The organism is Rhodocytophaga aerolata, from assembly GCF_030503435.1.
Lineage (GTDB): Bacteria > Bacteroidota > Bacteroidia > Cytophagales > 172606-1 > Rhodocytophaga > Rhodocytophaga aerolata.
Genome location: NZ_JAUKPO010000004.1, coordinates 346,029 through 403,699, shown reverse-complemented (window position 1 = coordinate 403,699; position 57,671 = coordinate 346,029). Strand labels below are relative to the sequence as shown.

Genomic DNA, 57,671 nt, shown 5'->3' with positions numbered 1-57,671 from the left:
AGGTACTGACCTTCGTGCAGCAAATTGCCATACCAGTTGGCCAGTTGTTCTTTCCAGTACAACTGCCATTTAGTCAACACATGTTTTTCCAGTGTATGGTGTGCCTTAATAATTATCAGCGGTGCAGCTGCTTCAAAACCTACCCTGCCTTTAATACCAATAATGGTGTCGCCCACATGAATATCGCGGCCGATAGCAAAAGGTGCAGCCATTTCGGTGAGTTTTTTGATAGCCTCTACCGGATTGCTGAATTGTTGTTCATTAATGCCTACTAATTCTCCTTTTTCAAAATGCAACTTTACTGATTGAGGCTCTTGTTTGGTAAGCTGAGTAGGAAAGGCGGATTCAGGTAAATACCCATGAGATGTTAGCGTTTCTTTCCCGCCAACCGAGGTACCCCATAATCCTTTATTAATCGAGTAAGCTGCTTTATGCCATTCCTGCTGTACGCCCTTTGCTTTTAGGTACTCAATTTCCTGTTCTCTGGATAGTTTATTGTCGCGAATAGGAGTTATAATTTGTACATCCGGAATAAGAATACGGAAAATCATATCAAAACGGACCTGGTCGTTGCCAGCGCCAGTGCTGCCATGAGCTACATACTCCGCTCCTATATTTTTAGCATATTCGGCCACGGCCATTGCCTGGAAAGCCCTTTCGGCACTTACAGAAAGTGGATATGTATTGTTTTTAAGAATATTGCCAAACACCAGATATTTGATACATTGCTGATAATATACATCTGTTTGGTTAACCGTGAGATGTTTGGCAACTCCCAATGAAATAGCTTTCGCTTCAATTTGTTGTAGTTCTTCCGCTGAAAAGCCTCCGGTATCTACTAATATCGAATAAACTTCCAGGCCTTTATCTTCTGATAAATATTTTACACAGTAGGAGGTATCTAATCCTCCGCTAAAGGCAAGTACTACTTTTTGTTTTCCCATTCTTACTAAATTATACAGATTTTAGTGTGATATATAAACTCGATTTATTGATAAACTTTTTCCCGTACTTCTTTGGCAGGTTGTGGCTTTTCTTTAGCCATTTGTGATTTCTGGCTTCTGAGCAATACCCGTTTTTTCAACCGTAACCATCTTTCGTACAGGTTAGACTTTTTTACAAAGTTTTGTAACTGCTGTTCTTTTTTGGCTCCTTTTTTCTCATCCGCCGGATCGTATAGCATACCAGTGCAAAGGCAATGCTTGTGGTTGGTACGGTTTAGAATATCGTAATTGACACAACTGGAGCAGCCTTTCCAGAAAGCTTCATCATCTGTCAGTTCAGAGAACGTAACTGGCTTATATCCTAAGCTTGAGTTAATTTTCATAACAGCCAGACTGGTAGTTAAGCCAAATAATTTGGCCTGCGGGTATTTTTTACGGGAAATCTCAAAGGCTTTTTCCTTAATGCTTTTGGCAATGCCACTTTTACGGTGATCGGGATGTACGATTAAGCCGGAATTAGCCACAAATTTGCCATGTCCCCAGGTTTCAATATAACAGAATCCCACGAACTCGCCAGAGCGGGTAGTAGCTACAATAGCTTTTCCTTCCAGCATTTTCTGTATTAAATAATCAGGAGAGCGTTTGGCAATACCAGTTCCTCTGGCTTTTGCACTTTCTTCCATATGACGACATATTTCCTCGGCCAACTCTAAATGGTTGTAATTGGCTGACTGGACAATGTAATCGCTCATTTTCTGTATATCGGGTTGTTTAAATGTAAATACTAATTGAAGAATGTAAATGTATCTGAAATCGTAGCACACACTTCTGCCTAAGACGTTAGCATGCAGGATATTCAAGAAAATTTTGGTGAAGAAGTTTGCCACGTAGGCAAAACGATATGTGTTAGTTCCGCAGAAGCGGCAACCTAAACCTGAAAGGGGTAGTATGGAAAAAAGTTTCTGTCAACTTTTGTAATACTTTATAATAGTGAGCGCAAATATTAAAATATAATTTTACTAAACAAATACCTTACCATTATTTTTATTTTTGCTTTTGTAAGATACCGGAATTATCCATCATTTATTTGCTACACTTCATTAACAATAACCTGACTAAATAATTCAATTAATGATTATTTTTTTTAATTATCTACCTGTACGGATTTTTTCAAGCAAAGTTGAGGGAGAGGTGCTTGCACTGCTACTGGATAGTAGATGATGAAGGTAAACTCAATAAGGAATTCCTAATTTCCGGTAAATGAAGCTGAGCAGCCAGGCAGGTCCAATCAACAGAAATTGAATGTCTTTAAAAAAGGATGGCTTTCTGCCTTCTATTTTGTGGCCAATAAACTGGCCAATCCAGGCCGCAACAAATATAATCAGTGAAACCGCCCACAAAGGTAAGGGTGCATATTGCAAAATTAAATAGTTGCCTGCCACAATCAGTGTTGCAATCAGTAACATACCGGCAAACATGCTGAACGATAAACGTAAGTAAAAAAGTAAAGCAAAAGCAAGAAAAATAGTGCCCCAATTGATAAATTTAGCAAAGTATGAAGGAAACAGATTGCTTAAAAAGGCAGATGGGATAGACCACAATAAACCAATGATACTGAACATAATAAGCGGTACACACACCCAATGTACTAGCTTATTCGTGTGATTCTGATGACTTTCCCCATATTCCGATAGCCACTGTTCAGTTGTTTTCATATTTATAAACCTTGTGTTGATACAATTTAATATAAGATAAACACAATGTCAATAGGTATACAACCTGCAACAGGATGCTTGTGGTGAATATAGTCATGGAAAATAGGAAACAATAGGTTAGTCTTCCGGATAAGGAATAAACACAATATTGGTAAACTCCACATCTATGACAAACAAACAACAGTACTCGTCCGGGTCTTTATAGGCTTGTTTGAAAACTTCCTGGTCTTCCACAATTTTCCGCTGAATAAATTCATCCAGATACGACACATAAAAGTTCCAGTTCAACTGTACTTCAAACCGGCTGATTAAAATCTGGCCAACCGGGATATGTACTTTGGAAATAGGGAAGATAGGATAGTCAGAAAAGCCTCTTTTGCGGATCTGGTAAGATGCTTCTTTCAATGTATCGGATACTACAGCAAAGTCTTTAGTAATGGTACCAAGGTATTTGCCATTCAGTTCTGGGTCGTTATGCATAAGTCAACTATTGGAGCATGGGCAAATTTAGGCAATAATTAACACTATCAATACAAACATTACATTAGCCTCAACTAAGCAAATTGAAAGGAACCGGATTTTGCAATACATTTAACTATCGTAAGCTGGTACTCCATGCCGGCAGATGTATCCTGATAAGTTATGACTCAAACAGCCAGAATTGCAGACATTGGTAAACCCCGGATTATTATTGTTGGAGGGGGCTTTGCAGGTATTGAACTGGCCAAATCGCTCCGGCAGGCCGATGCGCAAGTGATCTTGATAGATAAGCAAAATCATCATGCTTTTCAGCCCCTTTTATACCAGGTAGCTACGGCAGGCCTGGAAGCAGATTCTATTGTATATCCCTTCCGCAAGATATTTGAAGATCAGAAAAATTTTTACTTCCGTATGGCTGAAGTAGAAAGTGTAGATACAACCAGGCAAATTGTACATACTACCATTGGCGAAATTACCTACGATTACCTCGTAATAGCTACCGGCGCAACAACTAATTATTATGGGAATGAGCAAATTCAGGAGCATGCAGTACCGATTAAAACAATTGAAGATTCAATTGCCTTGCGCAATAAGATCTTAAGCAATTTTGAAAGGGCCTTGCTTACCGATGATGATGAGCAAATGAACAGCCTGATTGATTATGTGATTGTAGGAGGAGGGCCTACTGGAGTAGAGATAGCCGGTGCGCTGGCAGAATTAAAATTGCATGTATTTCCGCAAGATTACCGGGAACTGGATTTTCTGAAAATGGATATCCATTTGATTCAGAGTGGGCCCCGATTGTTGAATGGTATGTCTGAAGAAGCTTCTTTGAAAGCACTTGATTTTTTACAGGAGTTAGGCGTACACGTATGGCTTAATTGCCGCGTAAAATCCTATGATGGGTATACCGTAGAATTTGAAAATGGCGAAAAACTTATTACCCGTACACTTATATGGGCAGCAGGCGTTTGTGGCATGCCTATTCCTGGTTTGCGGGAAGAAAGTGTACTGAAAGGTAATCGTTTGCAAGTAGATATCTATAACCGGGTGCTTGGCTATAAAAATATATTTGCGATAGGAGATGTCGCAGCCATGATCACCAGAGCTACTCCGCAAGGTCATCCGATGATGGCCCCTCCGGCTATGCAGCAAGGAAAAGCACTGGGAAAAAATATTTGTTGCTTGCTGGAAGGCAAACCTCTAAAAGCATTCCGGTATTACGATAAAGGAAGCATGGCAACCATTGGCCGCAACAAAGCCGTAGTAGATTTAAATGGGTACAAAACACAGGGAATTATTGCCTGGTTTGTGTGGATGTTTGTACACCTGATCTCCATAGTCGGGTACCGCAACCGGCTGGTCGTACTCATGAATTGGATGTGGAGCTATTTCAGTTATGATAAGGGTATACGCCTAATCATTGGAAATAAAAAGGAAAAGCAAGTAGCCAGAGAAAAAGAGGCCATGCCTACTTGATTGTAGAATGGAGAAAAGAAATAGCCTGTTTAATGTTGCCAACCTACTCCTGTGATGTGTATGCATTCTTAGAGTTAAGCAAACAAACCTTATATTTTACCTATGTACAACTTCACCATACCTGACCATCAAATTAGCAAAAGATCTTCGCTGATCGACAAATTAAGTACGCCTTTCGTTTTTACTATTTATTTTTTGATGACGGCAGCTGCTTTTTTTTGTGTAATCCGATATGGCAGAAATATTCCATTAGCAGAAGACTGGCTCCTAGTAGCACCATTGACAGGCAATGAACCAGATTTATTGAGCTGGATATGGCAACAGAATAATGAGCACCGGATTGCTTTGCCTAAATTAGTTATGCTTGGGTTGCTAAAACTCACCAATGGAAATTTTAAAGCTGGCATGTATGTAAATGTGCTATTGCTTAGCAGTCTGTCATTAGGCGTATTACTGTTCCTAAGAAATCTCCGTGGGGGCCATACAAAATATGTAGATGCCTTTTTTCCTATACTTTTGCTTCACATTGGTAACTGGGAAAATATGGTCTGGAGCTTCCAATTAGCTTTGTTACTGCCTACACTGCTAGAGTTTGTTTTTTTTCTGGTGCTTATAAAAAATCCATTATTGAATAGGCAAGGCGCAGCGTCAGCGGCTGGTTTAATTCTCATAGTACTGCCCTTGTCTGGTGGAAATGGCTTGCTATTCGTACCTCCTTTGGCTCTATGGTTACTCTATTGCGGATTAGTTAACTGGCGAAATCTGTCCATATCTCAATCCAGAAATCGGGTTTCTGGTATTTTACTCACTTGTTCTCTTGTTTCAGTACTGCTTTGTGGTGTGTATTTTATAGGTTACATACCTACTACTTGGAATCCGCCGAGCCCGGGTATGGTTGAGTCCATTATGACTACAGGTAAATTTGTTTTACTAAGCGTAGGACCAGCTGTAAAATATTCGTGGAAAATAGCTGGATTAGCTATTATAGGTATATGTAGTTTGGTTGGATGGTGTCTGTACCTTGTAATTAAGGCATCATGGCAACGAAAACAAACAGAAGAACAACACAGAGCTTGGATCTTATTATTCTTATTCTTGATTATGGTTGCGTTTTCGATTGCCATTGGCTGGGGCCGTGCAGGTTTGGTACCACAGTTTGGAATGCCAGACCGTTATGTTATTTTAGCATCTCCCTTATTGTTTATCTGTTTCTTTGCCAGTGAGTTTTTTGAAAAAAGAGGTTTTATTCAAGTCCTCCTATTTCTCATGATGTTTCTGCTGATTCCATATAATACAAGAGCTGGCTTTAAATGGCATGAGTGGTACAAGAAAGGAATTGTAGGATTGGAATCAGATATGGCTAAGAATATGACAAATCTGGAATTAGCTAAAGAAAATAAAGCTTTCCTGATCCATTGGTGGGGAGATGAAAAACTTGCCGAACATATAAAAATGCTAGAAGAAGTAAATAGCAGTCCATTCTATAAGCCAAAAGCCACTAGTCAATCTAATAAGTAAAAACGATTGCGCGAAGTGACTATTGATGTTATTTGCCCAAATTGTGCTAATAAAGCATTATTTAATTCAGCATATGAAGGCAATTATGTTAAATCTCCATCTAAAAATGGGAAGGTTACTTGTAAAAGTTGTGGCTTCAATGCTCCATTTATTTTTTCTAATAAATATTATTTTTATCAAATTCCAGTTGGAAACAAAATCTTATATGCCCGTACATTAGAAGACTTAATTGTACTAAGAAATTATTTTCAAAAGAATTTCATAAATGCTGAAGCAAGAGACCCGGAATTAGATTTCCCCAAAATCTTTTATATAAGGCGAAAGGAGATTGTTAAAAAAATAAATGTCGTTTTAGAAGGTAAGACTTTACATAATTAATTTACTTAACATGGAGTTGGATTTTCTATGTAAAAATGACAGTTACCATTCTTTAACAAATATGTAAGTGCATTTACAAGCGAAGAGCATTTTTGTGTGGTGCGTTATTTAACAGGTTCTGGTTTTAAAAAAGAATTGAAAAATACAAACATTTCCAGGGTATAAGGACCAACAGAACTAAAATGATTTCCGCCTTCAATAGCTTTTAATTGAACCTGAGTAGTGCCATTCGCCTGCATTGCTTCATAAGCTGATTGTGAATTATAGAAGGGAACAAAATCATCCTGAGTACCATGTACTAATAAAACAGGCGCAATAGGCTTCCAGTCGTATATATCATTATCCTTAAATGCATTCAACATAGCCGTATCCTGGTTAGACAGGATAGCCTGCCTGAATTGTTGTGTAAATAATTCTTTAGGATATTTGCTTACTTCCGCTGCTACGCCTTTGGAAGCCACCGCATTCGCATAGGGCTGATTGAGGAAAGAGGGGATAGGCCGGTTAAGGGAATACACCGTATTGTAAGTTTGCAAAACCCATAAGTAGCTGTTAATAAAATCTAAGGGTTTATCAGAGGCTAGTATATCTTTAGCAAAAGCTGTTTTATTATAAGCTCCTGCCGCAGGTGCACTAGCTGTTACCGTAAATTCTGCTGCATGCTTTTCTTCAATTAGTTTGTGTAGAGCCATCGTCGCATAGCCGCCTTCTGAATACCCAGCCAGAAATAGTTGATTGGTAAACTGAACACCATTTTTTGCAAAAAACTCTTTGGATGCCCGCAGCATATCAAGGGAGGCAGATGCCAGAGAAGCGGCATGCTCATAGGGATGAGCCACCTCTTCTGAGGTGCCGTAGCCAATATAGTCGGGGGCAGCCACTATAAAACCAGAGGAAGCAAGCACTGTTCCAAACGTGGAAGATTCGCTGCCTGAGCCGTAGTTCGAGGGCGCATGCTTATTATCAGTAATGGTGCCATGCTGATGGCTGATCAACGGTAAGGGTTTGTTAGCAATGGGTATAATTAACGCGCCTGAGGCTTGAATAGCTTTATTATCTATATTTTGCGTCGTGTAGGTAATTTTATACACCTTCACATCATATTTAGTAAACAGCCCAATTTCAGGACGGTTGCCTATCCGTTTTTTTATCTGATCGATGGTATACGTACCAAGCAACTCAGCTTTTATTAATACTGGAGTCCGGGTAGCCGGCTGGCTTATTTCCTTTTCAGGAGCAATTGTGCTTTCCTCATTTTTACATCCTGCACTGATCAGACAACTAAAAAGGAATAGATGGATGAGAAGGTATGAGAAAAAATAGCGGGTTTGAAAATGGCTGGTTATATGCTTCATTCAATGTTATTATTCTAAGAAATAGCTGTAGAAGTATAAGCATAAAACTGGCTGGAAGGTTCCTTTCATGTTTGAACGAAAATAAAAGAGATAGCTTATGTGAATTACTATGGCAATACTGAACTAAATAAAAAAGCCTTGAACAATAAGAGTCCAAGGCTTTTCAGTATAACGCAATTCTTCCTTATTTTTTCAGGAACAGGCTGGCAATAGCAGTAACTTCTTCTTTAGTGAGGGGCTCATCAAAAGCACCAGTAAAACCACCTTCATCTACCGTTGTAATGGTTTTTAGATTCACTCCAGCTTGTGTCTGCATGTTCTCACCACTGTATACTGGCTGAGTAGCATATGGCATTCCTCTACCCCGGTGATTAAAGTAGATCCATCCGAATTCGTCACGCATCATCCGGATTTTGGCCGCATGACGGGCTTCTATTGAATGTATTTGCAGGGCAGCCGTTAATAAAGTATCATTATCTATCAGATTAGCCGCCTGGCCTTTATAGGCCCGTACGCCAGTATCTTCAAACGCTTGAGATAATACTTTAAACTGATCATAGTCGCTGAAAGGCATAAAGGCGCCGCCGGCGGTAAAATCAAATTCCGGCTTATCAATGGGAGTCCCCCCAATGCTTTTTATGGCAGCCTGCAAAAATTCTACGTGCTGTTTTTCATGCTTACTAATCTGCATAAACACTTTTTCGTCGTTGGTGCCTTTAGGAACAATGGTATCCAGGCCCATCATATAAAATTCATTTTCTAAATATTCAAGTAGAAGGGCAAAATTCAGTACGTCGGCATTGTCTTCGTGTGCGGCCATGGCTTTTCTAGGCGTTACTGTAGCAGCTAACGGGATAGCACCCAGTGCCATTTTCTTCCCCCAGTCACCTAGTTGACGGAACATAGCCCGTCTGCCAGAGGCCATTTGTTCATCCAGAGTAATCTTCTGTGGATCAATTGTATTGAGTAAATCAAATATATTCATGTTTGTTTGTAGGTTTGGTGGGTTTATAATTCACTGGCGTCTATTTTATTCAAAATAAAGGGGTTAGCTGCTTCCAGTACCTTAGCAGGTTCGTAGGCAAGGTCTAATCCGTTCATATCTATAATATCATCGCCGGCAAAGGAGGTGGGGTCTGTGTCTACCAGCGAACGGATGATAGATGCATGACGAGCTTCCACAGATACTATTTTACCTGCAATGGTCAGCAAATCAGCACTTGCTAATCTTTTACCGGCACCATTATAAGCGGCTATACCCAGGTCTTCAAATGTTTTGGCTGTTTGCAGAATGCTTTGCTTATCTTCAAAATTTACAGCTTTAAAGTCGAATTTGAGCTGGCCAATAGCTTTTTCTCCCAGGGCAGCTTTCAGAAAATCCCGGTGAACTACCTCGTGGTCGCGGATTTCCCGCAGCGAACGTTGTTCATAGTAGTTGAACATAGACGCAAAAGATGAAGAAGCTACTACTTGAATGTAGAATTCGGCTTCTAGTTGCTCCAGCGTATAGGCATAGTTTAACACCCCAGTGTCGCCCTTGCCCAGCCTGACAGTTTTAAGTACATAATCATCAGGGTCTACATCTACTGGATACGGAAGTTGATCTAATACTTCTTTACAGCCACTGAGCACTATGGCGGTTGAGGCAGTAGCAAAGCCTGCAAATTTCAAAAACGACCTGCGTCTGAGATTTTCCTGGTTCCGGGCAGAAACAGTACTTTCCTTGCGATTAGTTAATGGTACACGCATACATGAAATGGTTTAGGTTTGATAGTAGGAAAAGGCTACAATTTCTTGTAGGTGCCATACTTACGACGATGGAGGAAAGCCAGATTTAATTAGAAAACGAAAAATAAAAAGTTCATCTAAAAATTATACAGAGTTTAAGCTTTCCTTCAATATATAATAGACGCTCTTTAAAAATTTATAAAAAAAATTAGTTTGTAATTAATACTACATTCGAACCAACTAAGCTGAATCGCGTAGGAATAGCAAACCAACCAAACTACATTATGCCAGCAACTAAGAAAAAATCAGAGAAAGAAGATCCTTGTTGGAGTGGATACACACAGGAAGGAATGAAAACAAAAGATGGAAAGAAAGTACCAAACTGTGTACCGGAGAAAAAGTCAGCTTCTAAAAAAGGTTAACTATAAGTAATCCAGATGTACCTTCAAAAAAGAAGCTCTTGCTTTTACAAGAGCTTCTTTTTTGAAGCATTAATAAAAATATAGGATAAGCAATAGACTTTCAATGGTATCTATATTATCATTTTCCTGGAGTAGCAGCCCGGTTTTGCTGTGTTAAAGCAGGGACAACTTTTTGTCCAAAAGCATCAATAAATTGTTCTTGGTGACGGTTAACATTATGCAGATACAGATTTGAAAAACCGAGTTCTATATCTTTGGCTAACCATTCTATATGCTGATCGGTACTGGACGAAATACGCACGAAACTATCTAAATCCTCTGGCCGCACGTGTTTAGCTGCATAATCGAATTGTATGGGCATTTGTAGCTCAGTCAGCAAAGAACTTTCAAAGATATTAGCCCGCCATTGTTCATGAGCTCCCATACGAGCTGTTTTATCATCTTTGTCATAAGAGAGTTGAACTTTCAGGTACATCGGTTTGCCTTCGCCACCTCCTTGCCGGAAAGCATCTACTACTTTTTGTAATTTTTCGGGTGGCGCAGAAACGGTGATTAAGGCGTCGGCCCAGCCGCCTATCCACTTGGCTGTTTTTTCGGTAATAGCTGCACCCACAATTAACGGTGGATTTTGAGGGCGGCTATAAAGCTTGGCATTTTCGACTACTACTCTTCCAATATGATTGACTGTTTCGCCTGCCCACAAAGCCCGCATAACATCTACACACTCTTTCAACCTGGCGTTCCGTTCTTCTTTCATAGGAAAGTGTGTACCGGTAATATGCTCATTTACGGCCTGACCGCTACCTACAGCTATCCAGAATCTGTCTGGAAACATTTCTTGTAACGTTGCAGCAGCCTGGGCAATAATTGCCGGATGATACCGCTGCCCCGGCGCATTTACTACACCATAGGTGAAAGGAGTGGCCTGCATAGCTGCCCCCAGCCATGACCAGGCGAAACCGCTTTCGCCTTGTTCTTCTGTCCAGGGATGAAAGTGGTCGGAGCACATGGCAGCCGTGAAACCAGCTTTTGCTGCCTGCTGTACGTAGGTAAGAAGCGTACTGGGTTTAAATTGTTCGTGAGATGCATGGTAGCCAATTTGTATCATAAATGGAGTGAGTTAGGTTTATAGTTAGTGCTATCAAGGTATCGGATAGAGCTCAATAATATGCCGGTATAAGGCTGTAGGCGTTTAAAAGATGTTGTTTAAAGGTCTACAGCCTTGTAAGCAGCAATATGTTGTCTGTTGAATAGCAAGAAGGAGATTCACAAGCACAATCAAATGCTGTTCTTGCCTTTTGTGCCTCCCGATTGATCTTCATTCTTATTTCTGCCCTGACTGGAATCGCCGGTCTGTTTCGAATCTTTTTGATGTTCATCCTGCCCTTTTCCTTTAGGTTTATCGGCTGGCGGATTACTTTGTTTATTGGGTGATTGATTGTGTCCTTTTGTCATAGCTATAGGTGTTAGAGGTGCGTTTAGTTTCGATACGGAGGTACGAATAAATGGTTGTATCTGAAAGGATGTTTAAGGCTTTGTACAAGAGCTGAACTAACTACTCAGTTCAACCAATGTGATAATTTTGATTGTGTATTTTTAAGGCGTTACTAATAATAAAAAAAATCAAAAAAATCGAAACCTTTAAATATTGCTAGAGTATAAGCTATTAGTAACATTTAAAAATAAGAATTTCCAACAAATATTATTTAATTTATAGGTTATTGTTATGTTGTAGTAGCAGTAGTAACCATCATATCCAAAATTAACAACCGGGTAAAAATAGTAAAAGATATAGGTTTAGAATATGTAATGGGGTTATTTTGTATCGTAGATTCTCGAAAACCTGCTTACTCATAGTAAGCAGGTTTTTTATTTTGTGCCAAGCTTAACTTGTAGCAAATCTCCTGTACAGGTGCTATCTTTTGCGCATGAATTATCATAAAGGCCGAGGTGCACAAATCAATACTGGCATTAAATTTAGCGAAACGCAAACCGGACACATACATCTGGAAGGCATAGATGAAGAAACGGAAGGTAGCAGTAAAACCGAGCTGTTGTATGAGCATCCTAAAAAGATAGTAAATACGATCGAAAGTCCGGATTTATATGCTATGCGTTCAGTAAATCCCTATCAAGGATGCGAACATGGTTGCATCTATTGCTACGCCCGGAATAGCCACGAATTCTGGGGCTACAGCGCCGGATTAGATTTCGAACGCAAGATTATTGTTAAACAGCAGGCGGCCAGTGTGCTGGAACAAGAATTTCTGAAAAAGACCTGGAAGCCTGCACCTATTTCATTATCTGGAAATACAGATTGTTATCAGCCAGTGGAGCGGAAACTGGAAATTACCAGATCTTTATTGAAGGTGTTTGTAAAATATGCACATCCGGTAAGCATCATCACCAAAAATAGTCTCGTTTTGCGTGATATAGATCTGTTGCAGGAATTAGCGAAAAACAATCTGGTACATGTATATATTTCTATTACGTCGCTGGATGAAGCGATACGCATGAAAATGGAGCCCCGAACAGCCACAGCCAAAAATAGATTGCAGACTGTCCAAAAACTCACAGAAAGTAGTATACCCGTAGGAGTAATGGTTGCGCCACTCATTCCATCTCTAAACCATATGGAGACGCCAGGCATTATCAAAGCGGCTGCTGATCATGGTGCAATTACTGCAGGATACACGGTAGTACGGTTAAATGGAGCCGTTCAGGAGATTTTTCAGGACTGGCTACATAAAAATTTCCCGGATAGAGCTACTAAGGTGTGGAACCAGATAGCCGAATTGCATGGAGGCCAGGTAAACGATTCGCAATGGGGAAGAAGAATGGTAGGAGAGGGTGTATTAGCACAAAGCATTGCTCAGCTATTTTCTGTAGCTAAACAGAAATATATGAAAGGAGGCCAAATGCCTCCTTATGATCTTACAAAGTTCCAGCGAGGCGGAAACCTGAATTTATTCTCTTAATCACATAAAGTAAAAGTCGGCTATTTGCCAGCCTATATACCTTGCGTATTTATGAAATGGGTAACCAGCCCGCAATGCCATCAGGTGTTTTTACGTATAGAAAAGAGCCAAAACTAGCTAGTACCGGAAGTTGGGTGCCAGGTTCAACGGTAGCCAGAAAACCAGCTGAGGCAGCAGGCTGATCCAGAATCTGCGTAAGGCTGGCTATTTTTTGTGTCCGGATAGGTTTCTCCGCATTCTCTATTTGTTTAGCTTCAATATAGCCAATTGTATTATCCGGTAAACTTACTTTATACCAGTCTCTTACTCCGCCTAAAATATACACAGGGGTATGCTTAAGAATCTCCGATAAGGGGCTAGATTTTTTATCTGGCGAGATACGTACAATTCCTTTCTTACCAGATGTTCTTGCCCAGGTGCCCAGTCTTTCCATGGGGGCAGTAACGTTAGGCGGAGCTGGAGAACCTACCCGAACCGCAGGTAAAGGATCAATGGCACCTATTCCAAATGTATAAATTCCAAAATGCAAATGTGGAGCTGTGGTACGGGCATTTCCTGTGTTGCCAATTAGTCCAAGCGTGTCCCCAGCGATTACTTTCTGACCTGGCCGCACGAGTTGCTCATCCAGGTGGGCATAATATAAACGTTGTTGCCTCTTTGTATCTTGCAGCCAGACAACTTTGCCGCCTAGCCGATTTTCATTTACAGCCGCAATATAACCATCAGTTGCTGCAATGGCTGGTGTTCCTTTTTTAGCAAATATATCAATGCCTTCGTGGCGGCGTTTGCCTGCATCGCGGTCTGCTCCCCAGAAACTACTAATATTTCGGCTGTCTTTGCCTTGTACCGGAAAAGCTAAGGAAGGTTCACGGGTCATCGTAATAGTGTAGTTTCCACTGCGCAATAATTCTGGCTGCAAACGAATCAGGTATAGGCGGTCTTCTCTGGACTCAAAATCTATAACCGTATTGCTGGTGTCTCCGGAAGCCAGGTGGACAGGGCTTTGCGAGGTGGGTATAGGCGCTTCAAACAAATCTACAAATACCTGCGTTGCCTGCATAGACCGTACTTCCACGCCTACCACCAGCCGTTCACCGCGCTTCAAGGATACTAGGTAACTAACAGCAATTGGTTTATCAGCAGCAAAATAGCCCGTTTCTTTAAAAGGTAAGGAAACTAGTATAGAATCTTGCAGAGCTTTTCTGCCGGCTACTATCCAATCGTTGCCCAGGGCTGTGTTTTCCAGTTTTACATTTTTTAACGCCTGTTCATACTTTTCGTAGGGCGTTTGCTTTTTCAATACTTCTTTTAATGGCTGTTGCACACCTCCACAATTGGTTAGGAAAAATAACATTCCCCAGAGTGCTGCCAGCCGCACCATAGATCTATTCGTGTTCATGCTGATTATTTACAAGAGCTTAACTTATATAACTGCCTGTATATACTACACTAATTTTGGCTTAGTGGTTCTGCCTGAACCGTATGTTTGTAATAAAATAAAGCACCGCCCTATGTATAGAACGGTGCTTTTGAAAGGAATTAATAAAAAGAAGTTCGGAGTTATACCTTTTTGGGAGGTAAGTCAAATGCAGCGGAGTTGTGTTCAAAATAGCCTTTATGAGAACCATCGCAAAAAGGTTTGTTTTTAGATTGTCCGCAGCGGCAAAGAGAAACCAGCGTACGTCCACCTAAGCCGTATACGTTACCCTGTGCATCAACTATTTCAAAATCTCCTTCTACTTTTAAAGATCCGTTGCTGTTTACAGTTAGCTTTGTTGCCATATTGGTTTTTTAGGTTTGGTAAATTTTAGGCTGCAAATTAGTACAGAAAGTATTAAGAACTTTTATAAATAAACGGATGGCTGGTCATTGGGAACTCAACCCATATAGCTGTTATTATGTGTGACTTTCCTGCCAGCAGCAGTTTTTATACTTCTCCCCACTGCCGCAGGGACATGGTGCATTGCGGCTCATTTTCTTGTAATTTGGATTTAATAATTCTTTAAAGTCCAGGTCGTACCGCTTGCGTGGGTTTTGCTGAAACGTTTTAGTAAGCAGTGCATACATATCCGGATGATTGTTTTTTAAGCGGATCGGATCTTCAAAAAAGTATTCCGTGACTACGGCAAAAAACTCAGCTTCATTGGTTGCCCCATACGAATTAATATTGTTTTTACCATCTTTGATGTCCTGCATTTTCCGTTGCATCAGGTCTGTCCAGGGTTGTATGAGTTCATCGGGAAGATAGGCCTTGGGAATTCCGTCTATTTCGCCATCTGCTTCGTCCAGTAAGTGTGCAAACTCATGAATGCCTATATTCGATCGGTCTTTCATGTTGTTATATCCTTGCTCCAGCGCACTTTTGGAAATAATCATATAGTGCTGGTTCTGAAAAGGTTTAACCTGCCCAGCTACGATGTTTTTTACTTCCTTATCTACTTGTTGTGTATCTACAGCCCCTTGGGTAACAAAAACTTCTCCCAGGTTGTCGTATTCCCAGTTATCGAAACCAAAAACAGGGATAATAGCACTGGCTGCCACAAGAACCCGGATCGTATCGTCTATTTCAGTTTTAATGCCAATAATCCTTTTTTCTGAGATAAAGAGATGAACCAGCCTTTCGAATCGTTTTTTCTTTACATCGGATAGTGTGAGGTAAAAACCTACTCGATTTTCCAGAATCTGCCTCCATTCTACAGGAAATGGTTGTTTCTCCAGGTTTTTTCGTCTGCGTTGTTTGCGGGTAGCCCACCGGTAAAATGCGCCAATCAAAATCAGGCAAAAGGCCCCAAAAGCTATATAGTGCATATAAATTCTATAAATCCGTTTTCAGCTTTCAAACGGCGTATCAGGAATATAGTTATTAGCTTTCCTCTGGAAACAAGTAGTAGGTAACGGTTTAATTTTAAATATATTTACAACTCTCCATCTTTACTTTTCATGCATAAGAAACTAGCGGTACGTTTTCAAGACTTGGAGCATTCCAGGCAAGCTTTACTGGTACTTACGGAAGGTTATTCGCAACAACAGTTACTCTTTAATCCTACTGATAATCAGTGGTCGATGGCACAGGTAATGAAACACCTGGTTATGACTGAAACACAGATTTTGCAGTATGTGCTCCGCCGAGTAGAGAAAGGAAATTTACATCAGGCTACCTATAAATCATGGGTGCGGTACATACTGGTAAAACTGGCATTACGTTACCGGAAAAAAATTAAAGCTCCTAAGCAAGTAGAAGCCCCGCCCAAGGTACTCAATCCTATCCAAGTCAGAGAAGAGTGGGAGCAACTCCGGAAGCAGTGGGCAACAATGTTAGAAAAAATGCCTACTGATGTTATAAATAAAAATGTTTTCAGACATCCCTTGGCTGGTGATATGAGTATTAGCCATACCCTGGGTTTTATGAACGAACACGTCCGGCATCATATAGCACAAATTCAACGCATACGCCAGGATACCAATTGGCGGTAATAAGAAATGGGCTTACTGAACTACAAACTCAATCGTTACTTAGCAGCAAAGAAATAAATCAGAATATCATCTATTAAAGAACGCCAGTTACCCCAGGAGTGGCCTTCATTGATTTCGCGGTATTCCAGGGGATATTTTTTCTCTTCCATAATAGCTTTCATCCGCCGGGCTCCTTCCTGTGTATCACTGATAACCCCGGTGCTCATGAATATTTTCAGGGGTAGGGTAGGGCTATCTTCAAACATACCATAGATCTGTGGCCGGTACCAGAAAGAAGGCGAATGTATAGCGATCAGGTTTATTTTGTCACTGGCTTTTACGCCTACATAGGCTGCATTTAAACCACCCAGGGAAGTCCCCATAATGGCTCTGGCATCGGCAGAAGCCTTGGTTTTATAGGTAGTATCTACCGCAGGAATAAGCTCTTCGGTGATAAAGTGTACAAAGCGGTCGTTGAGCGGAAGTTCAAACATGCGGCGGTTATTGTTGACATTTCCATCTTCTCTAGGATCGATAAACACCGCAATAACTGGTTTTATTACCTGGTCAGCAATCAGGTTATCCAAAACATGAAGCATGGCTCCCATTTTTTCGTCGGCATATTCTTGTCCATCGGTAATATAAATAACCGGCAGATCGGAAAGTTGCTGATAATTGGCAGGTGTATATACTTTGTAATTAATAGTATATCCCATGCTTTCGCTGCTGGTCAAAACATTTTCACTTAGCTGTCCTCTGGCAACCTCTTTCCGGCTTTGAGAGATGGCTTCCGGTTTCCACTCTGGCATGCGTAACTCTGAATTCGGACCGCTTCCGCCCCATTGCTGGTTAGGATTTGCCGGGTCCGTGATCCATGTGCGGCCATTGAGCACAATTTTATAATCAATCCGGGCGTTAGCCGGAAAAGCAGCCTTCATGCGCCAGATGTCACTTTTGCCAACCCGGTAGCCCCGGTTATTGAAAATGTGCCCACCGGCAAGGCTGCCCCAGCCATTAAAATCGCCCTGCCAGAAAACCGAATCCGCCTCACCTTTAAATAAAAAGGCAACCGAATCATTTTCTACCAAAGGAATTTGTTTTTTCTTTATCAGGGCGGCCCAAAAAGCATCAATTTGTTTTTTACGTTGTTTGGGGTCTTTTATATTTGCCAGAGAATCCAGGTGATGCATGATTCCGGTAAAGTTGATTGAATTGTCTAGCTTAGCGGAAAAACGTTTCTGTGCTTGTGCAGGAAAAAAATAAAGAATTGCAAAAACAGATAACAGCAAGACAAGGTCCTTTGATTGTATTCTCATAAGCTACTCCTTCATGGTATAAACTCAAAACCTTAAAACTAGTAACCAAAGGTGAGTCTATAAAGTTCTGCGGTCTGGTCCGTATACTGAATTTAGAAAGTTATGAAAATTATTGCTAAAAATATGCTTTTTCTTGAAAAGAACTTTTAATCTTTATCTAATGTCCGTAAACAAAGGATTATCGTAGAAAAAAATAGACAAGAGTTAACAACCAAGATTTTTAAGTTATACTTACTTACTACCAAACATAATTGTTGAATGTATGCACCTGGAAACCTCATTATATGTAGTACCCACCCCGATTGGCAATATGGAAGATATCACGTTGCGGGCGATACGGATTTTGAATGAGGTAAATATTATTTTGGCAGAAGATACCAGGAATACGGTGCACTTATTAAAGCATCTGCAAATTCAGAAGCCCTTGCAAAGCTACCATGCCTTCAACGAACACCAGACCGTACACAGTCTGGTGAAGCGGATGGAAAACGGCGAGAAAATGGCTCTGGTCTCGGATGCGGGAACACCTACTATTTCGGACCCCGGCTTTCTGCTGGTACGAGCCTGCCTGCAACATCAACTGAAAGTGGAGTGTTTACCTGGGCCTACTGCCTTTGTGCCTGCCCTGGTAAAATCAGGATTGCCGGCAGATAAGTTTGTATTTGAGGGTTTTTTACCTCAGAAAAAAGGGCGGCAAACCAGGCTAGAGTTTTTGTCAACTGAAGAGCGGACCATGATTTTTTACGAATCGCCTCACCGGTTGCTTAAAACGCTGGAACAATTTAATCAATATTTTGGCCCGGAAAGGCAGGCATCTGTTTCCAGAGAACTTACCAAAGTTTTTGAAGAAACAGTAAATGGCTCTATTTTGGAAATTATTACGTATTATTCAGAAAAAACTATCAAAGGTGAAATCGTTATCGTGGTCGAAGGTCAGAAATAGCAGGTATTATTTCCTGTGGCTATCAGTGTTAAGTGGCGTGCTGCTTTCCACCGGCTGGATGGCTAAACCCATGGCCTTTTTTTTATTGTTTGCATTTGTGCCCTTACTGCGGCTGGAATCACATCTGGTGAAAAAGAATGTGCCAAAGCCCGGCCGTACTTTTTTCCTGTATGCCTATATAACCTTACTGGTGTGGAATATTCTAACAACCTGGTGGGTATACAATTCTACAGCTATTGGTGGCATATTTGCTATGCTGGCGAATGCTTTTCTGCAAACCATTCCACTTATACTCTTCCGCTTTACTAAAGCCCGCAGCAACGAGAAATTCGGCTATATTTCTCTGGTATTCTACTGGATTGTTTTTGAGTTCATCCACCTGAACTGGGATCTTTCGTGGCCATGGCTTACGCTGGGCAATGGATTTCTGTACACGCCTGAATGGGTACAGTGGTATGAATTTACTGGCGTGCTGGGAGGAACTCTGTGGATCTGGTTAGCCAACTTTACAGTCTACTTTGCATTAGTGAAACACAAAGGTGTGTATACCAAAACAGCCAGGTTGGGTGGGGATATTTATGCCTTGCTAGTAATGTTATTTCCAATAGTGTATTCCTATTATTTGTATGAAACCTATGTTGAAAAAGGCAAAGAGGTAGAGTTTGTAGTTGTTCAGCCGAACATAGATCCCTTTTCCGAAAAATTTGTAGGCACTGAAAACTTTATTCCTTTCGAGCAACAGGTAGAACGGTTTATTTCTTTATCGGAAAGCCAGATTACACCCAAAACCAGATTTGTGTTATGGCCTGAAACTGCCATTGATGGACTTTACCAGGAAGCTACTTTGGAGCAAGAACCTATCCTACAGCAAATTAAAACTTTTGTACAAAAACACCCACAACTCTCTTTGCTCACTGGAATTACAAGCTATACCATCTATGAAAACAAAAAAGCCGCTACTCCTACTGCGCGTTTTCGAAAAGATGTAGGCTATTATGATGTATTCAATACAGCTGTGTTTCTGGAAGGTAACAAACCTGCGCAACTATACCATAAATCTAAACTGGTGCCTGGTGTTGAACTAATGCCATATCCGGCTGTTTTTGGCTTTTTAACTGATCTGATATTTAATCTGGGAGGCACTTCGGGAGGATACGGTAAACAGGAAGAACGCACTGTATTTGCCAATAATGATGGGATAGGTCTTGCACCGGCTATTTGCTATGAGTCGGTGTATGGCGATTTCATGACAAATTATATTAGAAATGGGGCTGATTTTATTGCTATTATCACCAATGATGGGTGGTGGGGAAACACACCTGGGCACAAACAGCATCTGGCCTATGCTTCGCTTAGAGCCATTGAAACCCGCCGGAGCATAGCCCGTTCTGCCAATACTGGTATATCTGGCTTTATTAATCAGCGGGGCGACATCTTGTATCCAACTGAGTACTGGGTGCCAGATGTGGTAAATGCAACTATCCGGAGCAACCAGACTATTACGTTCTATGTAAAAAACGGCGACTATTTAGGACGTATCGCCAGTTTTATTGCTCCCTTACTGCTGTTATCGGTACTGGTGAAAGCACGGATTGCTTTTCAGAAAAAAAGAGCCGTAGCTGGTTAAATTTCAGTCGTAATTTATTACTATTGTTTTCGTATTTTTTAATTAACAAACCTCAAAAATTGTGAATCTGGAAGCCATTTGCCAGCAAGTAGTAGAGTTAGCCCATCAGGTAGGGGCTTTTATATCGCAGGAAGCTGCCTCGTTCGATGTCAGTAAACTTGAATATAAAGGAACAAATAATCTGGTGTCGTATGTAGATAAAGAAGCTGAAAAAGCCATTATTCAGGGATTAACCGGCATTTTGCCAGATGCGGGATTCATCGGGGAAGAGGGCACTTCCGATTACCGTTCAGAAACAACCAATTGGATAATAGATCCTCTGGATGGAACTACCAATTTTGTACATGGTTTACCACCGTATGCCATCAGTATTGCATTGCTGCATGAGGGCCAACTGTTAGTAGGCGTTGTGTACGAGTTGAATCTGAAGGAATGTTTTTATGCCTGGAAAGGGGGAGGAGCTTATTGTAATGGCAAGCCTATCAAAGTTTCTCAGGCTAGCTCTGTCAACGATAGCCTGATTGCTACCGGATTTCCGTATAATGCCCATGGCAAAATGGATATTTACCTGGCTGTTCTGAAAGAGTTTATGCAGAAGTCGCATGGCGTACGCCGGTTAGGTTCAGCTGCCACAGATCTAGCCTATGTAGCTGCCGGGCGGTTTGAGGCGTTTTATGAGTATAATTTAAATGCCTGGGATGTGGCAGCTGGAATATTACTGGTACAGGAAGCCGGAGGAAAAGTAACGGATTTTGATGGAAAAGATAACTACATATTTGGTGGCCGCTTAATTGCCTCCGGACATATTGGAGATGATATGCTGAAACTTATTAACAAACATTGGAAAAATGATTGACCCACAAACCATGCTTTCCGGTGAACTTTTTAGGCTTTTAAGAAGTAATTCTGTTAACGGCCATATTAATCACGAATGAAATGGTAGAAGCTATAGTTATTGGCATATTGTTTATCGGAGCTGTTGGGTATCTGCTCAGCCAGTTAAGAAATGCCTTTAAAGCAAAAGATCAAGGTTGCGCAAAAGGCTGCGGCACCTGTGCTGCTAGTCAACCTAATGCTGAAAATGCCATTAAATCTGCTTCTGTTTCACGGATGCCTCAGTAATTAAACCTGTACTTGCCTTTCTACCCTGTATTTGTACGTATAGCTTATTTTTTAACGTTAGCTACGTATAATTTTTCTCTTACCGGGTATTATGTAAGGAAATAAAATTTTCAGAGGTATTTTTTTAACTGCCAATGCCAGGCAAAATAGGCGAATCTTACCAAACAGGAGCAGTTTATACAAAAAACAACCGTTTACCGTAAGTGCCAGGTTTCAGGTGCCAGATTTAAATTTGAATGTAGGATTTATGTGATAAATGCAATTTTGAGCCATCAAACTTGCGTGGTACAACTAGTTGCAAGGTTTATTATAAAACCGTTCGATTTCTTTAGATAACATCCACTAGGTACCTTCGTTCTATAGAGTGTAGTTCAAGCCGGAGGGCAGAGGTAGAAAGACATGAGTATGGAGCTATATTTAACTATGTAATGACTATGGGAAACAAAATATCTACGATTGAACCACGTACAATTTCTTATATATCGGTAGTAAAAGACCCTGCCGGGGAAGCAGGTTTTGGCATCGACTTAGTTTCTGAAGAAACAACCGAAAATGACCATACAGAAAAATCAGTCAACAATAAAAGCAGGCTAGCCGTCCGGCATAGTGAAGATACAGTGGTTCAGGTAGGTGTTGTTTCGCCAGGAAATACCAGCTATACTATGGACATTAATCAGCTTCCTTTTCCTACAATCATTTGTGATACAGACTTTCAGATTAGTGTAGTAAATAGCAGTATGAATGAGTTTACTGGATTGCCGGCAACGGCTTATACCGGTAAAACTTTTCTGGAGTTTGTTCAGGAAGATTATATAGCCAACCTACTTTCCTTAAAAGACCAGGCCTTACTTTCCGGGAAAGATACAACCGAAACCGAAATCTATTTGTCAGTAAACGGCCAGGCAAACAGATGTGTCTTGGTTAAATCAAAAACACTCAGAGACCATTTCGGAACAGCCAGGCAATTTCTGTTACAGTTGGTAGACCTGTCTCACAGAAACGCCACCGAAGAAAGATTGCGGAAAAAAAGTGAAGAGCTGGAGCGCTTTGTTTACAGCACCTCACATGATTTACGGGCGCCTCTGCGGTCTATCCTGGGGTTGATCTATATTATTCAGCAGGAGACGGATCAGGATGCCGTCAGAACGTACCTGGAAATGATCCGAAGCAGTGTAAACCGCATGGATAACTTCATCAAAGAAATTGTAGATCTTTCCAGAAATTCCAGGCAGCCAATTAATACAGAAGAAATAGACCTGAAAGAGGTAGTAACCGAAATATTTGACTCACTGCGCTTTATTCCCGGTGCTGAAAAAATTGATTTTATCTTAACTATCAAGCAGGCAAGACCATTTGTGTCGGATATCAGCCGGATAAAAGTGGTATTAAATAACCTGATTTCCAATGCTATAGCTTATCACCGCATGCATCAGGAACATCCGTTTATAGAAGTGCGGATAAATGTTACCAATAAGTACTGTTGTATAGAAGTGATTGATAATGGAAGAGGCATACAACAAGAACACCAAACCAAGATATTCGATATGTTCTACCGGGCTTCTGACGATGCCAAGGGTTCAGGCCTGGGGTTATATATTGTAAAAGAGGCCGTACAAAAGTTAAATGGCGAAATCCGGATTAAATCCACCTGGGGCGAAGGTACTACTTTCAGTCTCAAGTTTTTTAACCATACTTTATAAATAGCACTTATTTAATCCACCTATGCCAATAAAAAAGCCCAACTTGGGCTTTTTTTACTTATCAGCAATTTTTATTGTCTGCATGACATCATGGGCTGTTTGCTGCCATTTAGCCCTAATCTGCGATGGACAGGTAAAGTTGAACACATGTACCCGGTTATCTTTAACTGTATATTGCATGTATGAATATTGTTTTACTGCTGAACCTCTCTGGGCTGCATTTGCTTCCTCTTCTTTTAACTCAGAAACAAACTCAAAAACAACATACTCTCTCTTATTGATCGTCTGAATGGTATCCTGAATAAAATTGACGTTGGTATACATCTTGGCAATACCAGATTTGTAAAACTTTTTCAACAATGGAAGGTCTTCTTGCCGCCAACGGGTTTCAGTAATGTTGAGGCCAAAATCTACCACCCGGTCGGGGTTGGTATACATGGCCGTAGGTTTCCGGTAAGTAAAATATTTATTTGCCAGATCATCGTCCGTCATGGGAGTGAAATCAGCCGGCAGGTAAACAATTATTTCTTTGGTTAATTTAATCTTTACTAATTTGTTTTGATCCGCTCCAAAAGCAGAAAAGATAAAGGCAATCAGGAATAAAAAACTGTTAATCATCATACGTAAATCTGAAAAATTACTAGGAATGGAGGTCAGAAATAGTTTAACAAACTACATGCAAAAGTACGTTCTTCTATTTAGAATTTACTATTCTTTCTGTTAAAGAAATAAAAGCTGTTTACTTTTCCCCTGGCTAGGTATACATTTTATCAGTTCAATCGTTGAGTCTGCGGGACTGGAAGCAGTAAAAAAAGACCACAGCAATTTTGAAATATAAAAATACATTCCTATAATTGCCCCTCATAATCAATTACCCTCAACCAGTAGTTGGTTTATAAAGAAGAAGGGAGAGACTAGGCTCTGAGAACTTCTGGCAACCTACTTACACGAAGAAAGGTGCTAAATCCTACCTAATCAGTGTTAGGAAATATAAATTAATTACGATGAACAACTCACACAGTATTACACAACTAACCTGTATCCGGCCAAAAGCCGGCAGATACCTTCTTATGCATGTCCGGCAATGCAGTCATTTCAGGTAATTGCCGGAGGTATCGCAGAAAGCAGCCTGCCTTTTGTATGATTTACCTAGATAAATGTTTAAATTCATGCTGCCACCCGGCAGTACTTCCTAAATATATTAACCAAACAAAACCCAATCCCTATGTCTACTACGCACAAATTTGAAACCCTACAATTACATGCCGGACAAGAAGTGGAAGGAACCACTATGTCTCGTGCCGTACCTATCTATCAGACAACGTCTTATGTATTTAAAAATTCCGAACATGGAGCTAATTTATTTGCTTTAAAAGAGTTCGGCAATATTTACACCCGCATTATGAACCCCACCTCTGACGTATTTGAGAAACGGGTGGCTGCATTGGAAGGGGGAGTAGCAGGTCTGGCGGTAGCATCCGGCCAGGCAGCCCAGTTCATTGCTCTCAATAATATTCTGCAGGCTGGCGATAATTTTGTGTCTACCTCATTCCTGTATGGAGGTACCTACAACCAGTTTAAAGTATCTTTTAAGCGCTTAGGTATCGATGTCCGGTTTGCTGATGGAGACAAAGCAGAAAGTTTTGAAAAACTGATAGATGAAAAGACTAAAGCTCTTTACCTGGAAACCATTGGAAATCCAGAGTTTAATATTCCAGATTTTGATGCCATAGCAGCTATAGCTAAAAAACATGATATTCCCTTAATTGTAGACAATACGTTTGGTGCCTGCGGATACTTGTTCCGGCCAATAGAACATGGAGCCAATGTAGTGGTGCAGTCGGCAACGAAATGGATAGGCGGACATGGAACCAGTATTGGAGGCGTGATTGTAGATGCTGGTAACTTTAACTGGGGCAATGGCAAATTTCCTCAATTCTCTGAGCCAGCCGAAGGATATCATGGACTTAATTTCTGGCAGGTGTTCGGCGATCAGGGCCCTTTTGGCAACATAGCTTTTATTATCCGGGCACGGGTAGAAGGGCTACGTGATTTTGGTCCGGCAATCAGTCCATTTAACTCGTTCTTATTGCTGCAAGGGCTGGAAACCTTGTCGCTGCGCGTAGACCGCCATGTGGAAAATGCCCTGGCATTGGCAAAATGGCTGGAGTCTCATCCGGAGGTAGAAAGTGTAAATTACCCTGGTCTGGAAAGCAGCCCATACAACGGGCTGGCGAAGAAATACCTGAAAAAAGGGTTTGGCGGTGTTTTATCGTTCAGAATAAAAGGCGGTAAAGCCCAGGCAGAACAGTTTGTAAACAGCCTGAAATTAATAAGCCATCTGGCTAATGTGGGAGATGCGAAAACCCTGATTATTCACCCCTCTTCTACAACTCACCAGCAGCTGGCTGAAGAAGAGCAGATACGGGCAGGTGTAAATCCATCGCAGTTACGGATTTCTGCAGGTATTGAACATATAGACGATATAAAAGCAGATTTACAGCAGGCATTTGAAGCTGTATCAAAAACGGCAGTAGCTATTTAAATAAATACTGGATAGTATTTCTGGACATCTTCAGAAATACTATCCAATTAACTCTAAACGCCTATTATCATTGGAGCATAAACAGTTCAATTATCAGCAGCCCTTTTTACTGGAGTCTGGCGTTATCTTGCCCAGAGTCCAGGTTGTTTACAGTTATTTCGGCACCCTGAGTCCAACACAAGACAATGTAATATGGGTATGCCATGCCCTCACGGCCAATTCAAATGTGGAAGACTGGTGGAAAGGGTTAGTTGGTCATGGAAAACTCTTTGATCCTACGCACCATTTCATTATCTGTGCAAACATTCTGGGATCGCACTATGGAACCACCGGCCCGCTTTCCGTTGATCCCGTATCTGATGAACGGTATTACCATAATTTCCCATTCGTTACTATCCGCGACATGGTAAAGGTTTTGGATTTACTCAGAAGAGAACTCGGCATTCTTAAAATTCATACCTGCATTGGCGGTTCCTTAGGTGGACAACAAGCCTTGGAGTGGGCAATTATGGAACCAGACCTCATCGAAAACCTGGTGCTTATCGCTACAAATGCCCAGCATTCTGCCTGGGGTATTGCCTTTAACGAATCGCAACGGATGGCAATAGAAGTAGACCCAACCTGGCAAGAACGCCGCCCAGATGCCGGACACGCAGGTATGAAGGCTGCCCGCTCTATGGCGCTGCTGTCTTACCGGAACTACGATACCTATCTGAAAACGCAGACGAACTACAACGTAGAACAACAAGATCATTTTCCGGCATCTTCTTACCAGCGGTATCAGGGAGACAAACTGGTGAAACGGTTTAATGCCTTTTCTTACTGGATACTGTCTAAAGCCATGGATTCACATAATGTAGGGCGGGGAAGAGGAAGCGTCATTAAAGCCTTGGCTAAAGTAAAAGCCAAAACCCTGGTGCTTGGCATAAAAACCGATTTGCTTTTTCCAATAGAAGAACAAAAGCTACTGGCGAGTTACATTGCCGATGCCCATTATGACGAAATTGAATCTTTATATGGCCATGATGGTTTTCTGATAGAATGTCCGCAGATTGCGAGTTTATACAAATCTTTTCTGACAGCTAATATTAAAATAGACAGATAATTTGCATAGCTGCGTAAACAACAGCTATTTTTTATTTTACCCCTTTACCAAACTTATTACGACGAATGAATAAACACGTAAAAATAGGCTTGTTCGGCTTTGGTTGTGTAGGCCAGGGCTTGTACGATATACTCGAAAAAAGTGAAGGATTCCGCGCAGAAGTCAGCCGCATTTGTGTGAAAGACCGCACCAAAGCCCGACCCATTGACAACCGGTATTTTACATTTGATAAAGACGATATTCTGGAAGATCCGGAAATTAACCTGGTCGTAGAACTTATTAACAATGCTGACGAAGCCTATGATATTGTGACCACTGCTTTAAAAAAAGGCAAAACTGTAGTAACAGCCAATAAAAAGATGCTCGCCGAACATTTAGAAGAGCTGGTTTATTTGCAAAATAAATACAATACTTCCCTGCTGTATGAAGCTTCGGCCTGTGGCAGTATTCCGATCATCCGCAACCTGGAAGAGTACTACGACAATGAATTATTGTATTCTGTTAGTGGTATCATGAATGGCTCTTCTAACTATATTTTATCTAAAATATTTAATGAAAACCTTAGCTACCATACCGCTTTAAAACAAGCCCAGGACCTAGGTTTTGCCGAAACTGACCCTACCCTGGATGTAGGAGGGTTTGATGCTTTAAACAAATTATGTATTCTGATAACCCATGCTTACGGTACAATTGTAAAACCAGAAAAATTATTTAATTATGGCATACAAAATCTGTCGGACTACGATATTCAGTTTGCCAAAGAGAAAGGATATAAAATAAAGCTGGTAGCTTCGGTACGCAAAATTGCCGAGAAAAGTATTGCCGCCTTGGTAATTCCGCAGTTCGTTAAAAAAGAAGAGTACCTCTACAATGTGGAAAATGAATACAATGGGGTAACCGTAGAGGCTGCTTTTGCCGACAGGCAATTTTTTATGGGCAAAGGTGCCGGAGGCCACCCTACTGGCTCAGCGGTCCTTTCCGATATTTCTGCTTCTACCTATCATTACAGGTACGAATACAAAAAACTGGCCCAACATCATGATATTACCTTTAGCAATGATGTGTACCTGGAGGTTTATCTGCGCTATCATCAGAAAGAAGAGGTGGAGTTGTTGCAGTTCAAAGACATATCCGAAAAGTATTCCGGCAAGCATTTTAATTATGTAATTGGCATCGTATATATTGCTAAATTAGCTGCCATAAAAGAGGAGTTAGCCGGGCGCAACATATTTATTGCAGCAACAGGTAATACATTCCAACGGGTTGAAGAGCAGAAACTTAAACAGCCAACAGAGGTAAGCTTGCAACTTACTTAAACTCCTTCTGCTTGCGAGTATTCCATGCTGTATGCTACTCATGCAGCATTTTTTGTTTTACCTGCTAAAGGGTAAATCAGTTAAATGATGAATACTGACAATTCAGCGTACAGAAATTACCTTTCACCAAGTTTTGTTTGCCCAATTACCGTGAATTTTTAACCTTTACTTCCAGATTATAGCATACATTTTTTAAGATCTCACAATAATAAGAACAGGTAGCCGTCTATATCTATATTATTTGTAAAGTTTCTGTTAAAAATGTAGAAGTAAATGTGTAAATTCACTGAAACACAGCTTTATATAAACTTTGCTATAAAGCAAATAGCCCATACACTAATTGCAGGCCTTTGGATTGCACAACGCCCATAGGCCCGGTTTTCCGGATTCACCGATAAAAAGTAAGTACCTATAACAATGGATGGCCTATAGTTGAAACCTCTAAAACAATGCTAAACGAACAATACAAATTCAGTGCAGATACGTTTCCTTACCAAACCCAGGCTTGCATTAAGCCCATTATCGATTACTGGAGAAGCAAAGAGCAGGATACAAACCCATTGGTAGCTACATTGGTTAGAGAAACAGAGAAACTCGTGCAACAAGCACCTGAATTGCTGCTGCCCATTACAGATGAAGGCGTGGTAGAAAGACACCGGCATGTCATAGAATTTCTGATGGCCGCTGTTTTTCCGCCAGTCATGCAACACAATGAACTAAGTGCTGCGGTTACCCCCTTTGGCGAATATAGCTTTTTTCATACACCAGGTTTTGCAGAAGCTCTGCTTAACCCGGAAAAACGGTTTGTGTATCCGGCAGGATTAGATAGAAAAATGCTGCTGGCTACCAAAGTTTTTTCTGCTTGCTGTATGATCTTAGAAAAGTTTTATGGGGTGAAAGATCTGGTAGATAAATCGGCAAGCTTTCAGGTACTAAACCGGCAAACCGGGCTTATTGAATATTATAAAACAAAATTTGATGCTTCTTTTGTAGAAGTTAAAGCTTTAAAGCCCATTAAGCCAATTGCTAAACAGGATATTCAATACCTGTTAAATAATTATCAGGACCTGGATACCTGGCTGCAGTATCTTCCGGCAGATGCGTTTGCTTTTGAAGGCTTCACCATGGTACACCTGGTAGATATTACCGATCAGGAACTGGTTTCTGCTATTAAATACAGTTTGGTAGAAATGGAAGCCTTAACTTCCCCAAGTAAATTTGATGCATTACAACATAAACTACGCAGCCTGTTACGTCGTCCGGCTATTAAGTTGGGCATTGGTGCCATGGAAAAACGGCGCAACAACCAGGTGAACGTAAGTCCGGAGATCTGCCATAGCTTTGTTTTTAAGGTAACGAGTGGAATTGAATGTTCAACAAATTTGCAATCTTTTTATGAACGGTTTGTGCAGGAAGCCCGTCCCTTAATACTGGAAGATTTAGTAACAGCCAACATTCCTAGTATGTTTAAAGACCGTTTTCTGGAGATAGGCCTCCGGAACCTGGTATTTATTCCGCTTTATGCAAACCATGAGTTTGTTGGTGTATTGGAGCTAGCCTCCACACAGCCGAATGATCTGAATTCTTTAAGCATCATGCGCTTAACGGAGCTATTGCCTTTGTTTGCCCTGGCCGTACAGCAAAGTTTTACGGAACGTAAAACCAAAATTGAAGCCATTATTAAAGAAAAGTTTACGGCTATCCATCCAACCGTAGAATGGCGGTTTGTGGAGGCAGCTATGAACTTATTAGAAAAGCAGCAGAAAGAGGAAGCTGCCCAAATTGAGCCAATTGTATTTCCAGAGGTATATCCTTTATATGGCGCTTCTGATATCCGGCATTCTTCTGTGGAACGGAACAAAGCGATCCAGCATGACCTTACTACCCAGCTTACCCTGGCCAAAGAGTTTATGAAAGAAGTACTGGTGTTACAGCCACTGCCCATTTTTGAGAAACTGAATTTTAGTATTACCAAACACATTGCCCGTATTAAAAACAGCTTGCTTTCCGATGCAGAAACTACAGTTCATGAGTTTCTCAAAAGAGAGTTTGAGCCTGTTATTAAGCATCTGGTGGCTGCGCATCCTTCTCTTCAACCATATGCAGAGAAATATACGCAAAGCTTAGATCCGGGCCTGGGTGTGGTATATCAGCGCAGAAAAGATTTTGAAGAAAGCTTAACTTTAATTAATGAAACGCTGTCTGCCTATATAGAAGAAGAAGAAGCCAAAGCCCAGGCAATGTTTCCGCATTATTTTGAGAAATACAAAACCGATGGCATAGAATATAACATGTACATGGGAGCCTCTTTGGTAGAGGAAGGAAATTTTGATCCCATTTACCTGAAAAATATGCGGTTATGGCAATTAATTACCATGTGCGAAATAGCCCGCAGAACCAGGGCGTTGCAATCCAGGCTGAAGATACCCTTAGAAACCACTCAACTCATTCTGGTACATAGTCTCCCTTTGTCTATCCGCTTCCGGATGGACGAACGGCATTTCGATGTGGATGGTGCCTACAATATCCGCTATGAAATTGTTAAAAAGCGGATAGACAAAGCCATGATCAAAGGGACAAATGAACGCTTAACGCAGCCTGGTAAGATTGTTATTATCTATTCTCAGCTCAATGAAGCCATGGAATACAATAACTATATAGAGTACTTGCAGGAAATAAACTACCTGACTGGCCACATTGAGCGGGTAGAGCTGGAGGATTTGCAAGGCGTACAAGGTTTAAAAGCTATCCGGGTAGAAGTGAACCAACAAAATGCCGTGAAGAAACAGAAAACCTTCCCGGATGCGGTATTAGAGATGGTAAAAAATTACTCAGAAGTAGAATAATTGATCATCTTCTTTATAAAAATAAGCGCCTATTTCTATATAGGCGCTTATTTTTATATTCTTAGCTGATAAATATCAAGACAGACGGCATGTATATACGAGTTGCTAAGTATGTTCTAAACTTTTTATATTCGTGTTCAGTTGATAAAAGATATTTCCAGAAGATCTGTGCGGAAAAGCTTTATAGTCAGCTTATACAAAAGTAGTAAATAACTATGCGTTTAATCAGAATTGGTATATTTTTCTTATTTGGAATAACGGTATTGGAACTGATAGGCTATTATATGTTTTCGGAACATCTGCTGGTGAGTGAGATTATTCAGCATTATCATCCAACATCGCTGGTTACCGATAAAGAAAAAATTAATGTTTACAGCAACTACCTGCTAAACGAAGGGCACAAAAAGGATTATACCGATGTGTATACTAAGGAAGGTGTACAGCAAAGCAACATTGAATTTTTTTCCGATGCACTCACCTTTGAACGCTACATAGACCAGCAAGACCAGTATAATTATGTACTTGATGTTAATTTTAATGCAGTGCCTTTTGCTGTGGTAGAAGAAGGAGAAAATACTGTAGGAACTACGGCTATCTGGCAATCTAAATACATCTGGTGTTTATACAAATGGGTGCTTATCCGCAAAGAAAGGCCAGGCCAGCCAGCTGGTCTGGATGGGAAAAGCCTACAGACTTTCGGTATTTAGTTTATCAAACGCTTGCTGAACGGACTCAATAATGTCTTCTCCTTTCGGAAACAAAGCGGAAGCCTTACTAATAATATTAGGGGCAATCGGTTCAATAATGGGGTAGAGAAATGTATCAGTGGTTGCGTTTGCCGGGATGAGTACACCTACAGCAGCTATTAACCACAGGAATACACTAATGCCAAAGGCCCAGGTAAAGATGCCCATAATAGCACCAGCCATACTGTCAAAGCTACCTAACAGGGTATATTGCAGACTTTTCCGCAACAAACTGCCTAGCCGGTTTACCAGCAGAATGATTGGAAAGAAAATAATGGCGAATGCAAAATAAGGCAGAAACCGGTTTGAACTGCTTACATACGGCTCCAGAAAATTCAGGCCGTAATCGAGTAATTTGAACCCTAGTACCACCGCAATCACAAATGCCAGAATGGCTACAATCTCCAGTAACAAGCCTCGTTTATACCCGGTGTAGGCACCTATCAGTAAAGGAAAAAGAATCAGTAAGTCTATGGTTTTCATACAAAACAGGCCTCACAGGCTACGTGTCCTGTGAGGCGTATACTCGTTAGTTGTTTAATAACTCTTTTACTAAAGCAGAAACAACTTTTCCATCTGCCTGACCAGCCAGCTCTTTGGTAGCTACTCCCATTACTTTGCCCATATCGGCCGGACTTTTTGCACCCACCCGGTTTATAATATCAGCTAGTTTAGCTCTTATGTCGGCTTCTGAAAGTTGTTTAGGCAAATACCGTTCAATTACCTTCAGTTCCTGTAATTCCGCCTGTGCAAGATCTTCCCGGTTCTGGGTTTTGTAAATATCAGCCGATTCTCTGCGTTGTTTGGCAGCTTTAGTAAGCAGTTTCATTTCAGCATCCGCAGTAAGTGTTCCGGTACTCCCTTCCTTGGTTTCTTCCAGAAGGATCAGCGATTTAATAGCCCGCAGGGCACGTAAGCCATCTTTGTCTTTAGCCAACATTGCTTTTTTAATGTCGCCTTCTATTTGTTCTTTTAAAGCCATAGGTTTTTAAGCGTTGTATGATAAATTTGTAAGTGAATAAGCAAAAGGCATAGAGCACAGGACATGGTGTAAAATGGTAAGTTTTCACTATGCGCTAAGCGCCATGCAATTTGCCATCCATCGGCAAAAATACTATAAAAATAGAGCGAATGACGAAGCTTAGTGTAAATATCAACAAAATTGCCACTTTGCGCAATTCCAGAGGCGGGAATAACCCGGATGTTTTAAAAGTTGCCCTGGATTGTGAACGATTTGGCGCGCAGGGCATAACCGTACACCCCCGGCCAGATGAGCGGCATATCCGTTACCAGGATGTGCTAGACCTGAAAAAAGTGGTGACAACAGAATTTAATATTGAGGGTTATCCCGATCAGCGATATCTGGAACTGGTAAGCCGGGTAAAACCTGCCCAGGCTACCTTGGTACCAGATAAACCAGAAGCCATCACGTCGAATGCTGGCTGGGATACCCTTGCCAATGAAGGTTTGTTAAAAGAGATTATTGCCGAGTTAAAAAAGCAAGGTATCCGCACATCTATCTTTGTAGACCCGGTAGAGAAAATGGTAGAAGGAGCCGCTAAAACCGGTACGGATAGAATTGAGTTCTATACAGAAAGTTATGCAAAAGGATATCAGAAAAACCGGGAACAGGCAATAGCCCCGTTCATAAAAGCTGCTAAAGTAGCCAATAGCCTTGGGCTAGGCATTAATGCCGGCCACGACCTGGATCTGGATAATTTGCGGTATTTGCAAGAAAATATACCGGGTTTGCTGGAAGTGTCTATTGGCCACGCTCTTATTTGCGATGCATTATACCTGGGTCTGGAAAATACTATACAGCTATACCTGAAAGAGTTAAATTTTCATTAGTTCATAACAAGAAGCAAGGAGCAGAGATAAACTTTGTTACTAGTCATTCGCCATTAATTACTGTTCTATGCAGCTGCCAGTAAAGGAATTTTTGCAACAATCGTCCGGCAAACCAGTAATTGATGTCCGTTCGCCAGGCGAATATGCACAGGGACACATTCCTGGGGCTGTGAGTATTCCTTTGTTTACCGATGAGGAACGGGCCAAGGTGGGCACTAAGTACAAGCAAGTAAATAAAGAGGCAGCTTTACTGGCAGGCCTGGATATTGTGGGACCTAAAATGTCGGGATTTGTAAAAAAAGCTCAAAAAACAGCTTCGAAAGGAGAGGTGCTTGTCCATTGCTGGAGGGGAGGCATGCGTAGCGGTAGTTTTGCCTGGCTTTTGCAAACGGCAGGTTTAAAAGTGGATACGCTGCAAAAAGGGTACAAGGCCTACCGTACAGAGGTTTTACAATTTTTCGGTAATCCATTCCAATTACTTGTACTGGGAGGTAAAACAGGCAGTGGCAAAACTAAATTATTAAGAGAGCTGGCTTTACAGGGAGAACAGGTGCTTGATCTGGAAGCATTGGCTCACCACAAAGGCTCCTCGTTTGGCGCCATTGGTGAACTACCTCAGCCAACGGTGGAACAGTTTGAAAATGACTTACATTATGTGCTTTCACAAATGGACCCTGAAAAGAGAATATGGGTGGAAGATGAAAGTTTTACCATTGGCACTGTACGAATACCCCAGGCATTTTATCTGCAAATGCGGAATGCACCAGTTATTTTTATAGATGTTCTTAAAGAACATAGAATTCATAGATTAGTAGCAGAATATGCCGATTGTCATCCTTCCTTGCTGGAGGCAGCCCTGGAGAGAATAAAAAAACGCCTGGATGGCGTACTCTATAAACAAGCTCTGGAAGCTTTAGCCCTAACCGATTATGCAAAAGTTGCTGATCTCTCACTTTTCTATTATGACAAAGCCTATCTCCATGGCCTTTCCAAAAGAGATCCCCGTAGTATTTATACATTAGCCATACAAGGAAACGATGTTTCGCATAATGCCCGAAAAGTACTACACCTGGCCAATGAACATAAATTCGGATTAAAACAAATCAGCAGTAACACCTAGGCTGATCTTTCTCTTTTTATCAGACATAAAAAAAGGATTTAAAGCTGGCTTTAAATCCTTTTATACTAAAAACTGTTTGGCACTACACCGTATGGTTATATATCTGTTGAACGACCAAACTTTCCACTACCAAAATGTTCTCCTTCATAAAACTGATCGTTGGTTACACTTCCTGCTTTATAGGTTGGTGAAAGTGCGGATAGTAATCCATGTTCATAATCTCTTGTAATGGTTTCACCTGTATAAGCAGGATAACTTTCCAAGGTGTTTTGATCAAATGTGGAAACCAATACATTTCTGTGGCTATGATCTAGGGTAGCCGATCCAATGGGAATAAGGATATGATGATCATTTCCTATGGCTGTATTGAGTAAATCAGCGTTTACTTTTACTTCCAGGTACCGTACTTTCATGGCATTTGTATCCACAATCAGTTCTTCCACCACACCTAGTTTACTATTGGTAGAATCGGTTACTTCCCAGCCCCGGACATCCGGATCATCACTTGCCACTTTATAATCATTTTCTACTTCTCTCATCCGGTGAAGTACATTTTTCCAGCCTTCATGCGATTTATCCAGAAAGTTTGCATCTGTATCTTTTCCTACAGCTGTGCCGGCATTAAGGGTATCTCTAAGGGACGTGCGGTCCGTGTCCAAATCTGATTTTCCGTGCAAATCTTCTACATCAACCTCTGTATGGCGTACACTATCTCTGATCACTTCGTCGTGCTCTTCTACTTCCTTATTTAGGCTTACTTCTTCTACGACACGAGCCTCTTTATTTACCAAGGGTACTTCGGATGTTTCTCTCATCTCAATTGTTTCTTCCCTAAAGCTATCTATGTCGGCTGGAGAGGCATTCTGATTGACTGGATTGCGCTCAACATGTACATGTTCTTCTCTCAGGCGCAGGTGTTCTTCTACCGGACGTTCAATAATCCGGCTGCGTAAGCGTACGCCTCCGGTTTGTACTACTTGTTTGCCCACTTGTAATTCTTCTTCTATGACAGGTATGGCATTATCTGAATTAGATACTGCTGCCCCTGGCGTTTCAGCAAAACCAGTGTTACTCTGGCCGTGCATAGCCCGTTCATCTACATCTACTGCCCCGTACTGGTCCATAATTTCGGCAGCAAGCTGGGCTTCCTGACTCGATGTAGCATGTACAGTAACTGTACACCCACTGCTGGCTACCTGGTAATGATTTTTAATATCATCCTCTTTATCAAATACAGACCCGAAAAAGTTATTCAGCTTCGTATCACTGCCTTCATTATTCAAAGCATTTTTTGAGCAAGAATCTATATTGCTACGCGATAGGCCGCTGGTAACAAGTTGGTCTATGGCTCTCGTTGCATCTTGTTCAGTATCAAATATTCCTATTACTGTATGGTTCATAATTATAATCGTTTAAGTAGACTATCGATCTGTCATCCCAATTCCTAAATGTTCTCAAATCAATAGCTAATGGTTAAAAAATGTTGCTTTGTAGCATACAGAACCCTGTAATGTATTTTACCTGTTGTTACATAAAAGGTAAACTTTCTACACCGGCTCTCAGAAACCAGTTAAGGATTCATGGCCACTATTTCTACCCGGCGGTTCATTTGCCGCCCTTGTTGAGTTGCATTAGAAGCCGCTGGATCTGACTCACCCATTGGATGAATAGAAATACGGGAGGCATCTATATTGGCGTTGCTAACTAGCCAGTTTTTAACCGCCTCAGCACGTTGTTGAGACAGTTCCCGATTATGTGAAGCATCTGCTCTTGCATCGGCATGTCCATAAATTCTCAATTGTCCTTGATCGTAGCGTTGTTTAAGCGAAGCGGCTATCTGATCCAGGTTTTGTTTTGCTTCTGACCGGAGGGTAGCTTTATCGGTATCAAAAAGTAGATTTTCTCCTAGCGAATAAATAGCATATTTATCCGTGCCCCTAACTTCAAAATCCGGAGAGGAAAGCTTAATTTCTGGGTAATCTACTTTTGGAGCATTCAGATCTACATCGCGCCATACGTCATCTGTATTGGCATCATTCATTCCGGTTGCTGCACCAACTTGTTCAGTGGTGGTGGTAGCCACTGTGGCATCGTCATCATTTTTGTTTCCGGCAAACAGCCAGGCTACTATTCCGATGAGTGCAACAATTCCTAAAATCCATAGCCAATTCGGCCCTTTCTTTTTTGGTTCAATATTAATCTCTGCCATGGTTTGTTACTAGTTAATGAAAAAAATGTTAAAGTATTATTTCTACACACCTTAACGGAGCCATTAGTACTAAGTTGCCTGCCTTTCTTTTATAAAGAAAAGTTGCCTTGCGCAATTAATTAAATGTCAGCCTGCTAGGGCCCAATAGATTGTAATAAGCATTATTTAAAGCATATTGAAAATCACTGACAACACCTGTTTGTTTGGGTACGATTGAATTATTGCTTCGGGAAGATATACAACCAGCTATTCTATACTTGAAAATATATTTGGAGAGGCGAAAAATATGCTAGGAGAGTACTTAAACAGGTAGTAGCTGTAGCTGCAAGTGACCAGCTAATCAAATAGATAACTGTACAAAAAGCTACAAAATGGTAAGCTAACCATTTATGCCCCTTCTTGTATTGAAGAACATTAAAAAGATGCAGTCTTCAAAATCAGAAGGGCTTATTGAGAAGGATTAGGTTAACATTTTCTTTACCGCTTCTTCACCGGTTTGTACAGCACCTTCCATAAATCCTTGCCATTCGGCCAGGTGTTCGCCTGCAAAAGAGATATTACGGAAGGGTTTTGCCATCATTTCCCGGATACTAAACCACTGATGCGTATCATAGATGGCATACGCCCCTTTGGTAAAGGCATCGCCTCCCCAATAGTAAGAAGTTGCTTTTTCAGCATACTGGCTTACGTCCCCAAATGCAGGTTTTAATGCGGCACAAATCTCCCGGATCTTTTGTTCCTGGTTCATTTTAGATAGGATATATGCTTTGTCGCCAATAGCATAGGAGGTAAGGGTACCCTTGGTATTTGGTTGATTTTTAGATGAATGGAAGAAGTAATGCGCGGTACTATCAGTGATCATATCAAAAGTTTCATCCTGCCAGAATCGTTCTTTAAATACTACAGCTGATTTAATAATCCGGCAATATTGCATTTGGTGCAACGCATCCAGTTTTTCGGCCGGCAGGGCAGGTTGCCAGTTGATCTTTGTTAAAGCAAAGGCTGGAATAGTACAAAGTAGCCGGCTACCCGTATGCTTTGTACCATCTTCGCATAAAACCTGTACCTGTTTGCCAGTTTGATTAATTGCTGTAGCCTTTTTATTCAGGAGAATATGCTCCAAACCTATTTTTTCGGATAAGGCATTCACTAACCTTGTATTGCCGCCTTCTATCCGGAAATCCATTTCATTGTTGGGGCTGGAGTAGGCGTATTCAGATAAGCTGGCAAAAGCCGATACATTCCGGATACTTTCCCCAAAATCGGTACTATCAAAAAGCTCTTTAATTTCTATGTCTCGTTCAGAAATTCCATTGTTTATCAAGTACTTCCACCAATCTATCTGATCCAAAACTTTACTGTTTCGGGAAGAGATCTGTTTAAAATTAGTGAGTAAGGTCTGGTAAGTAGTATTCCAGTTTGTATCGTATTGCCACTCTTTGGGTTTGTAATGTTGTCCTTCCAGGGTAAGATGAGTAGTAAACTGATGGTTCAATAAAGGGAGGTTAAATTCCTTGCAGAGAGCTAACATCCGCTCATGAGAGGCTCCAATCCACTCGGCACCTAGTTCAACATGTAATTTGCTTTCTTCATCTACCTGATGGGTAAACACCCGGCCGCCAATCCGGTTTCTGGCTTCTAAAATGGTGAATGGGACTTGTTGTTTAAAAAGAGCATAGGCAGCAGCTAATCCGGCAAGACCGGCTCCCAGGATTAGTACATGTTCACCTTTACCAAGTCTGGGTTGCGCTTGGGTAGGAGCTTGCTGATACAACATGGAGGCTGTGGTAAGCAAACCAGTGGTTTTCAAAAAGTTTCTGCGTTTCATAAGTAGGGAAATGGTATGGGATGCGAAGTGATTTAAAGAGGTAATATCTTATTTCGGATCATACAAAACAAGTCTTCAGCAGTGAATATGTTGGAGAACTATAGGTTGAACTGAGACTAGCAGGAAGCTATTTTTAAAAGGAATCTTACGCAGCAAAAAAATCAAATTTTGTCAATTTTGCCTGTTCTTTTATTCAAAATAAATCTAATTATTTACCAAATAAGTAATAATTAATTATTTACTTTGCAGGGTTTCGGAATAAAAGGTGTATTACGTAACATTTAGTACACTTTGAAAGTGAGGTATATTTGTGTAAGCGAGTACGCAAGTATATATAATATAGATTATTCGTACCTTTGTGAAAATTTTGATATTTCCTATTTATGGACAAATTCTCATACATAGCCAATGCACATGGCGAATACCTGGAGGGGCTTTATCAGGCATATAAAGAAAATCCGGAGTCAGTGGATATTACCTGGCAGAAATTCTTTGAAGGGTTTGAATTTTACCAGACCTATAACAATGGTAATGGAAAAGCAACTACCTTGGCTGCACCTGCAGAAAATAAAAGTGGGGTAAGTGCATCCGTTTACAAAGAAATACAAGTGCGTAACCTCATTATGGCTTACCGTACCAGAGGGCATTTAAAATCTAAAACCAATCCAGTAAGAGAACGCAAAGACCGTAAACCCCTGCTCGATCTGAAAGATTTTGATTTACAGGAAACCGACTTGGATACGGTTTTTGAGGTTGGGAACGAAATTGGTATTGGGCCAGCTCCCCTGCGCAAAATAGTGGAAAGGTTGAAGCAGATTTATGAGGGTCCTATAGGATTTGAATATATGTACATCCGGGAGCCGGAAGTGTTAGAATGGTTCAAGAAAAAGTGCGAGAAAGAATATGTACATAATAATTTTTCTGCTGAAGAAAAAAAGCGGATACTTTCTAAATTGAATGAAGCAGTAGTTTTTGAAAACTTTCTGCATACGAAATACATCGGTCAGAAACGGTTTTCCCTGGAAGGAGGTGAAACTACTATTCCTGCGTTAGATACCATAATCAATAAGTCGGCGGAGATGGGTGTGAGTGAGATTATTATTGGGATGGCGCACAGGGGTCGTTTGAATGTACTGGCTAATATCATGGGTAAAACCTATGAGAATATCTTCAATGAATTTGAGGGCACCGCAGTACCAGATTTAACCTATGGCGATGGCGATGTTAAATACCATATGGGCTATGCCAGCCAGATTGTAACGCCTTCGGGTAAAGGAATAGATTTAAAACTGGCACCCAATCCTTCTCACTTAGAAGCGGTAAATCCGGTTGTAGAAGGATATGCCAGAGCCAAAGCCGATGTGTTGTATAAAAGCGATTACGACCGGGTGTTGCCTATTCTGATTCATGGTGATGCCGCTTTAGCCGGTCAGGGTATTGTGTATGAAGTTACCCAGATGTCTAAGTTGCAGGGCTATTATACTGGTGGCACTATCCACTTTGTGATTAACAACCAGGTAGGATTCACCACAGATTTTGAAGATGCCAGGTCCAGTATCTATTGTACGGATGTGGCAAAAATTGTGGATGCTCCGGTACTGCATGTCAATGGCGATGACCCGGAAGCAGTTGTATTTTGTGCGAAGCTTGCTGTCGAATTCCGCCAGGATTTTAACCGGGATATCTTTATAGATATGGTATGTTACCGCAGACACGGGCACAACGAAAGCGATGAACCAAAATTCACGCAGCCAGCTCTGTACAACATTATTTCCAAGCACCCGAATCCCAGAGAAATCTACAACAAAAAATTAATTACCAGAGGAGATGTAGATGCTGAACTGGCTGAAAACATGGATGCCGAATTCCGGAGTATGTTACAAGACCGCCTGAACCTGGTAAAGCAGCATCCACTACCGTATGCCTATCAAAAAAATGAAGAAGACTGGCGAGCATTACGCCGTTCTACGCCAGAGGATTTTGATAAATCTCCCGAAACAGGCCTTTCACCGGCCAATCTGGAAAAAGTAGCCAATGCCCTTACCAAGGTTCCTGAAAACTTTAAGCCGCTCAAGCAGATAGATAAACTGCTGAAAGAACGCAAGCAGATGTTTTTTGAAACCAAACAGATCAACTGGGCTACAGCAGAACTCATGGCCTATGGATCTATTTTATTGGAAAATAAAGTAGTCCGTTTGAGCGGACAAGACGTACAGCGGGGTACCTTCTCTCACCGCCATGCCGTTCTCCGTGATGCCGATACCAACGAAGCCTACGACAGCCTGGATTATATTGCTGAAGACCAGATGGATTTCAAAATCTACAACTCCCTGTTATCAGAATATGGGGTGTTGGGCTTTGAATTTGGGTATGCCATGGCTAATCCACATGCGTTAGTTGTGTGGGAAGCCCAGTTTGGAGATTTTGCCAATGGTGCCCAGGTAATGATCGATCAGTTTATTACTCCATCAGAAAGTAAATGGCAGCGGATGAATGGCCTGGTTATGTTATTGCCTCATGGTTATGAAGGCCAGGGACCGGAACATTCCAATGCACGTCCGGAGCGTTTTCTGCAACTTTCTGCAGAGTATAACATGGTGGTAGCCAATGTAACTACGCCCGCTAACTTCTTCCATTTGTTGAGGCGCCAGCTGGCATGGCCTTTCCGCAAACCGCTGGTAGTTATGTCGCCAAAGTCGATGCTGCGGCATCCATTATGTATCTCTCCGCTGGATAGTTTTACACAGGGCAATTTCCAGGAGGTGATTGGTGATGAACTAGTGAAAGCCAAAACCGCCAGAAAAGTATTGATTTGCTCTGGTAAATTATATTACGACCTGCTGGAAGAAAGGCAGAACTCTAAAATAGAAGATGTGGCCATTATTCGTATTGAGCAGCTTCATCCATTCCCAGCCAAGCAACTGTATTCGCTTCTGTCCAGCTATAGCAAAAATGTAAAAATATGCTGGGTACAGGAAGAGCCAGAAAATATGGGTGCCTGGAACTATATTTTGCGTGTGTACCAGTATAACCCCATGGAGTTAATCTCGCGTAAAGCCAGTGCTTCTCCGGCTACGGGATATGCAAAGGTGCATGCAAAAGAACAAGCAGAAATTTTGAAAAAAGCTTTAAACTAACAATAACAGAAGAAACAGGTAAGGCATCTGTTTCTTCTGCTTTAACAAGTATCCACAAAAAAGACAAAACGCATGTCATTAGAAGTAAAAGTTCCTTCCGTAGGTGAGTCAATTACAGAAGTAACCATAGCCTCCTGGCACAAAAGAGATGGCGATTCCGTGAATGCAGACGATGTATTATGTGAACTGGAGTCTGATAAAGCTACCTTTGAATTGAATGCCGAAAGTGCAGGTATTTTACGTATACTGGTGCAGGAAGGAGAAACGGTGCCTATTGGTACACTCATTTGCCGGATTGAAGAGAAAAATGGTGTGCAGCCAGCGGCTAAACCTGTTGAAAAAGCTGCGCCGAAGGTTGAGCCAACTACACCAAACACAAATAGAACACCTGCTATAACCGAAAATAAAACCCAATCTATGCAAGAAACTCCCCAGACCACAGAGGTTGTAGAAATGAAAGTACCTGCTGTTGGTGAATCGATCAGTGAAGTAACCATTGCCAACTGGACAAAAAAAGATGGCGATCAGGTTCAGCTAGATGATGTGTTATGTGAAATAGAATCCGATAAAGCTACCTTTGAACTAACGGCAGAAGCATCTGGTACCTTACGTATTGTGGCACAGGCCGGTACAACGCTGGCGATCGGCGATCTGATATGTAAAATTGAGAAAGGAGCAGCAGCAGGCAATGGCACTCAGGGCGGCGGTGTAACACCAAGCAAAGAGATGTATTCTGCCCCAAAAGAAGTGCTAAAAGAGGAAAATAAAAAATCGGAAGAGCCCGGAACCCAACCAGCTCAAACAACACCAGTAGCAGATAACCAAAAAACTTCCAGTACCAGCTATGCAACCGGCCATGCTTCGCCTGCAGCAGCTAAAATTCTGGCTGAAAAAGGCATTTATAATAAAGAGATAAAAGGAACCGGCATAGACGGACGGATTACTAAGGCAGATGCAGTACAAGCAGAAAAAACGCAACCGAAAGCGCCTGCTGGGCCACAGGAAACAGCCAAACCGGCGGTGAACCAAGCTACAGCTTCAGTTCCGGGCAGCCGTGAACAACGCCGCCAGAAAATGACGCAACTGCGTAAAACCGTTTCCAGAAGATTGGTAGCTGTGAAGAATGAAACAGCCATGCTTACTACTTTCAATGAAGTAGATATGAAGCCAATTATGGAAATGCGGGCAAAGTACAAAGATAAGTTCAAAGAGAAATACAATGTTGGCCTTGGCTTTATGTCTTTCTTCACCAAAGCAGTTTGTGTGGCCCTGCAAGAGTGGCCGGCAGTAAACGCCATGATTGATGGCGACGAAATTGTATATAATGATTTTGTAGATATATCGATAGCTGTATCAGCCCCGAAAGGGTTAGTTGTACCAGTGGTAAGGAATGCCGAGCAACTTTCTTTTGCGCAAATAGAAGCAGAGATTATCCGCTTAGCTGGCCGTGCCAGAGACAATAAAATGACCATTGAAGAAATGACTGGCGGTACCTTCACCATTACCAATGGCGGGGTTTTTGGCTCTATGATGTCTACACCAATCATTAATGCGCCTCAATCCGCCATTCTAGGTATGCATAATATTATTGAGCGGCCGGTAGCCATAAACGGACAAGTAGAGATACGCCCAATGATGTATGTAGCTTTATCGTATGACCATCGGATTATAGATGGCAGAGAATCAGTGAGTTTCCTGGTTCGGGTAAAACAATTATTGGAAGATCCTGCCAGATTATTATTAGGTATTTAATTCTTTATTCTGACCCATCAGGCATCCGTGTGTCTGGTGGGTTTTCATTTTATTTTACTTACACCATTATTCACCAATATAGTATATCATGGATTACGACGTAGTGATCATTGGTTCTGGCCCAGGCGGTTATATAGCTGCTGTTCGTTGCGGCCAATTAGGACTTAAAACAGCCATCATCGAAAAATACGAAACCCTAGGTGGAACCTGCCTGAATGTAGGCTGCATTCCCTCTAAAGCCTTACTGGATTCTTCCGAACATTACTTTAATGCTACCCATACCTTCGCAGCACATGGCATCGAGTTGAAAGATTTGCAGGTAAATCTGCCACAAATGATTAACCGGAAAGGGGAGGTGGTTAAACAGACGACAGACGGAATCAAATTCCTGATGAAGAAAAATAAGGTAACTACTTACCAGGGAATGGGTTCTTTTGTTAATAAAAACACTATCCTGATAACAGATAAAAACGGAGGTACACAGCAAATTACCTCGAAGAACATTGTGATTGCTACTGGTTCCAAACCGGCTAGCATTCCAAGTATTCCGTTGGATAAAAAACGAATCATTACTTCTACAGAAGCATTAAACCTGAAGGAAGTTCCCAAACATTTGATTGTGATCGGCGCAGGTGTGATTGGCGCAGAACTAGGGTCGGTATATGGCCGGTTAGGTGCTAAAGTAAGTTTTGTAGAGTTTGCTGGTTCCATGATTCCGACTATGGATGGAACCATGGGGAAAGAACTGCAACGGGCAATGAAAAAACTGGATACCGATTTTTACTTTAACCATAAGGTGACTTCTGTTGAAAACAAAGGCGATGAGGTAGTAGTAATTGCAGATAACAACAAAGGCGGCACCCTTACCCTTTCCGGAGATTACTGCCTGGTGGCAATTGGGAGAAAGCCCTATACAGAAGGCCTGAACCTGGAAAAAGCCGGGGTGCAGAAGGATGAACGAGGCAGAATAGTGGTTGATGAACATTTACAAACCAATGTACCCGGTATCTACGCTATAGGTGATGTAATCCGGGGAGCCATGCTGGCACATAAGGCCGAAGAAGAAGGTGTATTTGTGGCAGAGACCATTGTGGGGCAAAAGCCACATATTAATTATCTGTTAATTCCCAATGTGGTGTATACATGGCCAGAAGTAGCAGGGGTGGGATATACCGAGGAAGAACTGAAAGCCAAAGGGATTGCCTATAAAACGGGTGCCTTTCCTTTCAAAGCTTCAGGCCGGGCCCGTGCCAGCATGGATACGGATGGAACCGTAAAAGTGCTTGCCGATAAGCAAACTGATGAAATTTTAGGCGTACACATGATTGGCCCACGTACAGCCGATATGATAGCCGAAGCCGTAGTAGCTATGGAATTCCGGGCATCTGCCGAGGATATTGGCCGAATGTCGCATGCACACCCTACGTATACAGAGGCACTAAAAGAAGCCTGCTTAGCCGCTACAGATAATAGAGCCTTAAATATTTAGGGCTAGTTGGTGATGCGAGTACATAAAAAAAGCCGGAACTGTCCGGCTTTTTTCTTTAAAATATACTCATTCAGTAATAGTAGCAACTGAAAAATTCAAATTAATAAATGAAATTTTTTATTAAAATAGTGCAAATAAATATAAAAGCTACGACAAAAATTTCGTATTATTAAAAGTTATGCCCCACTTATGGAACAATCATTACATCCTATAGAATTTAAGGAGTTGCGTAAAGCCTATCGAGAAGTAAAAGGATTTCTTGAACAGGAAACCGCAGGGCAAATATCCTCTGTGAAAATTGATATTGAAGATGACCTACAAATCGCAGGCGATGATACCTATGAACTAATGGAAAAGTTCATAACTGTTTACAGGCTTGAAGCAAATGGGTTTGATATCACACAGCACTTTTTAAGTGAAGGAGAGCAGTTTAATTCTGGCATAGCTCTCTTACAATTAATAAGCCTACCCATCATTTTATTTATTTGGCTGCTAAAAGTATTGACGTTTGGTAAAGTTGATTGTACTAAAGTTGTTGTCTTGCCAGATGCTAACCGGAACACGGCAGGATTGACGTTTGGAGACCTGGTGACATGGTATATTAGGGGAAAATATAGTTTAAGAAAGGATGTTTGTTTCGTACTCAGAGGAGGCGCATAACACAGGTTTGCCAGTATAGCGGCTATGTGCTAAATTCAGCATCAGATCATTAATCGGCGAACGGAAGTAAGTCAAGCAGTCGAAACACAGACTTCCGACGGAATACTAATTCCCAACCTGCATAAAGCCCTGCTCGTTAGCTGTAACGTTAAAAAGTACGAAAATAAAAGGTTTTCTAAAATTCAGGACTTTATGTATCTTTGATCAGATGCAAAATCATCTAAAGCATGAACTACACGATGTCATTTCAGGAAAGAGCCAAGTTAGGTTTGGAGCAACTATCCAAGCAGTCGCCAGTTACCTTAGCGATGGCACGCAGGCAAGCCCAAAAATTGAAGACACAAAGCAAATCAGAGAACAAGAAACAAAGAGGCTAGAAAATTTTATTTCTGAAAAGGACCTTTGGATAAACGATATTGATTTCTCCCAATACATAAGTGAAGGTGCCGAACAAAGAGTCTTCTTGAAAGATGCTAATCATGTTCTGAAGTTAAACGATGCTATCTATTACAGTTTTTGGAAAGATTATTTCAATAATTTATTATTACACAACTTCTTCTTTCCAGATACTGCCTATCAACTGATCGGTTTTACAAAGGAGAATACTATTCTCTATGCGGTCGTTCAACAATCCTATGTTGCCATCACACAGAATACAGACTTGGAACAAGTGAAGGCTTTCCTTGGCTCAAATGGCTTTATAAATACCCGCAATAATGACTATTTTAATCCCTACCTGGGTATTATTTTAGAAGATTTGCACGATGAGAACGTTTTAACCCGAAATAAAATACTGTATTTCATTGATACAGTATTTTACATAACCAAGGAGTTTTGGGCTGAAAATAAAGACTACTCCTAGCAGCAAATTGGCAAAACGGCGGCAACCATCCAAACCTTGGACTTTCCGTTTCTAACAATGGCTATCTTTAAACCTAAACTTTACCAACCTTATCCGCCACTTGGCCAAGCCGCAATACATTGATGATAGGTTTGTGCTTAAGCCAATGTGATTTGGCAGCTGTCATGAAAATTAGGGCAAGGCAATGCTGCATCATCATTTATGAATAATCATAAAAAACTATAGATAAGATGGAGAACAATAAGGTAATACTAGAAAAAGCCAATGCAGCAATCACCAACGGCAACAATGAGGGATTCCTCGCTTTCTGTACCGAAGACACCAAATGGACATTTGTAGGCGACAAGGTACTGGACGGAAAAGAAGCTGTTAGGCAGTGGATGAGAACGGCCTATGTGGAGCCGCCAACGTTTATGGTTGAAAATTTAATTGCCGAAGGTGACTTTGTTACGGCACTCGGAAGAATCAGCATGAAAGACGAAAATGGAGAAATGGCCGACTATACATACTGCGACGTGTGGCAATTCCGCGAAGGCAAAATGGCCGGGTTACAAGCCTTTGTCATCAAAGCCTGAACATAGTCAAAGCTAATAACTGTAGGGAGTAATTGGAATCAAACATATCTGCAGATAATACATTGGAGCACCTGCCAGGAAACCTAGCTAAAATTGCCATTTCAAATACCATTGATAGGGTTTTAGTTCAACGCAAAAGCTAGTGTCAACATTGAGTCAGTGTTGCTTGGTTTCTACCACATGTTCTGCGTATTCTTCCAGTGATTTGATCAGTTGTTTGTCTCCTGATAACCAGACAATGTCTCCTTTTTCGAAAATGGTTGCCGGATCAGGATTGAGAATACGGTTGCCATTACGTTCAATTCCGATAATAAGCCCGTGTGTCCGGTTGCGGATATCAGAGTTCCGAATGCTCATGCCCAGGAAGGGAAAAGTATGGTCGACTACCAGTTGTTTAAGAATTACTTCCGGCGGCAGGGGAGCAGGCTCTATTTGTGGCGGATCTACTACTTGCTTAAACTTTTTGAGTTGTTCATCAGTCCCGACAACGGTTAGTTTGTCAAACGGAAAGATCTGCTCATGCCCCCTGGGTACATATATACTTTTTTTTCCCCGTTCAATCTGGGCAATGTTAACGCCATACCTTTCCCGGAACGATAACTTCTGTAAACTTTTTCCGATACATTCGGATTCCGGACTTACCTCAAAATGCGCAATATGTGCATCCCAGGGCAATAGGCTTTTAGTGGCTGAACCGTTGTTAACTTTTCCATTGGTTTGCGCCAGTTCCCGGGCATTGAGGTTATACAGAAACCGTTTTTCTATCCGGGCATAGGTTTCCTGTAACTTTTGTGTAAACACCGGAAGTATAACGACAATGAGTACAATTGCTCCGAGTAAAGCCACAACGGGAGAAAAGAGCCGATCTAACAGAAAACCAACCAGCACAACGCCTAATATAAGTCTGCCAGCTTCCATCGCCACCAAAGGACCTCTGTTGAACCGCCGGTTTTTCCAGAGTGTGTTGTAAGAATGTGTGCGGATTTTACGAATAGACAGCGCCCAAAGGAACGGAGTAATGAGGGCAAGGGCAAGAATAGCGGTAAGTGCCTCTGACCAAAGATTGTCGAAGAAATTTCTTTTAAAAAAAGGGGCAACTATATTGGTACAAAGCAAAACAATGCCAACAATTACTACTGTATTGGTTACCAATATTCCGGCAAATGTGCGCAAGACTTGCTTCCAGTCGTTTACTGCTACAATGGTTTGCGTACTGGTACTGTAGTTATTCAAAAAGTTTCTCCAGCGTAAGGGCAGGCGTTTATCTATCTGATGATAGAGTGGTTCGGCCAGGCGGATCATGTAGGGTGTAGTGAAAGTAGTAATGGCGGATACCGCTACGGCAATCGGATAAAGAAATTTACTGGTGACATTCAACGACAGGCCTAAGGTGGCTATAATAAAAGAGAATTCGCCGATCTGCGTCATGCTCATGCCTGTTTGTAAGGATTGTTTCAGCGGTTGGCCGGAAAGCAGCGCGCCGAAGGTTACATTCAGTGACTTACCCAAAATGACTACCAGGGAAAGGATAGCCACCGGTCCGGCATATTCCAGCAATATTTTCAGGTCGATCAGCATGCCTACCGATACAAAGAATACGGCTCCGAATAAATCTTTCACCGGCTGCATCAGGTGTTCAATCTTTTCAGCATATAAGGTTTCAGCCAGGATAGAGCCCATAATAAAAGCCCCCAATGCCGCCGAAAATCCCGCATTAGTAACGAGTATTACCATCAGCAGGCATAAAGCAATGGAAATGACTAGTAGTGTTTCGTTGGTAATCAGGCGGCTATTGATGCGCAAAAAAGAAGGAATTAAATAAATACCTCCCAGAAACCAAAGAATAAGGAAGAAGCTTAATTTGAGAATAGATACGACTAACTCCATTCCTGCAAACTGCTGCGAGACAGCTAAGGTTGAGAGTAAGACCAGCAACAAAATAGCTACCAGGTCTTCTATAACCAGTATTCCAAACACTAACCCGGCAAATTGCTGGGTTTTCAGGCCTAGTTCATCAAACGCCCGGATAATAATGGTAGTAGACGATATAGCAATGATGCCTCCCAGAAACAAACTATCCATCCCGGACCATCCCAGCCAGTAGCCAGTTAAATACCCAAGAACCAGCATAACTCCAATTTCTACCAGTCCGGTTATGGAAGCGGAGCCGCCTACTTTAACTAGTTTCTTAAAGCTGAATTCCAGCCCCAGGCCAAAAAGCAAAAAGATTACCCCAATCTCAGCCCATATACGGATAGTCTCCGGATCGGCAATAGTTGGGAAGATAGGAAAGTTAGGCCCGACCAGTAAGCCCGCCAGAATATATCCCAGAACAAGCGGTTGTTTTAGCTTTTTAAAAACAAGGGTGGTTACACCGGCAGCACCTAGAATTAAAGCCAGATCTATAATTAATTGGGGTACATGCGCCATAACTGATCAAAAATTCACAAAACATACGTCAATTAACAAAAATAGGCTAAAATACTGCTTAAGAACCGAAAGCGTAAAATATATTTAGTTTCTAAACAGGTTAGCAACTGCCAGAAAGATATACGTTGTTTTCCCACATAAGATAAATTAATATATTCGACCATGCGTTTGTCATTTAATTATTCCGGGAGAGGTGTTTGGCTACATACTCTGCTGTGCCTGGCTACCATTGCCTGTTCTCCTGCTGAAGATACTGGAACCAGTCAAAATCAGTCCGTATATACATATTCGGATGTAGAATTTAACAAGCTGGCCAAGCAGCAAAAAGTATATGTGCCTGCCTATTCAGATATTTATCATTTAGATGGGAATAAACGTTTTTTATTAACGGTTACAGCTGTTGTAAGAAACACCAGCTTGCAGGATAGTGTATATGTGAATAAAGTAGATTTTTTCGATTCACAAGGAAGCCTAATCCGCACGTATGTGCCACGTACAATAGCAATTGGGCCATTGGCTTCTGCCGAATTTATAGTGGAATACCAGGAAAAACAGGGGGGAGCCGGCGCTAGTTTTATTATTGACTGGGGTAGCCAGAACGTATCGGCCAAACCTTTAATCCAGGCAGTAATGATAGGCACGTTATCGCAACAGGGAATTTCTTTTATTACAGAAGGAATAAATATACAAAACCTGACAGATAGCACTTCAGTGAGTAAATAGTAACTAGAAAAGAGCTATTTTTACATCCATAATGGTTTGTACTTGTAAAACAAGTTATTGGTAAATATTTGACTTACAAATGATTGGGTGGGTTTTGATAAACAATTTGTTAAGGAAAACATAAAGTGGAGAGGCGATTTTTATTCTATTTGGTATATGGCAATTGACGAAGAAAAACTAGACTACATTCATCTGCTGCTGGATGAGCCGATTTATGTACTTAAAGAAAAACAGGAGGTCCCTGTTCAGTTACCAGAAGTAGCCCCACCGGTAAAAGTAGTTGTACCACCTATTCCTGCACCTGAGCCGGTAGCCACGCAACCGCTGCCTCAGCCGCCAGTAACGCTTCCTGTTAAAAAGCCTGTGCCCGTTAACCGGAACAAAGTCATGATCTTGTTTTTTAACGAAGAGTCGCTTTACCTGAAAAAAAATGAAGAAGCGTTGTTACAAAAAATATTATCAGCAGTTCATCTGAAGCTGGAAGAAGTGGATTTGGTAAACCTGAACAACATCCGCCGGATCGATTATATAGATATGTTGAAAGACAAAGTGCTGAACCAGCTGATCAGTTTTGGGATTTCCCTGACAGAACTTAACCTGCAAATTCATTTGATTAAATACCAGGTGGAAAAGATTGAAGGCATAGATATGCTCCTGGCAGACAGCCTGAGTGTATTGGAATATGACCAGGATTTGAAAAAACAGCTTTGGAAATGCCTGAAAGAAATGTTTGCAAAATAACATTAGTCCACCTAGCCAGATTCTACTCACCTGCCGAGAGATACTAGTTAAGAAATGTTGCCAGGCTGATCTGGAATTTGAGCAATTAATTCTGTAATAATCACATCAATTTCCTGGCTTATTTCCCTGCTGGCCACAGCAAGCATAGATGTGTCCTGTTCACCGGATTGCAGTAAGTCAGTTGCCCGGTCAAGAAGTTGAGAAAGGCGGGTGGCTTCCAATGAACGGAGAGTCATTTTACTTTTGTGGGCTACTTCCTCAAACAATAGTATATCACGGGTATAAAGAGCCTCTTTAAAATTTTGCTGAAAGCTGGTAAAATTTTCAATGGATAACCTGATCAACTCTGTTAGTTGGGTGGTGTCATGTCTGGTTAGTTTTCTAAACTCGTTCAGGTTGACATGCCAGCTTGGATCTGTAGGCGGTAATATGCTTGTTTCTACTGAAAAACTGCCCGAGGTATTGCCTGCTTGTTGAGGGGTAGCCGTGCTGTACAAGGCTATTTTATTGTACAGATCTCTAGGGTTAAATGGCTTGCCTATAAAGTCAGTAATACCGGCGTAGTCAAGTCTTTGTTGAAGGTCAAATTTGGAGGAGGCCGATAGGGCTATAATTGGTAGTTTCTTAAATTTTTCATCCGGCAAGTTGCGTACCATTCTGGTAGCATCGTATCCGTTGAGTTTGGGCATTTGCAAATCCATTAAAACCAGGTCATAGGTATGTTGCCGGATTTTCTCTATGGCTTCTGAGCCATCTTCCGCTACATCAAAGGCTACCTCCCAGCTTTTCAGATATTGGGAGAGAATAAATATATTAACCGAATTATCCTCAGCCAACAGCAACTTTATGCCACGCAAAGAACCTGGATGGCTGTGAGGCAGGTCTACTAACTGCTGACTTTCGGGCTGAAAATCACTGATTGGAAGTTTAAGTGCAAAGCTGAAACTTGATCCTTTGCCCAGTTCACTCTCTACCTGAAGCGTAGCGTTATACAGGGCCAGTAGTTTTTTACTGATTGCCAGTCCCAGGCCAGTGCCTCCATATTTTAGGTTTATTTCATAATCTGCCTGGGAGAACTCTTCAAAAATCTTGTGAATTTTATCTGCTGCTATGCCTATGCCGGTGTCCGATACTTTAAACTCTAGTACCACATCTTTGGAGGTAACTTCAATGGCCTGTACTCTTAGCGTAACAGAGCCTGTGTGAGTGAATTTTATGGCATTGCCTATCAGATTGGTCAGTACTTGTATAAGCTTTACCGGATCGCCAAGTAAGAATGAAGGCAAACGGGCATCTATTTCATGGGTAAGTGTTATTTCTTTTTCTTCCGCCTTGGGCAGCAGGTTGTATATCAGATGTTGAAGTAGCTCCCGGATATTAAAAGGCCGTTCTTCCAGGCTGATTTTGCCAGATTCAATTTTATTAAAATCCAGAATGTCGTTGATCAGGTTCAGCAGATTCTCAGACGAAAGTTTGAGTATACGCAGGTATTCCAGTTGCCTGGGACTTGGGTCGGTTGCCTGCAAGAGGTTAGCCACCCCAATAATGGCATTCATCGGCGTGCGGATTTCGTGGCTGACCGTAGATAAAAATTCGGCTTTTGTTTTAGCCGCTTGCTCTGCTTTCTTTTTGGCCTGAAGCAACTCTGCCTCGTATTTTTTCCGGTCTGAAATATTTACAAGAGTTGACCGGTACAAAACCACTTTGCCTTCTGCATCTGTAACATGCGAGGAATTTATTAGAACCGGCAGTAAAGCCCCCGATTTGCTAACCAAGTCATAACTAAGTTCATTAACCGAGCCTTGCATGCGTATGAGCGGAGCATGATGTGTTTCGTAAAATATTTTTCCACCGATTGGAAGTAGCTCCTGAAACCTCTTCTGGTGCAAAATTTCAGTTTTATGATACCCGAGCCATTGGGCTAATGTAGTATTTAGCTTTACAATGGTTCCGTCGGGGAGAGATGAAAAATAACCACAAGGTGCATGTTCATACAGATCTTCGAAGCTTTCGTCTAAGAAATGCTGATAAACCAACTTGTCGTTTTTTTCTTTCACTATCAGGAAGTAGTTAAATATGCTTTTATTGCTTTAATCGTTTCTTCAGGCGCACTTAAGTTAGGGCAGTGGCCGGTTGCTGCTAACACATTGAGTGTGCTATCGGGTATATGTTTGTGTAAATATTCGCCTACAGCATACGGGGCGATTACATCTTCGGAGCATTGCAAAAGCAACGATGGTGTTTGCAGCTTTTGTATATCCGACCGGTTATCAGACAAAAAAGTTACTCTGGCAAACTGTCTGGCGATTTCAGGATTTGTTCTGCAAAAACTGTTCTTTAGCTCATCGCCTAACTCTGGTCGGTCTCCATTGCCCATAATTACCGGAGCCATGGCACTTGACCATCCCAGATAGTTACTATCCAGTGAATCTAACAAGCCTTCAATATCGGTGTGGCTAAAGCCGCCGACATAGCCATTTGCCTCATCATTAATATAACAGGGAGAAGGGCCAATAAGTACTAGTTTATCAAAACGTTTAGGTTCTTTGAGGGAGGCTAATACACCAATCATAGAGCTTACCGAATGTCCTACAAAAATACTACCGGTAAGTTTTAGGGCTTCACAGATTTCCAGCACATCATCTGCATATCCTTGTAACGATTGGTATTTGTAATAGTTGTAGGCAGAAGAATCTGAGTTTCCTGCGCCAACATGGTCGAACAAAACAACTTTGTAGGCATCTGTAAAGGCAGGGGCTACAAATCGCCACATATGCTGATCGCAGCCAAAACCATGAGCAAACAAGATGGCCTTATCGCCGTTTCCATATACTGTTACATTATTTCTTTTCAGTACGTCCATAGGCAATAAGCAGGGAGAGTAAACAGATGGTTAAGCAGTACGTTCATAAGAGCAGTTGAAAAAATTGGCTGTCACTCACAAGACATGTCTGGTAAAGTAAAAAACGTCTTGGCTAAAATACTAAGTGATTGGGTATTTATCCAGAAAAATCTGGCTTATCTGGGAGAATAAATTAGCCGGAGTACATGTAGAAGGGAAACGGAAACTAACAAATAAATTCAATCAGCCGGCGAGGCTATTTATTAAACCTCACCTGCTAATTAAATTATTCCTGTAAAATAGCTATAATAAACGACTAGTAATCAATTAATAAGCTGCTAATGTGCTTCCAGCCAGTTATTGCCGGTACCTAACCCAATTTCCATAGGGACTTCCAGAGGCAAGGCATTTTTCATTATATCTTCCACTGTTTTTTGCAGCAAATCAATTTCGTCTTTGTGTGCATCGAACACAAGTTCGTCATGTACCTGCAAGATCATTTTTGATTGTAATTTTTCTTTTGTCAGCCAGTCATGAATCCGGATCATGGCCAGTTTGATCATATCAGCAGCGGTTCCCTGGATGGGGGCATTGATGGCATTCCGTTCGGCAAAGCCCCGGTCTGTCATGTTGCGTGAATTAATGTCGCGGAGGTAGCGGCGGCGGCCCAGTAAGGTTTCCGCGTATTCGCATTCACGGGCTTTTTGAATAGAGTCGTCCATGTATTTTTTTACGGCCGGAAACTGCTCAAAATAAGCCTCAATAATTTCTGCCGCCTCTTTGCGGGAAATATTCAGCCTGGCTCCTAAACCAAAGGCGGAAATACCATAGATAATCCCGAAGTTAATGGTTTTGGCTTTGCGGCGCATATCTCCCGTAACCTCGGTTAAAGGCACTTTAAATACTTTGCTTGCTGTGGAGGTGTGAATATCAATGCCTTGCTGGAATGCCTCTATCATGGTCTGGTCTTTGCTGAAAGAGGCCATAATTCGCAATTCTATCTGAGAATAGTCAGCAGAGAGAATCGTATATTCCTTACTATGCGGAACAAAAGCCTTCCGGATTTCTTTCCCTCTCTCTGTCCGGATAGGAATGTTCTGCAAGTTAGGATTTGTAGAACTCAACCTGCCTGTAGCAGTAACTGCCTGATTAAAAGAGGTATGAATTCTTCCGTCTCGAGGGCTGATCAAGGCAGGCAGGGCATCAATATAGGTTGATTTTAGCTTTTGCAGTTCCCGGTAATCCAGTATATGGCTGATAATTTCGTGGTCGGCTTCCAGTTTCGAGAGAATATCTTCTCCGGTAGCATACTGGCCGGTTTTTGTTTTCTTGGCTTTAGGATCCAGCTTCATGCGGTCGAAAAGCACTTCACCTAACTGCTTGGGAGAACCGATATTAAAAGGCACACCAGCCAGTTCAAATATCTTATCTTCCCGCATTTTCATATCTATTTCCAGGGTTTTGGAAAGCTCACTCAACGCGGCAGTATCCACTTTTACTCCATTTTTTTCCATAGATGCCAGTACCGGAACCAGTGGGTTTTCTACCTCATGGAAGAGTTTGTCCATCTTGTTTTCTTTCAGCATCGGTACAAACACTTCCTTTAGTTGCAGGGTAATATCCGCATCTTCACCGGCATATTCAGCGATCTTCTCTATTTCCACTTCCGACATATTGCTCTGGCTTTTTCCTTTCTTGCCAATCAACGATTCGATGGGTACCATCGTGTAATTGAGGTACGTTTCTGCCAGTATATTGATATTATGCCGCATATCAGGCTCTATGAGGTAATGAGCAAGCATCGTATCGAAAATTTTGCCATTTACTGCCACACCATAATTTTTCAGCACAATAATGTCATACTTCATGTTCTGGCCTACTTTGCCAATCGCAGGGTTTTCCAGTAGCGGTTTAAATTCATCTACAATTGCCTGGGCTTCCTTTTGGTCTGGCGGAATGGGTATGTAATAGGCCTCATTTTTATAATAGGAAAAGGCCAGGCCTACTAAATTTGCTTCTGTGGCATCCAGGTTGTCGGTTTCCGTATCGAAGCAAAATTCATCTTGCCGGTTCAGGTGCTCAATCAGCATTTGCCGAAGTTCGGGTGTATCTATTACATGATACTGATGTACCACTGTATGGATGTTTTCCCGGTTGCTTTCGATGGGTTTTTCTTCCGTTACCAGGGCCGGATCAAAATCCAGTTCAAAAGATAAAGACGTTTGGCCCATAGACTTGCTGGCAAATTGCTTGGTGGCAGCCGGAACGGCCGGTGTTTCTTCTCCGAAAATCCGCTTTTTAATGGTCCGGAATTCCAGTTCATCCAGCAAATGTATTAGTTCTTCTTTATTAGGATCAGAGCAGCGAAGTTCTTCGGCTTCAAAAGGCACCGGAACATTTATGTCAATGGTAGCCAATTGTTTAGATAGCAACGCTTGCTGTGCATGTTGAAGTACATTTTCCTTCTGCTTGCCCTTCAGTTTATCGGCATTAGCAATCAGGTTTTCAATCGTATCATACTCTTCTATGAGTTTTTGCGCTGTTTTTTCGCCAACTCCAGGAATACCGGGAATGTTGTCTACCGCATCGCCTTGCAGGCCCAGCATATCCACTACCTGGTCTATGCGTTTGATGCCCCATCTGGCTAATACTTCCGGAACTCCCATTACCTCAATTCCTTTTCCCATAAATGAGGGTTTGTAGAGATAGACATGTTCTTCTACCAGCTGGCCATAGTCTTTGTCGGGTGTCATCATAAAAACCTCAAAGCCTTCCCGGGCTGCCCGCTTAGCTATGGTGCCGATAACATCGTCTGCTTCATAGCCATCCAGCATCAATACCGGAATGCCAAAGGCTTTTACCAGTTTTTTAACATAAGGGATGGCAAGGGTAATATCTTCGGGCTGAGCCTGCCGCTGGCTCTTGTATTCGGTATAGGCGGTATGGCGGAAGGTAGGCGCAGAGGTATCAAAAGCTACGCCGATATGCGTGGGTTTTTCTTTTTGAAGTACTTCCAGTAAGGTATTGGTAAAGCCAAATACGGCACTGGTATTCATGCCTTTAGAAGTAATGCGGGGAGCTTTGCTAAAGGCAAAATGCGCCCGGTAAATTAAGGCAAATGCATCTAATAAAAAGAGTTTATGATCTGGTTTACTCATATGTACGATGGTGGTTTGTGCAAAATAGTAATTTTAGTGACGCGTTTTTATAAGTATGAATGATAGCCGGTAGTACTTAGGTATACAGGCAAAAGGAATTAATCTACTTTTACTGGTTTAGGATTATATTTTCCATTTTTATAGGTAAACTTCCATTTTTCCTCATACAAAGAGGAATATACGATCTCTATAGAAAAACTATCACTGCTAAATACTTTTTCTAAAACGGTGGTGGCTTGGGAATCATTTGAGGTTAGCAGTGCTAGTGCTTGGCCTGCTGGTATGACGTATCCGGCCACTACATTATTTCTGCCAGTACTTATCTTATGATCTGGATAAATTCCTTGAATAAAAAAATCGTAGATACTTTTGTATTCTTTTCCTTGATAAGAAATTTTTATGTCTTCAATAAAGGCAGGACCTACGCCATTGTTAAACAACTGCAAACTAATTGTTTTCTGGTCTTGGTTGACATACCCTGTATACTGGGTAATCATCAGATAAGGCAGCACACTTCTGAATTGCTGCTTCTGGATTAAATGCGTCTGGTAGGCAAAGGTGAGAAACGTACCAACACT

General features: G+C 41.5%; 50 protein-coding genes and 1 riboswitch (2 of these 51 cut by a window edge). Of the genes, 26 read left to right on the top strand and 24 right to left on the bottom strand.

What is annotated here, in order from left to right:
• From argG to Q0590_RS10505, 4 genes are all read right to left on the bottom strand, one after another.
• Positions 1-944, bottom strand: the 5' portion of a protein-coding gene (gene argG / locus Q0590_RS10520) for an argininosuccinate synthase (protein ID WP_302037483.1). It extends 256 nt beyond the left edge of the window; only the first 944 of its 1,200 coding nucleotides appear in the window; it begins with the start codon at positions 942-944; its stop codon lies off the left edge, out of view.
• A 44-nt stretch (positions 945-988) separates the two neighbouring features.
• Positions 989-1,696, bottom strand: a complete 708-nt coding sequence (locus tag Q0590_RS10515; protein WP_302037482.1) for a GNAT family N-acetyltransferase — start codon at positions 1,694-1,696, stop codon at positions 989-991.
• A gap of 480 nt (positions 1,697-2,176) precedes the next feature.
• On the bottom strand, positions 2,177-2,659 hold the full coding sequence (locus tag Q0590_RS10510; protein ID WP_302037481.1) for an Mpo1 family 2-hydroxy fatty acid dioxygenase: 483 nt from the start codon (positions 2,657-2,659) through the stop codon (positions 2,177-2,179).
• 117 nt (positions 2,660-2,776) lie between these two features.
• Positions 2,777-3,139 (bottom strand): hypothetical protein, encoded by a 363-nt coding sequence (locus tag Q0590_RS10505; RefSeq protein WP_302037480.1) that lies wholly within the window; start codon positions 3,137-3,139, stop codon positions 2,777-2,779.
• 162 nt (positions 3,140-3,301) lie between these two features.
• Here Q0590_RS10505 and Q0590_RS10500 point away from each other — a divergent pair, with 162 nt between their 5' ends.
• From Q0590_RS10500 to Q0590_RS10490, 3 genes are all read left to right on the top strand, one after another.
• Entirely contained in the window at positions 3,302-4,618 is a 1,317-nt protein-coding gene (locus Q0590_RS10500) for an NAD(P)/FAD-dependent oxidoreductase (protein ID WP_302037479.1), read from the top strand.
• A gap of 345 nt (positions 4,619-4,963) precedes the next feature.
• A complete protein-coding gene (locus tag Q0590_RS10495; RefSeq protein WP_302037478.1) occupies positions 4,964-6,136 on the top strand; it encodes a hypothetical protein in 1,173 nt (390 codons plus the stop codon).
• A gap of 6 nt (positions 6,137-6,142) precedes the next feature.
• The gene (locus tag Q0590_RS10490) at positions 6,143-6,514 is read left to right on the top strand and encodes a hypothetical protein (RefSeq protein ID WP_302037477.1); all 372 of its coding nucleotides are present in this window, start codon (positions 6,143-6,145) and stop codon (positions 6,512-6,514) included.
• Between the two features lie 104 nt (positions 6,515-6,618).
• On the opposite strand, the gene Q0590_RS10485 is transcribed toward Q0590_RS10490, so the two are convergent.
• The 3 genes from Q0590_RS10485 to Q0590_RS10475 form a co-directional block, all read right to left on the bottom strand.
• Positions 6,619-7,869: an alpha/beta hydrolase family protein gene (locus Q0590_RS10485; RefSeq protein WP_302037476.1), complete on the bottom strand. Its 1,251-nt coding sequence runs from the start codon at positions 7,867-7,869 to the stop codon at positions 6,619-6,621.
• A 184-nt stretch (positions 7,870-8,053) separates the two neighbouring features.
• A complete protein-coding gene (locus tag Q0590_RS10480) occupies positions 8,054-8,854 on the bottom strand; it encodes a ferritin-like domain-containing protein (RefSeq protein WP_302037475.1) in 801 nt (266 codons plus the stop codon).
• Between the two features lie 23 nt (positions 8,855-8,877).
• Positions 8,878-9,618, bottom strand: a complete 741-nt coding sequence (locus tag Q0590_RS10475; protein ID WP_302037474.1) for a ferritin-like domain-containing protein — start codon at positions 9,616-9,618, stop codon at positions 8,878-8,880.
• Positions 9,619-9,881: 263 nt separating this feature from the next.
• Between Q0590_RS10475 and Q0590_RS10470 the strand changes: the two genes are divergently transcribed.
• Complete coding sequence (locus tag Q0590_RS10470) at positions 9,882-10,019, top strand: hypothetical protein (protein WP_302037473.1); 138 nt, start codon at positions 9,882-9,884, stop codon at positions 10,017-10,019.
• A gap of 118 nt (positions 10,020-10,137) precedes the next feature.
• Here the strand turns inward: Q0590_RS10470 and Q0590_RS10465 are convergent, their stop codons facing one another.
• Both Q0590_RS10465 and Q0590_RS10460 read right to left on the bottom strand, forming a co-directional pair.
• Positions 10,138-11,127, bottom strand: coding sequence for a TIGR03885 family FMN-dependent LLM class oxidoreductase (locus tag Q0590_RS10465; RefSeq protein ID WP_302037472.1), 990 nt, complete (start codon positions 11,125-11,127; stop codon positions 10,138-10,140).
• A 170-nt stretch (positions 11,128-11,297) separates the two neighbouring features.
• Entirely contained in the window at positions 11,298-11,474 is a 177-nt protein-coding gene (locus Q0590_RS10460) for a hypothetical protein (protein ID WP_302037471.1), read from the bottom strand.
• Positions 11,475-11,947: 473 nt separating this feature from the next.
• Between Q0590_RS10460 and Q0590_RS10455 the strand changes: the two genes are divergently transcribed.
• Positions 11,948-12,997, top strand: coding sequence for a PA0069 family radical SAM protein (locus Q0590_RS10455; protein ID WP_302037470.1), 1,050 nt, complete (start codon positions 11,948-11,950; stop codon positions 12,995-12,997).
• A gap of 49 nt (positions 12,998-13,046) precedes the next feature.
• Here Q0590_RS10455 and Q0590_RS10450 read toward each other — a convergent pair whose 3' ends face one another.
• The 3 genes from Q0590_RS10450 to Q0590_RS10440 form a co-directional block, all read right to left on the bottom strand.
• Positions 13,047-14,396, bottom strand: coding sequence for a M23 family metallopeptidase (locus Q0590_RS10450; RefSeq protein ID WP_302037469.1), 1,350 nt, complete (start codon positions 14,394-14,396; stop codon positions 13,047-13,049).
• 161 nt (positions 14,397-14,557) lie between these two features.
• Positions 14,558-14,779 carry a CDGSH iron-sulfur domain-containing protein gene (locus tag Q0590_RS10445; protein WP_302037468.1) on the bottom strand — a complete coding sequence of 74 codons (222 nt, stop codon included), beginning with the start codon at positions 14,777-14,779 and terminating at the stop codon, positions 14,558-14,560.
• 114 nt (positions 14,780-14,893) lie between these two features.
• Complete coding sequence (locus Q0590_RS10440) at positions 14,894-15,805, bottom strand: zinc-dependent peptidase (RefSeq protein WP_302037467.1); 912 nt, start codon at positions 15,803-15,805, stop codon at positions 14,894-14,896.
• A gap of 132 nt (positions 15,806-15,937) precedes the next feature.
• Here Q0590_RS10440 and Q0590_RS10435 point away from each other — a divergent pair, with 132 nt between their 5' ends.
• Positions 15,938-16,471, top strand: coding sequence for a DinB family protein (locus Q0590_RS10435; protein WP_302037466.1), 534 nt, complete (start codon positions 15,938-15,940; stop codon positions 16,469-16,471).
• Positions 16,472-16,506: 35 nt separating this feature from the next.
• On the opposite strand, the gene Q0590_RS10430 is transcribed toward Q0590_RS10435, so the two are convergent.
• The gene (locus Q0590_RS10430; RefSeq protein ID WP_302037465.1) at positions 16,507-17,766 is read right to left on the bottom strand and encodes an alpha/beta hydrolase-fold protein; all 1,260 of its coding nucleotides are present in this window, start codon (positions 17,764-17,766) and stop codon (positions 16,507-16,509) included.
• A gap of 262 nt (positions 17,767-18,028) precedes the next feature.
• On the opposite strand from Q0590_RS10430, the gene rsmI reads away from it, so the two are divergent.
• The 5 genes from rsmI to Q0590_RS10405 all read left to right on the top strand — a co-directional run bounded on the left by rsmI (position 18,029) and on the right by Q0590_RS10405 (position 23,158).
• Entirely contained in the window at positions 18,029-18,709 is a 681-nt protein-coding gene (rsmI, locus tag Q0590_RS10425) for a 16S rRNA (cytidine(1402)-2'-O)-methyltransferase (RefSeq protein WP_302037464.1), read from the top strand.
• The gene (gene lnt, locus Q0590_RS10420; protein ID WP_302037463.1) at positions 18,675-20,336 is read left to right on the top strand and encodes an apolipoprotein N-acyltransferase; all 1,662 of its coding nucleotides are present in this window, start codon (positions 18,675-18,677) and stop codon (positions 20,334-20,336) included. The genes rsmI and lnt overlap by 35 nt, the downstream gene beginning before the upstream one ends.
• 61 nt (positions 20,337-20,397) lie before the next feature.
• Positions 20,398-21,192 carry an inositol monophosphatase family protein gene (locus tag Q0590_RS10415; RefSeq protein ID WP_302037462.1) on the top strand — a complete coding sequence of 265 codons (795 nt, stop codon included), beginning with the start codon at positions 20,398-20,400 and terminating at the stop codon, positions 21,190-21,192.
• Positions 21,193-21,272: 80 nt separating this feature from the next.
• Positions 21,273-21,458, top strand: coding sequence for a FeoB-associated Cys-rich membrane protein (locus Q0590_RS10410; protein ID WP_302037461.1), 186 nt, complete (start codon positions 21,273-21,275; stop codon positions 21,456-21,458).
• A gap of 434 nt (positions 21,459-21,892) precedes the next feature.
• The gene (locus tag Q0590_RS10405; protein WP_302037460.1) at positions 21,893-23,158 is read left to right on the top strand and encodes a PAS domain-containing sensor histidine kinase; all 1,266 of its coding nucleotides are present in this window, start codon (positions 21,893-21,895) and stop codon (positions 23,156-23,158) included.
• A gap of 54 nt (positions 23,159-23,212) precedes the next feature.
• On the opposite strand, the gene Q0590_RS10400 is transcribed toward Q0590_RS10405, so the two are convergent.
• Positions 23,213-23,779 carry a hypothetical protein gene (locus Q0590_RS10400; RefSeq protein WP_302037459.1) on the bottom strand — a complete coding sequence of 189 codons (567 nt, stop codon included), beginning with the start codon at positions 23,777-23,779 and terminating at the stop codon, positions 23,213-23,215.
• 269 nt (positions 23,780-24,048) lie between these two features.
• A riboswitch (SAM riboswitch) is annotated at positions 24,049-24,155 on the top strand.
• Positions 24,156-24,383: 228 nt separating this feature from the next.
• On the opposite strand from Q0590_RS10400, the gene Q0590_RS10395 reads away from it, so the two are divergent.
• The 5 genes from Q0590_RS10395 (at position 24,384) to Q0590_RS10375 (ending at position 31,677) form a co-directional block, all read left to right on the top strand.
• On the top strand, positions 24,384-25,703 hold the full coding sequence (locus tag Q0590_RS10395) for an O-acetylhomoserine aminocarboxypropyltransferase/cysteine synthase family protein (protein ID WP_302037458.1): 1,320 nt from the start codon (positions 24,384-24,386) through the stop codon (positions 25,701-25,703).
• 70 nt (positions 25,704-25,773) lie between these two features.
• Positions 25,774-26,808 carry a homoserine O-acetyltransferase family protein gene (locus tag Q0590_RS10390; protein WP_302037457.1) on the top strand — a complete coding sequence of 345 codons (1,035 nt, stop codon included), beginning with the start codon at positions 25,774-25,776 and terminating at the stop codon, positions 26,806-26,808.
• Between the two features lie 65 nt (positions 26,809-26,873).
• A complete protein-coding gene (locus tag Q0590_RS10385; RefSeq protein WP_302037456.1) occupies positions 26,874-28,124 on the top strand; it encodes a homoserine dehydrogenase in 1,251 nt (416 codons plus the stop codon).
• A 449-nt stretch (positions 28,125-28,573) separates the two neighbouring features.
• A complete protein-coding gene (locus Q0590_RS10380; protein WP_302037455.1) occupies positions 28,574-30,970 on the top strand; it encodes a GAF domain-containing protein in 2,397 nt (798 codons plus the stop codon).
• A gap of 215 nt (positions 30,971-31,185) precedes the next feature.
• Complete coding sequence (locus Q0590_RS10375; protein WP_302037454.1) at positions 31,186-31,677, top strand: hypothetical protein; 492 nt, start codon at positions 31,186-31,188, stop codon at positions 31,675-31,677.
• Here Q0590_RS10375 and Q0590_RS10370 read toward each other — a convergent pair.
• Both Q0590_RS10370 and Q0590_RS10365 read right to left on the bottom strand, forming a co-directional pair.
• Positions 31,657-32,199, bottom strand: a complete 543-nt coding sequence (locus tag Q0590_RS10370; protein ID WP_302037453.1) for a CvpA family protein — start codon at positions 32,197-32,199, stop codon at positions 31,657-31,659. The two genes, Q0590_RS10375 and Q0590_RS10370, sit on opposite strands and share 21 nt — an antisense overlap.
• A 46-nt stretch (positions 32,200-32,245) precedes the next feature.
• Complete coding sequence (locus Q0590_RS10365) at positions 32,246-32,698, bottom strand: GatB/YqeY domain-containing protein (protein ID WP_302037452.1); 453 nt, start codon at positions 32,696-32,698, stop codon at positions 32,246-32,248.
• Between the two features lie 149 nt (positions 32,699-32,847).
• Between Q0590_RS10365 and Q0590_RS10360 the strand changes: the two genes are divergently transcribed.
• Complete coding sequence (locus Q0590_RS10360; protein WP_302037451.1) at positions 32,848-33,567, top strand: pyridoxine 5'-phosphate synthase; 720 nt, start codon at positions 32,848-32,850, stop codon at positions 33,565-33,567.
• 67 nt (positions 33,568-33,634) lie between these two features.
• Positions 33,635-34,687, top strand: coding sequence for a tRNA 2-selenouridine(34) synthase MnmH (gene mnmH / locus Q0590_RS10355; RefSeq protein WP_302037450.1), 1,053 nt, complete (start codon positions 33,635-33,637; stop codon positions 34,685-34,687).
• A gap of 95 nt (positions 34,688-34,782) precedes the next feature.
• On the opposite strand, the gene Q0590_RS10350 is transcribed toward mnmH, so the two are convergent.
• The 3 genes from Q0590_RS10350 to Q0590_RS10340 all read right to left on the bottom strand — a co-directional run bounded on the left by Q0590_RS10350 (position 34,783) and on the right by Q0590_RS10340 (position 38,724).
• Positions 34,783-36,087, bottom strand: coding sequence for a DUF2382 domain-containing protein (locus Q0590_RS10350; protein WP_302037449.1), 1,305 nt, complete (start codon positions 36,085-36,087; stop codon positions 34,783-34,785).
• Positions 36,088-36,257: 170 nt separating this feature from the next.
• A complete protein-coding gene (locus tag Q0590_RS10345) occupies positions 36,258-36,896 on the bottom strand; it encodes an OmpA family protein (protein WP_302037448.1) in 639 nt (212 codons plus the stop codon).
• Positions 36,897-37,356: 460 nt separating this feature from the next.
• Entirely contained in the window at positions 37,357-38,724 is a 1,368-nt protein-coding gene (locus tag Q0590_RS10340; RefSeq protein WP_302037447.1) for a flavin monoamine oxidase family protein, read from the bottom strand.
• A gap of 383 nt (positions 38,725-39,107) precedes the next feature.
• On the opposite strand from Q0590_RS10340, the gene Q0590_RS10335 reads away from it, so the two are divergent.
• The 6 genes from Q0590_RS10335 (at position 39,108) to Q0590_RS10310 (ending at position 47,199) form a co-directional block, all read left to right on the top strand.
• Complete coding sequence (locus Q0590_RS10335) at positions 39,108-41,861, top strand: 2-oxoglutarate dehydrogenase E1 component (protein WP_302037446.1); 2,754 nt, start codon at positions 39,108-39,110, stop codon at positions 41,859-41,861.
• Between the two features lie 72 nt (positions 41,862-41,933).
• Positions 41,934-43,613 (top strand): 2-oxoglutarate dehydrogenase complex dihydrolipoyllysine-residue succinyltransferase, encoded by a 1,680-nt coding sequence (odhB, locus tag Q0590_RS10330; RefSeq protein ID WP_302037445.1) that lies wholly within the window; start codon positions 41,934-41,936, stop codon positions 43,611-43,613.
• An 88-nt stretch (positions 43,614-43,701) separates the two neighbouring features.
• On the top strand, positions 43,702-45,102 hold the full coding sequence (gene lpdA / locus Q0590_RS10325) for a dihydrolipoyl dehydrogenase (RefSeq protein ID WP_302037444.1): 1,401 nt from the start codon (positions 43,702-43,704) through the stop codon (positions 45,100-45,102).
• 189 nt (positions 45,103-45,291) lie between these two features.
• On the top strand, positions 45,292-45,762 hold the full coding sequence (locus tag Q0590_RS10320; protein ID WP_302037443.1) for a DUF1493 family protein: 471 nt from the start codon (positions 45,292-45,294) through the stop codon (positions 45,760-45,762).
• A 208-nt stretch (positions 45,763-45,970) separates the two neighbouring features.
• Positions 45,971-46,624: a putative polyvalent protein kinase domain-containing protein gene (locus Q0590_RS10315; RefSeq protein WP_302037442.1), complete on the top strand. Its 654-nt coding sequence runs from the start codon at positions 45,971-45,973 to the stop codon at positions 46,622-46,624.
• 230 nt (positions 46,625-46,854) lie between these two features.
• Positions 46,855-47,199 carry a nuclear transport factor 2 family protein gene (locus Q0590_RS10310; RefSeq protein ID WP_302037441.1) on the top strand — a complete coding sequence of 115 codons (345 nt, stop codon included), beginning with the start codon at positions 46,855-46,857 and terminating at the stop codon, positions 47,197-47,199.
• A gap of 156 nt (positions 47,200-47,355) precedes the next feature.
• On the opposite strand, the gene Q0590_RS10305 is transcribed toward Q0590_RS10310, so the two are convergent.
• Positions 47,356-49,629, bottom strand: a complete 2,274-nt coding sequence (locus Q0590_RS10305) for a monovalent cation:proton antiporter family protein (protein WP_302037440.1) — start codon at positions 49,627-49,629, stop codon at positions 47,356-47,358.
• Between the two features lie 162 nt (positions 49,630-49,791).
• Here Q0590_RS10305 and Q0590_RS10300 point away from each other — a divergent pair, with 162 nt between their 5' ends.
• Positions 49,792-50,352: a DUF3124 domain-containing protein gene (locus tag Q0590_RS10300; protein WP_302037439.1), complete on the top strand. Its 561-nt coding sequence runs from the start codon at positions 49,792-49,794 to the stop codon at positions 50,350-50,352.
• A 156-nt stretch (positions 50,353-50,508) separates the two neighbouring features.
• Positions 50,509-51,093 (top strand): hypothetical protein, encoded by a 585-nt coding sequence (locus tag Q0590_RS10295; RefSeq protein WP_302037438.1) that lies wholly within the window; start codon positions 50,509-50,511, stop codon positions 51,091-51,093.
• Between the two features lie 47 nt (positions 51,094-51,140).
• Here the strand turns inward: Q0590_RS10295 and Q0590_RS10290 are convergent, their stop codons facing one another.
• The 4 genes from Q0590_RS10290 to Q0590_RS10275 all read right to left on the bottom strand — a co-directional run.
• Entirely contained in the window at positions 51,141-53,150 is a 2,010-nt protein-coding gene (locus tag Q0590_RS10290; RefSeq protein WP_302037437.1) for an ATP-binding protein, read from the bottom strand.
• Between the two features lie 2 nt (positions 53,151-53,152).
• Positions 53,153-53,956, bottom strand: a complete 804-nt coding sequence (locus Q0590_RS10285; protein WP_302037436.1) for an alpha/beta fold hydrolase — start codon at positions 53,954-53,956, stop codon at positions 53,153-53,155.
• A gap of 317 nt (positions 53,957-54,273) precedes the next feature.
• Positions 54,274-57,093, bottom strand: a complete 2,820-nt coding sequence (polA, locus tag Q0590_RS10280) for a DNA polymerase I (protein ID WP_302037435.1) — start codon at positions 57,091-57,093, stop codon at positions 54,274-54,276.
• 98 nt (positions 57,094-57,191) lie between these two features.
• Positions 57,192-57,671: the 3' portion of a hypothetical protein gene (locus Q0590_RS10275; RefSeq protein WP_302037434.1), read on the bottom strand. 132 nt of this gene lie beyond the right edge of the window; 480 of the gene's 612 nt are visible here — the last part of the coding sequence; its start codon lies off the right edge, out of view — the gene reads right to left on this strand; the stop codon is at positions 57,192-57,194.

Bases quoted from the DNA above. Each gene is read 5' to 3' on its own strand.
- Q0590_RS10460 (WP_302037471.1), bottom strand. From the start codon at position 11,474: ATGACAAAAGGACACAATCAATCACCCAATAAACAAAGTAATCCGCCA.
- Q0590_RS10315 (WP_302037442.1), top strand. From the start codon at position 45,971: ATGCAAAATCATCTAAAGCATGAACTACACGATGTCATTTCAGGAAAG.
- Q0590_RS10295 (WP_302037438.1), top strand. From the start codon at position 50,509: ATGGCAATTGACGAAGAAAAACTAGACTACATTCATCTGCTGCTGGAT.
- Q0590_RS10470 (WP_302037473.1), top strand. From the start codon at position 9,882: ATGCCAGCAACTAAGAAAAAATCAGAGAAAGAAGATCCTTGTTGGAGT.
- Q0590_RS10480 (WP_302037475.1), bottom strand. From the start codon at position 8,854: ATGAATATATTTGATTTACTCAATACAATTGATCCACAGAAGATTACT.
- Q0590_RS10365 (WP_302037452.1), bottom strand. From the start codon at position 32,698: ATGGCTTTAAAAGAACAAATAGAAGGCGACATTAAAAAAGCAATGTTG.
- Q0590_RS10450 (WP_302037469.1), bottom strand. From the start codon at position 14,396: ATGAACACGAATAGATCTATGGTGCGGCTGGCAGCACTCTGGGGAATG.
- Q0590_RS10360 (WP_302037451.1), top strand. From the start codon at position 32,848: ATGACGAAGCTTAGTGTAAATATCAACAAAATTGCCACTTTGCGCAAT.
- Q0590_RS10350 (WP_302037449.1), bottom strand. From the start codon at position 36,087: ATGAACCATACAGTAATAGGAATATTTGATACTGAACAAGATGCAACG.
- Q0590_RS10380 (WP_302037455.1), top strand. From the start codon at position 28,574: ATGCTAAACGAACAATACAAATTCAGTGCAGATACGTTTCCTTACCAA.
- Q0590_RS10285 (WP_302037436.1), bottom strand. From the start codon at position 53,956: ATGGACGTACTGAAAAGAAATAATGTAACAGTATATGGAAACGGCGAT.
- Q0590_RS10300 (WP_302037439.1), top strand. From the start codon at position 49,792: ATGCGTTTGTCATTTAATTATTCCGGGAGAGGTGTTTGGCTACATACT.
- lpdA (WP_302037444.1), top strand. From the start codon at position 43,702: ATGGATTACGACGTAGTGATCATTGGTTCTGGCCCAGGCGGTTATATA.
- Q0590_RS10305 (WP_302037440.1), bottom strand. From the start codon at position 49,629: ATGGCGCATGTACCCCAATTAATTATAGATCTGGCTTTAATTCTAGGT.
- mnmH (WP_302037450.1), top strand. From the start codon at position 33,635: ATGCAGCTGCCAGTAAAGGAATTTTTGCAACAATCGTCCGGCAAACCA.
- Q0590_RS10400 (WP_302037459.1), bottom strand. From the start codon at position 23,779: ATGATGATTAACAGTTTTTTATTCCTGATTGCCTTTATCTTTTCTGCT.
- Q0590_RS10510 (WP_302037481.1), bottom strand. From the start codon at position 2,659: ATGAAAACAACTGAACAGTGGCTATCGGAATATGGGGAAAGTCATCAG.
- polA (WP_302037435.1), bottom strand. From the start codon at position 57,093: ATGAGTAAACCAGATCATAAACTCTTTTTATTAGATGCATTTGCCTTA.
- Q0590_RS10375 (WP_302037454.1), top strand. From the start codon at position 31,186: ATGCGTTTAATCAGAATTGGTATATTTTTCTTATTTGGAATAACGGTA.
- Q0590_RS10500 (WP_302037479.1), top strand. From the start codon at position 3,302: ATGACTCAAACAGCCAGAATTGCAGACATTGGTAAACCCCGGATTATT.
- Q0590_RS10485 (WP_302037476.1), bottom strand. From the start codon at position 7,869: ATGAAGCATATAACCAGCCATTTTCAAACCCGCTATTTTTTCTCATAC.
- Q0590_RS10335 (WP_302037446.1), top strand. From the start codon at position 39,108: ATGGACAAATTCTCATACATAGCCAATGCACATGGCGAATACCTGGAG.
- Q0590_RS10345 (WP_302037448.1), bottom strand. From the start codon at position 36,896: ATGGCAGAGATTAATATTGAACCAAAAAAGAAAGGGCCGAATTGGCTA.
- Q0590_RS10445 (WP_302037468.1), bottom strand. From the start codon at position 14,779: ATGGCAACAAAGCTAACTGTAAACAGCAACGGATCTTTAAAAGTAGAA.
- Q0590_RS10395 (WP_302037458.1), top strand. From the start codon at position 24,384: ATGTCTACTACGCACAAATTTGAAACCCTACAATTACATGCCGGACAA.
- Q0590_RS10410 (WP_302037461.1), top strand. From the start codon at position 21,273: ATGGTAGAAGCTATAGTTATTGGCATATTGTTTATCGGAGCTGTTGGG.
- Q0590_RS10475 (WP_302037474.1), bottom strand. From the start codon at position 9,618: ATGCGTGTACCATTAACTAATCGCAAGGAAAGTACTGTTTCTGCCCGG.
- Q0590_RS10370 (WP_302037453.1), bottom strand. From the start codon at position 32,199: ATGAAAACCATAGACTTACTGATTCTTTTTCCTTTACTGATAGGTGCC.
- Q0590_RS10430 (WP_302037465.1), bottom strand. From the start codon at position 17,766: ATGAGAATACAATCAAAGGACCTTGTCTTGCTGTTATCTGTTTTTGCA.
- Q0590_RS10455 (WP_302037470.1), top strand. From the start codon at position 11,948: ATGAATTATCATAAAGGCCGAGGTGCACAAATCAATACTGGCATTAAA.
- Q0590_RS10340 (WP_302037447.1), bottom strand. From the start codon at position 38,724: ATGAAACGCAGAAACTTTTTGAAAACCACTGGTTTGCTTACCACAGCC.
- Q0590_RS10515 (WP_302037482.1), bottom strand. From the start codon at position 1,696: ATGAGCGATTACATTGTCCAGTCAGCCAATTACAACCATTTAGAGTTG.
- Q0590_RS10440 (WP_302037467.1), bottom strand. From the start codon at position 15,805: ATGCACTATATAGCTTTTGGGGCCTTTTGCCTGATTTTGATTGGCGCA.
- Q0590_RS10405 (WP_302037460.1), top strand. From the start codon at position 21,893: ATGGGAAACAAAATATCTACGATTGAACCACGTACAATTTCTTATATA.
- Q0590_RS10505 (WP_302037480.1), bottom strand. From the start codon at position 3,139: ATGCATAACGACCCAGAACTGAATGGCAAATACCTTGGTACCATTACT.
- odhB (WP_302037445.1), top strand. From the start codon at position 41,934: ATGTCATTAGAAGTAAAAGTTCCTTCCGTAGGTGAGTCAATTACAGAA.
- Q0590_RS10310 (WP_302037441.1), top strand. From the start codon at position 46,855: ATGGAGAACAATAAGGTAATACTAGAAAAAGCCAATGCAGCAATCACC.
- rsmI (WP_302037464.1), top strand. From the start codon at position 18,029: ATGCACCTGGAAACCTCATTATATGTAGTACCCACCCCGATTGGCAAT.
- Q0590_RS10320 (WP_302037443.1), top strand. From the start codon at position 45,292: ATGGAACAATCATTACATCCTATAGAATTTAAGGAGTTGCGTAAAGCC.
- Q0590_RS10465 (WP_302037472.1), bottom strand. From the start codon at position 11,127: ATGATACAAATTGGCTACCATGCATCTCACGAACAATTTAAACCCAGT.
- Q0590_RS10385 (WP_302037456.1), top strand. From the start codon at position 26,874: ATGAATAAACACGTAAAAATAGGCTTGTTCGGCTTTGGTTGTGTAGGC.
- Q0590_RS10435 (WP_302037466.1), top strand. From the start codon at position 15,938: ATGCATAAGAAACTAGCGGTACGTTTTCAAGACTTGGAGCATTCCAGG.